Below are 55,268 nucleotides of genomic sequence, written 5' to 3'. Positions count from 1 at the left end.
AAGCGATTCACGCACATCCGATTCCAAAGTCCGCTGGGTGATCATCACCACAGTGCGGACAGGCGTACCGTCTTCGGCCACAGCCTTAACGCCAAGATCGGACCGTTGAATGACAGAATCGATGGAAATCGAGCGCTCACCCATGCGGGTGGCGATGGCGGCGAGGGCGCCGGGCACGTCCTTGGCGCTGAGGCGGATATAATAGCCGCCCTCATGGGCCCGCATGGGCGCCTGTTTATAGGGCATCAGCTCTTCGGAGGGCACGCCGAGCGGGGGCACGCGGGTGCCGCGGGCGATGTCGAGAATATCAGACAGCACCGAAGCGGCGGTGGGCGGGCCACCGGCGCCGGGGCCGGCCAGGAGCAATTCGTGGACGTGATCGGTTTCGAGCGCGATGGCGTTCATCACCCCGTCGACGCCCGCAATGGCCGAGCCCTTGGGCACGAAAGTGGGGTGCACGCGCTGCTCGATGCCGTCTTCGGTGCGCTGGGCAATGCCGAGGAGCTTGATCTTGTAGCCCAGCTCGGCGGCGACCTTGATGTCGTGCTGGGTGATGCGCGAGATACCTTCCACATGGATCTTGTCGGGGGCGATCTCGTAGCCAAAGCAGAGGGTGGCGAGGATGGAGAGCTTGTGGGCGGTGTCAAAGCCCTCGACGTCAAAGGTCGGATCGGCTTCGGCATAGCCCAGGGCCTGCGCGTCCTTGAGGCAATCGGCAAAGGAAATGGCCTCATTGCCCATGCGGGTGAGGATATAGTTGCAGGTGCCGTTCATGATGCCAAAGACCTTGGCGATGCGGGCCGAGCCCAGGCCTTCACGCAGGGTCTTGATGACGGGAATGCCGCCGGCAACCGCTGCTTCGAAGCCGAGCTGGGCCGAGGATTCTTCGGCAAGGCGCGCGAGGGCGACGCCGTGCTTGGCGAGGAGCGCCTTGTTGGCAGTGACGACGGGGCGGCCGATCTCGAGCGCGGCTTTCACCGCAGCAAAGGCCGGGCCGTCTTCGCCGCCGATCAGCTCGACGAAGAGATCGATGCCGTCGGATTTGGCCAGGGCCACGGGATCGTCGAACCATTCAAGGCCCGAGATATCGATGCCGCGATCGCGCGAGCGGGAACGGGCGGCAACGGCAGTGACGACGATCTGGCGGTTGAGCTTGCGCGTGAGTTCGGCGCCATCGCGCTGCAGGATGCGCACGAGGGTCGCGCCGACATTGCCGAGGCCCGCGACACCGATGCGCAACGGCGGGGCGGTTTCCCCTTCCCCGAATTCCTGCATGGCGCGCAGAATACGGGCGCGGGTTTCGCTGCGCGGTTCACGCCCTTCGCGCAGGTCGAACACAAACAGCGGATCGCCCGCCACCGTGCGCCCGAACCGGGTCGGGGTCCAGCCGCGCGCGGCAATGAAAGATTCAACAGACTGGCGGAAAGACTTGATATCGCTCATGGGCGCGCATCTGCATAGGAAATGACCTAGAGGTCAATAGGAGTTCACCGACGAGCGCTATCGGCGATTGCGCCGGCCAGTCCATAGGCAGGAATGGCGCCGAATGGGAGGCCCGGGTGGGGCACAGAATCTGCCCTGCTCGCCTTAACTTTGCCACACCGGGGACAGGACAGCATGCCGCACCCCTAGGTAAAACCGGAAAGGCTATTATTAACAAGCATTTGCGCCAATTGCAGTGTTCTTGACACCCGTAGGGGGCGCCACTATGTTGCGGCCACTTAGAAAAGGGCGCCCTGCCAAGTGCAGGTTCAAGCCGGCCAAGGGGAAGAGGCGGATGCAAGAGCCGCAAGATACCGAAGGTCGGCCCAGTGCTGCAGGGGTAACGCGCGATCTGGCATTGCGCATTGCCCAGGCCAGGCGGGAACGGGAGCGCGAGGACAACAGAGCCTCGCAGGACCATTCCAGGCAGATGAGCGGACTGGCGCGCGGCATGCGCATCGGCACCGAATTCGTCGCCGCCATCATGGTTGGTACAGGTCTTGGCTACCTGATCGACCTGGGATTGGGCTCAAGCCCCTGGGGCATGCTGATCCTGCTGTTGGTGGGCTTTGCTGCCGGAGTATTCAATGTCATCCGCGTGGTGACGGAAATGAACGCCGCTTCACCGCCTCCGCCGGGCTCCGATATGGGACCCGAGCCGGATGAGGAAGAGCGGATCGATTAGATGATGACGCGCAAGGGGCTCTCCATTGGCCGGTACTGATCCGATCCACCAGTTTGTCATCGAAGACATTTTTCCCATTGCCACGATTGGTGGCGATGGCACCCCCGGCTCGGGGCTGAATATCGCCTTCACCAACTCCTCGCTTTATATGGTGCTGGCAGTGGTGGTGATCACGGGCTTTTTGCTGCTGGCAACGAGCCGGCGCAGCATCATTCCCGGCCGGCTGCAGCTGGTGGCGGAAATGGGCTATGAGTTCATAGCCAATATGCTCAAGAGTTCGGCCGGCACCGAAGGCATGCGCTTCTTCCCCTTCGTGTTCTCGCTGTTTGCCTTCGTTCTGGTGGGCAACCTGTTTGGCATGATCCCCTATGCCTTCACCTTTACCAGCCACATCATCGTGACCTTCGCGCTCGCCATGCTGGTGATCAGCGTGGTGTTCATCTATGGCGTGATGCGCCATGGCCTCAAGTTCTTCAAGCTGTTCGCCCCCGCCGGCATCCCGACCCCGATCCTTTTCATCGTCGTGCCGATCGAAATCGTGTCGTTCCTGTCGCGTCCGATCAGCCTGTCGGTTCGTTTGTTCGGCAATATCCTGGCTGGCCACATCACGCTTAAAGTGTTCACCGGCTTTGTGGTGACGCTGGGTGCCGCCGGGTTCCTTGGCTGGATGGGCGCCATCCTGCCGCTCTTCATGGGCGTTGCCCTGACAGCACTAGAATTCCTCGTGGCAGCAGTGCAGGCCTATGTGTTTGCAGTGTTGACTTCGATGTATCTCAACGACGCGGTTCACCCTTCACACTAGGCGTTGAGTTTTTCCCCGGCGAACCCGCCAACTTCTTTGACCCCTCGAAAGGACTACCCAAATGGACGCTGAAGCCGCAAAGTTCATCGGCGCTGGTATTGCAACCCTCGGTATGGCCGGCGCTGCCCTTGGCGTGTCATCCATCTTCTCGAACTTCCTGACGGGCGCACTGCGCAATCCGTCCGCTGCTCCTTCGCAGGTCGGTAACCTGATCTTCGGTTTCGCCGTGACCGAAGCACTGGGCATCTTCTCGTTCCTGGTCGCCCTGATCCTGCTGTTCGTCGCCTAATCCAAGGCAGCACGACGCTGATGCAGCCGGGGCTCTAGACCCGGCTGCCTTTTCTCGACCGGCCGACCGCCGGTTTCTCCGGATCGAACGGAACCAAGCCGATGGCCACGCAAGCCTTCGCCCAAGAGGCGGAAACACCGAGCGAGCAAAACCTCGACACGGTTATTGATGTCCCCCATGGGGAGCCTGTGGAAGGCGCCACGGGGCATGACCCCGCTGCCGAACACCACGGCACCGAAGTGGGCGCCGATGCCCATGACACCGGCGTGTTCCCGCCCTTCGACCCCGCAACATTCCCCTCACAGCTGTTGTGGCTGGCGATCACCTTCGCCGCGCTCTACCTGCTGATGAGCAAGCTGGCCCTGCCCCGCCTCGGTTCGATTATCGACGAGCGCAAGGCACGGCTGGATGCCGACCTGGCTGCCGCCGATGCGAGCCGCCAGAAAACCGATGCCGCCATCGCTGCCTATGAGGCGGCCCTTGCCGCTGCCAAGAGCAAGGCGCAGGGCATTGCCACCGAAACGCGCGAATCCATCCAGACCGAACTGGCCGCGAAGCGCCAGGCCGTGGAAACCGACCTTGCCGCCCGCATGACTTCGGCCGAGGCGCGCATCGCCCAGACCAAGGCTGCCGCCCTCACCCAGGTCGACGATATCGCCGCCGAAACGGCGCAGACCATCGTCGCCCAGCTCGTGGGCGAAGTTTCGCCTGAAAGCGTTCGCGCTGCAGTCGCCAAAGTTGGCAAGGAGTAAGCAGCATGGAATGGATGGATAACAGCTTCTGGGCCACCGTCGCGCTGGTTCTGTTTTTTGCCGTGGCTGCCTATTTCGGCATTCCCAAAACCATTGCCAAACTACTCGACGGCCGGATCCGGCAGATCGCCGATGAGCTGGAAGCAGCCAAGCGGTTGCGCGAAGAAGCCGCGGCATTGTTGGTGGAATATGAGCAAAAGCGTGTTGCGGCCGAAAGCGAAGCGGAGAGCATCATCGCCACCGCTCGGGAAGACGCCGTGCGCCTGACCAATGAAGCCCAGGCGTCGCTGGCTGAACTTGTCGCCCGCCGCACCAAGACGGTGGAAGACAAGATCGCTCAGGCAGAGGCCCAGGCCATTGCCGAAGTGCGCGCCCGCTCCGCCGATGTTGCCATTGAGGCTGCGCGCGTGGTGCTCACCGACGAGATGAACAATCGGGGCGGCCAGGTAGTCGACCGGGCGATTGCCGATGTGGGTTCGCGGTTGAACTAAGGCTTTTGCGGTTTGAAGTTTGAAGAAGGCGGGTTTTCGGACCCGCCTTTTTTGTTGTTTTGGACCGGGTGGGCAGAAGCCGCGGCTTGGACTCCAGGGCTAAATGCAGGACCAGCGGCTCTTGGGCTTCCCTCCCCCTTGAGGGTGGGGGTGCTGGCTCCTCCGCCCATTGGAGCCCTGTCGGAAGCGCCGGTAACCCATCGTGACCTCCACTCCTATCCATCCACCTGAACCCCCACCCCTGACCCCTCCCCTCAAGGGGGAGGGGAGGCAGGCTGATGGGGTGGTGCAGGATGGTCGATACTGCTGGCGCCCTACAGAGACGCCAGAGAGCGCCCAGGCGCCTGAACCCCCACCCCTGACCCCTCCCCTCAAGGGGGAGGGGGACGGAGGGGCTGGTGGGTGGATATCAGGGGGCGGCCGGTCAGCCTCAGCTCTCGATCGGTAGCTTGGCTTAGTTCGGAACCAGCGGCTCTCGGGCTTCCCTCCCCCTTGAGGGGAGGGATTGAGGGTGGGGGTTCGGGCTCTTCCGCCCAGTGGAGCATTGTCGGAAGCACCGGTTAATCCTAGCGCCTCCCACTGCTGCCGATCGGCCTGAACCCCCTCCCTTGGCCCCTCCCCTCAAGGGGGCGGGGAGGCAGGCTGATGGGGTGGTGCAGGATGGTCGATACTGCTGGTGCCCTACAGACACACCGGGGAGCACCCAAGCGCCTGAACCCCCACCCCTGACCCCTCCCCTCAAGGGGGAGGGGGACGGAGGGGCTGGTGGAGTTAGGCGGACCGAGGGGTTGCGCGTGGGTTAGGTGGGGCGGGAAGTGGATTAACCCCTGCCCTGCCCAAAATCAGGCGGTCAGGGGGACGACGTTGCCGGTGCCGGATTTGGTGCCGAGGAGCTTTTTGATGTTGCGGGCGGCCTGGCGGATGCGTTGTTCGTTTTCGACGAATGCCAGGCGGATATACTGATCGCCATATTCGCCAAAGCCGACGCCAGGGGCCACAGCGACGCCGGTCTCCTGGATCAGCATCTTGGCGAATTCAAGCGAGCCCATATGGGCGTACTGGGCGGGGATGGGCGCCCAGGCGAACATGGTCGCCTTGGGGACCGGGATGTCCCAGCCGGCGCGGGCAAAGCTTTCCACCATGACGTCGCGGCGCGCCTTGTAGATCTTGCGCACTTCCTCGATCACTTCATCGGAGCCGTTGAGGGCGGCGGTGGCGGCGACCTGGATGGGGGTGAAGGCGCCGTAATCGAGATAGGATTTGACGCGCGCAAGGGCGGCGATCAGGCGCTCATTGCCGACGGCGAAACCGACGCGCCAGCCGGGCATGGAATAGGTCTTGCTCATGGAGGTGAACTCGACCGAAATGTCGATGGCGCCCGGGATCTGCAGCACGGAAGGCGGCGGGTCCTTCTCGTCGAAATAGATCTCCGAATAGGCGAGATCGGACAGGATGAAGATGTCGTTGGCGCGGCAGTACTTGACCACTTCGGCGTAAAAATCGAGCGAGGCCGTATAGGCGGTCGGGTTGGCGGGATAGTTCAAGACCAGCGCGATGGGCTTGGGGATGGAGTGGCGCACGGCGCGATCGAGCGAGCGCATGAAATCTTCATTGGGATCGGCCGGCATGGAGCGCACGACGCCGCCGGCCATGATGAAGCCAAAGGAATGAATGGGATAGGTGGGGTTGGGCACCAGCACCACATCGCCCGGGGCGGTAATGGCCGAAGCCATATTGGCAAAGCCTTCCTTGGAGCCAAGGGTGGCGACTACCTGGGTATCGGGGTTGAGCTTGACCCCGAAACGGCGGCCATAATAGCTCGCCTGCGCCTTGCGCAGCCCCGGAATGCCACGGGAGGTGGAATAGCGATGGGTGCGCGGGTCCTTCACCACTTCCTGGAGCTTGTTCACGATGTGCTCGGGGGTGGGCATATCGGGATTGCCCATGCCCAGATCGATGATGTCGACGCCATCGGCGCGCGCCTTGGCCTTGATCGGGTCGATATGGGCAAAAACATAGGGCGGGAGACGGCGGATGCGGTGGAAATCTTCGCTCATGGAATCCTCGGGCGGTCCGGGGTGGGACCTTGCTAGCGACAACGCGCTGGGGCCGCGCAGTCTGCAACAGACTGGCTTATTGTCGCGGAATTATGGTTTGAACAGGGTTAAGCGTTCTCGAAGGGATCGCAGATTTGTTCGGCTCTTCCCGGCCAACACCGTGGCCCAGCGGGAAGAGCTAGCGGGCGTTCGCCGCTGCCCCGACCGTGGCGGCTGCCACGGGACTGCCGGCGAGCAAGGCTCCAACCAATGCAATCATGTGGGGAAACGGCATGACTCTTGCCCTTAAGATGCGACGTAGTTATGAAAACCGGCTAAAGGTTCGTTGTTCATAAATGCTGACCCGGGTATTGTAAATGGTCTGCCGCAGGCCGATTTCCGCACCACATGCAGCGGATGACGAGGTCCAATCTTGAAGCGCATAGCCTTGGTGACGATTGGAACGCAAGGCGACGTTCAACCTTACCTGGCCCTCGCAATCGCCCTGCAGGAGCGCGGTTACGAGACGGTGCTTGGGGCTTCCGAAGAGTTCAAGGACCTGATCGAAAGCCGGGGCGTCGAATTCCATTCCCTCGGACCCTCCATCCAGGCATTTTTGCAGCAATCGCGGTTCGAGAACGCGATGAGCCAATCCATGCTGATCAATGCGCCCGCGCTGTTGCGCCAGGGCCAGCAGATCGTGGACACGGCGGCGCGCCACGCCTGGAATATGTGCCAGGGGTGCGACGCGATCATCATCAACATGAATACCAGCTTTGGCATCGACATTGCCGAAGCGCTCAAGATTCCCGCGATCATGACGGCGCTGCAGCCGCTCAACTCGACCAGCGAGTTTCCGCTCTGCATGTATTATGTGGGCAATGATCTGGGGCCGGCGCTCAACAAGCTGTCCTATACGGCGGCGACCGTGCAGCAGGCCTATTGGAACCTGCCGCGCAACAAGCTGCGGCGCGAGCTGATGGGGCTAGATGCGCGGCTGATGGGCGGGCTGTTCACCAATACCGAAGGCACGCCGCTGACCACGCTTTATGCCTATTCGGAAGCCGTGTCGCCGCGGCCGCGCGACTGGCCCAAGACCGCGCTGGTGACGGGATACTGGCAGCTCAAGACGCATGACGACTGGCACCCCTCCCCCGAGTTCCAGCGGTTCCTGGCTGCCGGGGACGCGCCGGTTTATATCGGCTTTGGCTCCATGCCATTCGGGGCGGAGCGCAATACGCAGATCTTGAAAGAGGCCGTGCGGCTCTGGGGCGGGCGCGCGGTGGTGGCGCGCGGCTGGGGCGGGATCGACCCGTCCGATTTGCCCGACAGCATCTTTGCGTTCGAGAAGGCACCGCATGACAAGCTGTTCCGCTATGTGAGCGGCGTGGTGCATCACGGTGGGGCGGGCACGACCTCGGCGGGGCTGCATCTGGGCCGGCCGACCTTTGTGGTGCCACAGGCGATCGACCAGCCCTATTGGGGGCGCCGGGTTTATGAGCTGGGCTGCGGACCCAAGCCGGTGCGGCTGCGCAAGCTGACGGCCGAAATTTTGGCGGCGGCGCTGCAGGATCTGAGCACCAACGAGACCTATCGGCGCAATGCGGGCGAGATCGCCGAATTACTGCAGGCCGAGGATGGCACTGGCAAGGCGATCGATGTGATCGAGGGCGTGATGACCAACTACAAGCCGGTGCGCACCAAGCCGCGGCGCCCGGCGCTCAAGCTGGTGGGCTGAGGCGCGTTGCGAGACAAAGAAAAAGGGGAGGCAGCGGCCTCCCCTTTTTGTTGATCCCGGGCCTGTTACAGGCGCCGCGTCAGTGCACTGAGCGTCGCGGCCAACAGGGGAACGGCTAGCAGGCTCGCGCCCATGGCCAGAACCAGTGGGCCGGCCCCGGCATCCATCCAGCCGAGCCAGATCAGGAGGCAGGCCAGGGCTACGCAGGACAGGCCGGTGAGGCGGTGGACGAGGCGCCAGGCGCGTTCGGAGGCGATCGGCCAGGGCAGGCGCAAGCCGCGATAGGTGTGGCGCTCAGCCTCGAATAGCACTGCCGCCAGCACGAGCAGGACGCCAGCCAGCACAAAGGCGGTGGCGCGGAAAAAGTCGAGATCGGAGCCGACACCCTGCATCAGGAGGGCAAACTGGCAAGCCGTGGCAATGGCGAGCGCGAGGGTCAGGGCGGGATCGAGGATGTGGCGGGTATCGGCCAATTGCTTATTGGACAGGCGGCGACCGAGCAGCCAGAAGCCGCCCATCAGCGCCAGTTCAACCAGCGGGGCGACCGCCAGGGCGATGTCGCGCGGCCAGGCCCAATCGGCGGTGCTGCCCTGCCAATGGGCCACAAAGACATAGCCCTCGGGCACATGGATGAGGGCGACCCCGGCAATGGCCAGGGTGATGCCAAACAAAAGCAGGTGGAAGCGGGTAACGAGGCTGGGCATAACGCGGGGTCCGGAGGCCCGTCACATATAGGCCGGTGCGGGGAGATGGGAAGTGGGGATGCGGGGCCTTGGTGTTTGAAACCAGGTGGGCAGCGGGGCTCCACTCCGTGGAGGGGCCGGCACCCCCACCCTCTCAGCCATTCGAGCGCAGCTCTCATGGCCTTCTCACCTGAAATCGGTCCACCGGAGCCATTTCACCTGCGGCCGGTTCGAAGCCCCTCAAGGGGGAGGGAGGCGACAGTTCTGGTCGCTGTGCATGGTGACGCCGTTCCATTGGCGGCTCAGGTGCAGGAGCACAATTACCCCCTCCCCGGCCCTCCCCTCAAGGGGGAGGGAGGGCAGGAGCTGAGATGTCTGCGGGAGGAGGCACCGCAATAGAAAAGGGCCGGTTGCCCGGCCCCTTTCGTAGTCGCGAATGAAAAATCCGAAGCTTAGCGCTTGGAGAACTGGAAGGACTTGCGGGCCTTGGCCTTGCCGTACTTCTTGCGTTCGACGACGCGGGCGTCGCGGGTCAGGAAGCCGCCCTTCTTGAGCACGGGACGCAGGTCCGGCTCGAAGAAGTTGAGGGCCTTGGAGATGCCGTGACGAACGGCACCGGCCTGGCCGGACAGACCGCCGCCGGCAACAGTGACGGTGACGTCATACTGGTCGGTGCGTTCGGTCGCGACGATGGGCTGCTTGACGATGAGCTGCAGCACGGGACGAGCGAAATAGGCAGCGAATTCGCGGCCATTGATCACCAGATTGCCCTTGCCCGGCTTGATCCAGACGCGTGCAACGGCGTTCTTGCGCTTGCCGGTGGCATAGGCGCGGCCCTGCGCGTCGAGCTTCTGGACATGGACGGGAGCGGTGTTGACGGCCGGGGCAACAGTGGAAGTGCCAAGGTCTTCAAGAGAGTTGATGGTCTCGGCCATTACTTAGCCCTCACATTCTTGGAGTTCATCGCGGCAACATCGAGCTGCTCGGGAGCCTGAGCCTCGTGGGGATGCTCGGCACCCGAATAGACGCGCAGATTCTTGAGCTGGGCGCGGGTCAGCGGGCCACCAGGCATCATGCGGCGCACGGCGTTCTCCAGAACGCGCTCGGGGAAGCGGCCTTCCAGCAGCTCGCGGGCAGTCCGGTCCTTGATGCCGCCGGGGTAGCCGGTGTGCCAGTAGAAGCGGTGCTGATCGAGCTTGCGGCCGGTCAGCTTCACCTTGTCGGCATTGATGACGATGATGTTGTCACCCATGTCCATGTGAGGCGTGAAAGTGGGCTTGTGCTTGCCGCGCAGACGCGAAGCGATGATGGACGCGAGGCGGCCGACGACCAGCCCTTCGGCGTCGATCAGGAGCCACTTCTTGTCGATCTCGCTCGGTTTTGCCGAGTAAGTGGTCATGTTGATATCCTTAGAAAGCTATGCCTGCCGACGACCACTCAGGAGCGGTTTCCGACATGTTCGAGTGGCCGTGTAGTGGGAGAACGAGCCCCCGTCAAGTACGAATAAAATCGCCAACAGAAACAAGCGCTTACAGACGTGGTATTATATTACCGCATCGATTCTGCAAGACCGACTGAGACGGGGGCAGCCGTGCGCTGGACGCCAGCTGAGCGCGCGGCGCGTAGCAGATCGGCCAAGTATAGCGTTACCGCGCCCGCGAGGATGAACGCCACGGCCTGGTGGGCCACGGCAAGGTCGATCTGCACCTGAGACAGGAGGGTGGAAATGCCCAGGACTACCTGGAGCAGCACGATCACAGCGAGGCGCGGCAGCCAGCGGTGAACGCCGGCAAAGCCCCCTGCCCTCGCCTGCGCCCAAAGCAGCCAGACCATATACAGCACGATGCCGTAGGCGATCATGCGGTGGTTGAACTGAACGGTCAGGTTGTTCTCGAAAAGATTGCGCCAGCCCGGCTGCATGGCCCCAAGGCCGTTGGGAACAAGGGCACCGTCCATGAGAGGCCAAGTATTATAGCCCATGCCGGCATCAAGCCCGGCAACAAAGGCGCCGGCCGCGATCTGGATCATGATGAGAACAAGAAGCAGCCCGGCGCTCCAGAGGTGCTTGGCACTCACCTGCCCCGTTACCGGCCTTGGATCGATGGAGCGGGGCACATAGGTCAGTGCGATCAGCAGTACGCCGGCAGCCGTGAGGTGAGCGGCGAGGCGGTATTGCGACACCGAGGTGAGTTCCGTCAGCCCCGAAGACACCATCCACCAGCCCAGCGCGCCCTGAAAACCACCGAGCAGGAAAAGGCCGAACAGCGGCAGCGCCAGCGTGCGCGGCAGGCGCTTCTGGAACAGGAAAACAACGAAGGGCACAATGAAGAGGAAGCCCAGCACCCGGCCGAGCAGGCGGTGGAACCACTCCCAAAAGAAGATCATCTTGAAGTCGGCCAGCGACATCCAGGTGTTGTTGACCTGATATTGCGGGATCTGCTTGTAGGCTTCGAATTCTGCGAGCCAATCGGCTTCGGTCAGCGGGGGAATGGCGCCGGTGATCGGCTTCCAGCTGGTGATGGACAGGCCCGATTCGGTTAGCCGGGTGATGCCGCCCACAACCACGATCAGCAACACAAAGGCGGCCAGGCCATAAAGCCAGATGCGCACCGGACGCAGGCGATCGGCGGCTGGCGAAATGGCAGGGCTCAGTGCGGCATCGTGGACAAGAGTCACGGGTGTATTCCCGGTATCGTGAAAGGCTGCCGAGTGGTATGCCCGGCCATCCTTTCTCGCAACAGGCGCGTTGCCGCACATGACCCAGCGTAACCGCAAGTTGATCGGCATCGTTTTGCTGCTGGGGTCCATCGTGGCCTGGCTATGGCTTGGCACGGCGATCTATCTGCAACTTCCGCCGGACCTGCATCCGCTGGTGTTGATCGTTTATTTTCTGGTGGTGGGCATGGGCTGGTGCTTGCCGGCCATGGCGATCATCCGCTGGATGGCCAAGCCCGACAGCGCTTAAGCGCCGATCTTGCCCAGCCAGGTGAAGAGCGCCCCGGTGGCAAACACATCCACATAGCGACGGTTTTGGAAGAGGCCATTGAGCGACACGCGTGGGAGCGCGTGGAGCGTCTCGGCGTGGTGCGGGTAAAGCCCGCCCGGCCGGGTGGTGACGCCCGAAGCAAAGCCGAGATCGCGGGCGGCGGCGAATTCGCGCTCCCCAGCCGAGGCCGGGCCCCCGATGGGATAGGACAGATGGATTGGACGGGTGCCGAGGCGTGCGGCAAGGATGTCGGCCGAGCGCGCCATTTCCTGGCTGGCGTCTTCGGGCGGGAGTTTGGCGAGCTCATAATGGTGCACAGTGTGGGCGCCGATGGTGCAAAGCGGGTCGGCCGCAATCGTCGTGAGCTCGGCCCAATCCATGATCAGCGCGCGGCAATGAGCGGCCAGATCAAAGCCGTGGTCGGCGGCGAAACGATGGAGCAGCGCGACGCGGTCGGGCTCGGGCATCTGGCGCATACGCCAGTAGAGGGCATCGTAGGCGGCTTGTTTCTCGGCTGTTGTCAGGGTGTCGCGCGGGGCGGGCTCGTCAGCGATGGCGATGCGGTTATTGGCGGCGATGATGTCCTCGATGGCCTGCCACCAGACATCGCCAGTGCCATCGACCAGGGCGGTGGGTACATAAAGGGTAAAAGGAGCCGCGTGGCGCTCGAGGATGGGCAGCGCGTGGTGGAGATTGTCCTTGTAGGCGTCGTCAAAGGTGAGAACGGCAAAGGGGCGGGTCTTGGCAGGGGCGGCCAGGCGCGCGATGGCCTCATCGAGGGAGACAATGTCGACCCCGAGGTCGCGCAGCCGCTCGATCACGTAGTCGAGGAAGGCGGGCTCGATCTGGAGGATCGCGTTGGGCGAGAAATCGGGTGGGGTTTCGGGCAGGACGCGGTGGAGCGTGAAGATCACGCCCCGCGCGTTCGACAGCGTACGCACAAGGCCCGGTAGCCGGGACAGCCACAAGGCCTCGAACATGACCCGGATGGCGGTGTATTTGAGCGACATGGCGCGGTTCAGGCCGCGACACGTTCTTCGGGGAATGACGCGACTTCCACCAGCCCGAAACCGGCCTCCAGCATCTGTTCGCGGGTTTGCTCGATCTGGTCGACATTGTCGATGGAGGCGGTGACGAGGATAACCCGGCCATCGAGCGCCTCGAACATGGGCAGAGTGGAATTGGGTCCGGCGGGGCCGGTCAGCAGCACCACGACCTCATAGATGTCGCCCAAAGCTTCAACCAGGGTCACGGGCCTGGTGGAGCGGCGATCGAGCATCGGGGACTGGCCCCATGGCACTTCGGCAAAGCTGTTGTCGGCCGATTTGTGCACGACCTCGCCAAAGCTTGCCGCTTCATTGGTCAGATCGGACAGGCCGGGCTCCTCGGTGAGGCGGGCGCTGCCCGCATCAACCAAAGCGACGCTGAGACCCCTAGCAAGGGCGTCGCCCACCAGTTCCTCGGCCATGGCGGCGCTTTCGTCATGACCGGCGAGACCGGCCAAGATCACGAGGCGGGTGCGGCCAAGCGCGAGATCGGCAGCCAGGTCGCTGAAGGCCACGGTGTCGGGCAGTTTTTCATCGCGGTAGTGGAGGCGCGGCGTGTCCAGATGGGATGCGGCATAGGCGTGGGCCAAGGCGTCGGGAATGGTTTGCTGTTCGGGCTCGTCCTCGACCACGAGATCGGGCGCGACATCAAGCAGGGCGCGGCGCAGGCGGGCATGACCGTCTTCGGCGGAAACCTGCTCGGGGGCGGGAACGTCCGCCTCATCTTCGTCGCTCGCAACAGGCTCGGGCTCGGCTTCGTCGGCTGGCGGCGGCGCAGCGAGGACGGGAACCACCACGACGGGCACGAGGGGCTCGGCCTGGGCGACCACGGGAACCTCGATCATGACGGGCTCATCCTCGTCCTCGGCGTCCTCATCCTCATTGTCCTCGGCCTCGTCAGCGAGCGTGACGTGTTCGGGCTCGTCGGCAAAGACGGGCTCGGAATAGCGGTGCAGGGGCTCGTCGGCGTCGATCAGGTGCGCGGCTTCGGGGCCCAGTTCGGCGGTGGCGGGCTCGGGTTCTTCCCAGCGCTGGTCGGGCTCGAGCTCGGCTTCCTGGAAGGGGACCGCGTCGAGCTCATCCTGGTTGCGCTGCACGACGAGGGTGCGCGCGGGGGCGATGGCGCGGCCCGAGATCAGCTCGTTGAAGATGACGAGGCCCAGCTGGAGCAGCAGGGAAGCCAACCCCACCAGGATCAAGGTGAACTGGGTGCGTGGCGAAGAAGGGGTGACGGCGGGAGCGGCCATGGTCACCACCCGCACATCGGGGAGAGTCGAGTTGGTATCAGTGCGCGACGCGGCTTCGCTGTAGCGCTGCAGGTAGCCTTCGAGCAGATTGCGCTGGGCCGCGGCTTCGCGCTGGAGGCTGTCGAGGGTGACGGTGTCCTGGGTCGCGGTGGAGGCCGAGGTCTTGGCGGTGGTGAGATCACCACGGAGCGACGCTTCCACATCAGCTTCGATCTGGGCTTCCGCTTCGAGCGCTTCGGCGACGCGGCGACCCTCAATGGCGATCTGGTTGTTGAGCTCGTTGATCTGGGCGTCGGCGGCGCGGATATTGGGATGGTTGCCGAGCAGGGTCGCCGAAAGCTGGGCCCGCTCGCCCTGGAGGCGCGCCTTTTCCTGGCTGAGCTGCTGGATCACGGCGGAGTCGCGCACATCGGCGACGCCGTCGATGGGCTGGCCGCGCTCCAAGAGGCCGCGAATCAGGGCAGCGCGCGACAGGGCGGCGTTCTTGCGCTCCTGGGCGGCGTTGATCTGGGTCGCAATGGTGGAAAGCTGCTGGTCGACGAGACTGGTATTGTTGTTGCCAACAAAGAGGTCGTTGTCGACTTTGAAATTGGCGACGGCGGCCTCGGCTTCGGTGACGCGGCTGCGCAGTTTCTGGATCTCGGCATCGAGCCAGCCCGATGCCTCGGCGGTGTCGGAAAGAGACAGCTCGGCGCGGCGCGCCACATGGGCCGCGGCAATGGCATTGGCGATATCGGCGGCCCGCTGCGGATCGGTCGAGCGGAAGATCACCGAAATGATGCGCGAGTCGCGCTCCTGGATCACGGTCAGCCGATCATAGATATTGGCCAGGACGGTTTCATCGATGTTGTTGGGGGCGCTGGGGCGGCCCAGCATCTGGGTCAGCATGGCGAGCGGGGAAAAGCCGGCACTGCCCCCATTGAATTCGGCAACCGAGCGCAGACCGAGCTGGTCGATCACGCGCAACAGGGTGTCGCGCGATTTGATCAGTTCGATCTGGCTGGATACGACCCCGGCTTCCGCGCCGGTCACCGAAGGAGCCTGCTCGTTGGCCGAGCGGGTATAGATATTGCTGCGCGGCTCAACCAGGATCCCGGCCGTCGACTCGTAAAGGCGCGGCATGAACATCAGGATGGCAAAGGTTGCGGCGAGCAGCACCAGGGTGACGAGGATGATGCGCGGCAGCCGCCGCAGGACTGCCCCGCTCAGCGCAGCCATATCGATCCGTGCGTCCTGCACGGTTTGCGCCTCATAAGACATCGCCTACCTCGCCCAAGTTCTGCCTTGTTATTGCGCCGGCGTGGTAAGCAATCCGTTAAGCTGCTCGCAAAGCGCGACCGGCAAGCGACGAACTAAGCAAAATCTTAACCATGGCAGGACAAAAGTAGCGCAACTCAAATGCCGAGATTTGCATGCGCTGGCTTCCAATACTTTCCATTGCCCTGGTGATGCCTCTTGCAGCCTGTGCAACCACACGCGACGCAACCTATCTGGTCGAGACCAAGGGGCCCTATCAGCTCGACACCGGCGATACTTTGCGCGTGACAGTTTATGGCGACGAACAGCTGACCGACACCTACCGCGTCGATGACAGCGGCTCGGTGGCGTTTCCGCTGGTGGGTCCGGTGCAGGTGCGCGGGCAAACCACCCAGACCGCAAGCCGGCGACTGGCCGGGGCGCTGGCCAATGGCTATATGCGCAACCCCGACGTGGCAGTGGAAGTGGCGGAATACCGGCCGTTCTTTATCCAGGGCGAGATCGGCAATTCCGGCCAGTTTCCCTATGTGCATGGCATGACCGTTCGGGCCGCGATCAGCACGGCGGGCGGGTTCAGCGACACGGCGGATCGCAACAAGGCGGTGGTGTATCGCCGCCAGGGCGACCAGATGGCCAAGGGCACGGTCGACCTCGACTTCCCAATTTACCCCGGCGACACGATTGTTGTGCTGGAGCGCTGGTTCTAGGGGTGGCGGGGCGCCAAACAGGCAAGCTGCGGATCCTGCAAGTGATGCGCGCCCCAGTGGGCGGGCTGTTTCGGCACGTCGCCGACCTGACGCGGGCCCTTGCTGAAATGGGGCATGAGGTCGGGCTGGTGGTCGACAGCCTCGCCAATGACGCGCAGACCGAAACCAGGCTGACCGCCCTCCTCCCTCATGCAAGCCTTGGCATTCACCGCTTCGCCATGCCGCGCGTGTTGGGCGCGGGCGACCTCGCCACGCCGCTGGCAGTGCGCCGGCTGGCGGGCAAGCTCGATATCGATGTGCTGCACGGGCATGGGGCCAAGGGTGGCTTTTATGCGCGGTTGGCACGGCTTGCCGGGGCAAGGGCCGCGGCGGTTTATACGCCCCATGGCGGAGTGCTGCATTTTTCCTCGTCCAGCCGATCAGGACAGGTGTTCCACCTGCTGGAGCGGGCGCTGCTCAGGCAAACCGGCGCCATCATTTTTGAGAGCGCCTATGCCAGGGCTACCTATGCCGCCCTGATCGCCGAGCCGAGTTGCCCGACCGTGGTGATTTATAATGGGCTGACGCGCGAAGAGTTCGTGCCCCTGCCCCCGGCGCCCGATGCGGCGGACTTCGTGTTCGTGGGCGAGCTGCGTCAGCTCAAGGGCATCTTTGTGCTGGTGGAAGCGCTGGTGGATGTGCGCCGCCCCGATGGATCGCCGGCAAGGCTGGTGATGGCGGGGGATGGTGGCGACCGGCAGGCGCTGATCGAGCGGATCGGGCAATTGGGACTGAGCGATCGCGTCGTGCTGCCCGGCGCAATGCCGGCGCGCCAGGTTTTTCCTCAGGGCTGGTGCGCGGTGGTGCCGTCGCTGGCGGAATCACTGCCCTATGTGGTGCTGGAAGCGGCGGCGGGGCAGCTGCCCGTGATCGCCACCCGCGTCGGGGGCATTCCCGAAATCTTCGGGCCGACGGCCGGAAGTCTCGTCGCACCCAACGATCCGCTGGCCTTGCGGGCAGCAATGCAGCAGGCGCTGGATCATCGTGAACAAGCGCAAGCAGAGATGGCAACGCGGCTCGATTTTGTCCGCCAGAACTTCTCGCTCGAGCAGATGAGCGGGCAGATCGAAGCCCTTTACCGCGGCCTGTTAGATAAGCCTTAGCGTCATAATTTCACTGAGTTTTCATTCCTTTTGACCCACACTGCTCCCTTCCCAGGGAGTAGTTGCTGCGCCATGTTTCGTGTCGATCCCCAACAGGCCGTGGTTGAACACGTCAATAAGGCCTTGGGAGAAACACCTGGCCCACGCGCGCTTTCGCCCCAGGCTGAAGCCATCATCGCCCAGCCGGTGGAAGGGGTGATCTCGGGTCCCGTGATCGTTGGCGTCGCGCAGATCATCGAAGCGCTGCTTTTGGCCACGCTGGGCTACGGCATTTATCATTTCTATGTGCAGCTCGATGAACCCGGCTTTTACGTACCGGTGATCATTGGCGCTTGCCTGTTGGCCAATGTGCTGTTCAACGCGGCGCGCACCCACCGCATTGCCGCCTATCGCACCATCTTCAACCAGATCAGCCGCGTCCTTGTGGGCTGGACGCTGGTGATGGTGGCGCTCACCGTGGGCATGTTCTTTTTCAAGGCCGGGGACATGTTTTCCCGCGTCTGGCTGATCGGCTGGTATGGAGCGGGCGCGGCAACGCTGATCGCTTATCGGCTCAGCCTGCGCGGGGTGGTTGGCTATTGGACCGAGCGGGGCCGGCTCAAGCGCCGCACCGCGATTGTGGGCGGTGGCGCCGACGCCGAAGTGCTGATCCGCCAGATTCGCGCCAGTGCCAACAACGACATCAAGCTTCTGGGCCTGTTCGATGACCGGGTGGATGATCGCTCGCCCGACACGGTGGATGGGTGCCCCAAGCTGGGCAAGGTGGCCGACCTCCTCGAGTTTGCGCGGCGCACGCCGGTGGATCTCGTGATCGTGTCGCTGCCGCTATCGGCCGAAAAGCGCGTGCTCGAAATGCTCACCCAGCTTTGGGTGCTGCCGGTGGATATCCGGCTATCGGCGCATATGAGCAAGCTCAAATTCACCAACAAGGCTTATTCCTATGTCGGGGATGTGCCGGTGTTCGACATGGCCGACCGGCCGATTTCGGACTGGAACCTCATCTTCAAGTGGCTGTTCGACAAGCTCGTCGCGCTGGTGGCGCTGATCCTCCTGTCGCCGGTGATGATCGCCACGGCAATCGCCATCAAGCTCGAAAGCCCGGGGCCGGTGTTCTTTATCCAGAAGCGGCATGGCTTCAACAACGAGCTGATCCGCATCTTCAAATTCCGCTCCATGCGTACCGACATGATCGACCAGAGCGCGAGCAAGCTCGTGACCAAGGATGATCCGCGGGTGACCAAGGTGGGGAAATTCATCCGCCGCACTTCGATCGACGAGTTGCCGCAGCTGTTCAATGTGCTGCGCGGGGAGCTTTCCATTGTCGGCCCCCGCCCCCATGCGCTGCAGGCCAAGGCGGAAAACCAGCTTTATTACGAGGCGGTGGAAGGCTATTTCGCGCGGCATCGGGTCAAGCCCGGGATGACCGGCTGGGCGCAGGTGAATGGCTGGCGTGGGGAAACCGACACGATCGACAAGATCATGCAGCGCGTGAACCATGACCTTTATTATATCGAGCACTGGTCGATCCTGCTCGATCTTTACATCGTGCTGCTGACGCCGGTCTCGCTGGTGTCCAAGAACGAGAACGCCTACTAGCCCGGCCAGATCGCGCCGCCGAGATAGCGCTCGGCGAGCTCGGCGGTGCCTTGGGCAAAGCCGGGCAAATGGGTTCGGGCGAGCTCGGTTTCGATATGGGAGCCGATAAAGGTCAACAACGCCATGCGGCGCAGCATGACCATGGAATCGATCGAGGCAATATCGGCCGGGGTGAGTGAGCGTTTCGCTGTGTAGGCGGCGAGCCAGGCCTGGCGCAGGTCGGGCACCGAAGCATGGGTTTCGTGAAACGAGATCGCCGCAGCGAAATCATAAGTGAACCAGCAAAGGCCGCAGTCATCGAAATCGATGAGGCTGACGGTGTCGCCATCCACCAAGAGATTGCCCAGCCGCATATCGGCATGGATGAGGCCGTAGCGTTCGCTCGATGTGCCATAAGCCGCAAGGCGGGCGCGCAGTTCGGTATCGAGTCGGTCGAGCAGCGGGCGGATGGCGCCGTCTACGCCTGGGGCTACGCGCCAATCGCCCCAGAGGCCATCGGGATCAAGAATGGTGGCGGCGTTCCATGCCTGGCGGACAAAGCCGGCGGGGCGCGGCCAGGCCAGCGCATGGGCATGGAGGCGGGCGGCATAATCGCCGAGAGTAGCGAACAGCGGCGTCAGCTCGGCGTCGATGGCTGGCTCGGTGCCGGCAATGAAGCGGAACAGCACGGCATTGCGCGATTCTCCCGCCGCCGTGGTGACGGTCTGCAAGAGGCGCTCATTGGCGCCCGGCACGGGTTGGGGCAGCGGCAGATCGGTGTCGCGCTCGAGGGCGGCGAGCCAGGTCAGTTCACTCTCGATGGTCACCGGGCTTTGATAGGCCGGGCGATGAACGCGCAGGCAAAACCGCTCGCCACCGGGCAGATCGGCGCGAAAAGTGTGGTTTTCGGAATGATTGATGAGGGTGAGGGTGGCCGTGCCGAGCTGCGGCCAGAGCGTTCGCACGGATTCGAGATCGCGCTGATGCAACGGCATGGCGGGTGTGCCCGCTTCTTGAAGCGTGAATTGAAAATGGTCGGAGCGGCCGGATTTGAACCGACGACCCTTTGTCCCCCAGACAAATGCGCTACCAGGCTGCGCTACGCCCCGACTGCTGGGACACATAGAGAAGCTAGGGTTTTCAGGCAACCCCGAAATTCGGGAACAAAGGAACAAACCGAAAATTCGACGTCGAAAAACGCTGTTAGTGGGAGAAAGCCCCACCAAAGCGTCACAGAGGTTGCGCTTTTCGTTCACGGCGGTGGAGCAAGGCAGATGGCACAGTAGAATACGATAGATGACGCGCCGAAGGATGGGACCGTATTCTTGGGGTTCTACCGCCGTCTAGCGGCTTCGCGGCTGACCAGACCTGCAGCGATGCGTCTGGACCGTTTGGGGCGGAGGATGTTGGAATTGCTAGTTTGAGAAAGGCGGTCGAGACCCCACCCACTGGATGCCCCCTCCCACCCCTCCGGTCCAAAGCTAATGGGAGAGGGGAGATGGAACTGAGCGCCAAACAAGAGCAGCGGATTGGTTGGAGGATGCGCCACATTGATTGGCTCCTGCCCGGACGTCCGGAGGTACTGAGGACAAAGAGTAGTTTGTCGCAATGTTCGAGGCTACGCTTGATCAGAGCTTCTTAGAGGGCACGCTAGAGCCGCATCGGCTCGTTGAGCTTATTGCCACCAAAACCAGCAGGCCATCCCCTGCCTGCCATAGCTAAAGCAAAAGGCGATCTGGCTAATCGAAATAGAACGACCCTAACCGAAACCCCAAAGGAGGGAGAGGCTGGGGCGCGATGAACTGCCCAGGATTGGCAGGGACAGATCAAACACCTACCAGGCAAGTTCTGTGTACGTAGAATTGCTCCTTTAAACCCGTTGTTAAGTACGTTTTATAAGTGTTCGACAAAATTCCAGTTCGATATGGGGTTCGTTTACGAGATAATTGTTAGCTCGTACACCCGACATGCTGCGAGATAAGATGCATTCATCACAGCCGCTCCGCAATAATGTTCAAGTTTTTTTGGACGCCCTAGAGCGCGTCGTGCTGAGTGTAATTTTCAGCTTCTTCGCATGGAAGCTCGGTCAATCGTGGTTGACAACCGGAAGCATCATCACGCTTATCGCTCTTGTTTCGGAAGGCGCAGTTCTCTTTTTTGTGCTTTTCAGGCGCTTCACTACCGAAGTTTCGATGCTACCTGGGGATTGGCTGCTCGCTTTTTTGGGCACTGCAACGCCGCTCCTGGTACAGCCCTCTGGAAATGAAGGGCTTGCTCCGCAGGCTCTTTGCGCAGCGCTGATGTTGGTTGGAATGTCTGTCCAGATCGCTGCCAAATTAACGTTGCGACGGAGCTTCGGAGCCGTGGCAGCGAACCGGGGGGTGAAGAAAAAAGGTCCCTATCGGCTGGTTCGCCACCCCATGTACGCCGGCTACATCTTGACCCAGATTGGATTCCTCCTCTCCTACCCGAGCGTCTTCAACTTGGCGGTTTATTCTGCAGCATTTGCTTTTCAGATCGGGCGCATCTTGGCGGTGGAAAGAGTCTTAGCGCGCGATGCAAGCTATCGTGATTTCACTGCTGCCGTGCCTTATCGGCTGGTGCCTGGTGTATTCTGATTTGAGGCGCAGCGAACACAACGCCGATTTGGCCTAGTAGCTGAACATTGGACAACAGTTACAGCCGTCAGGGCGAAGGGTCGTATGCCTTTGGTGCTTGTCAGGACCCCGACCTACCGTGGCTCGGAACCGCTCCAACGAGCCATTCAGTGCCTACGGGCGCAAAGCCATGGCGAATGGATCTGTGAGGTGCGCGATGATTGCCCAGATGGCAGCGCGCGTAGTGTGCTCGAGGAGCTCGGGGATCCGCGCGTTCGCTATGTTCACAACCAGCCGCAGAAATTCGGCGTCCAAAATCTTGACGACTGCTTTAGCCTGGAGAACGCATTTCACGCCGACTACTTCTTCATGCTGGAAGATGACAACCAAGTTCGCCCCGAGTTCGGAGCGCCTTAGGACGCATGCGAGCCCTATCGGTTACACCGGTGTCCCCGTCTTGTCTGGCCTGCCCCCCTGCCCTATGTTTGGCGCTGCAGGAGATGTTTCCTGCATTCGTTCTCAGGGCGGGGTGTAATTCCCCACCGGCGGTAAGGGGAAACCCAAGCCCGCGAGCGCCCGGCGCAGGTCGGGGTCAGCAGATCCGGTGTGATTCCGGAGCCGACGGTCATAGTCCGGATGAGAGAGAACGGGTCTGGCTTTGGAGCTCGAGCTTCGTTGCGGTTGTGCCGCTGCGGGGGTTGAGCGCCATTCCTTCCCGTAAACCCTGAGGTAGCTGGGTCTTACGCGAAAGGATAACTCGTTGAGCCAGATTGCCTCCGCCTCCCCCCGTCGGCAGATTTCACCTTCCATCCAGGGCGCCATGCTGATGCTGGGCGCCGGGATTGCCTATGCCGGCGTCAATGTCGCCACGCCCATTGCCACTTATCAGTTGGGCTTTCCCTCCACCTCTGCCGTGTTCTGGCAGTATCTAATTGCGGCGCTGCTCTGCATCCCATTGGTGTGGAACATGGGCCTCAAGGCCCTAAAGACGCGTCATCCCGTGGTGCATCTCGTGCGCATCGTGCTGTCGGCCGCCGGCGCGCAGGCCTTTGGCTTTGCCTTTGCCTTGGGCGTGCCGCTTTGGCAGGTGATCGCGCTGGTGATGACCTCGCCGTTCTTCATTATCCTGGGGGCCTGGTTGTTCCTGGGCGAGCAGGTGCGGTTGCCGAGAATCCTGGCCACGGTGACCGGGTTTGCCGGCGCGATGATTATCCTGCAACCCTGGAGCTCAGTGTTCACCTGGGCGGCGCTGTTGCCGATCCTCGCGGCGGCGCTGTGGGCGGGATCGTCGCTGCTGACCAAATATCTTACTCGGTTCGAAACGCCCGAATCGATCACGCTTTACCTGATGCTGCTGATGACACCCGCCAATGCGCTGTTCCTGATCCCGACCGGGTTGGCCATTCCGGGCGGCGAAGTGCTGTGGCTGATGGTGCTGATCGGGTTCCTGTCGGCGGCGGCACAGTATCTGCTGGCCAAGGCCTATGCGGTGGCAGACGCGACCTATCTGCAACCCTTTGATGATCTCAAGCTGCCGCTCAATGTGCTGGCGAGCTGGCTCATCCTCTCCCAGGCGCCAGATCTCTGGTTCTGGCCCGGCGCGCTGTTGATCGTAGGGGCATCGCTGTTCATCATGCGGCAGGATAGCGGGCGCAGCGTTCCGGCGTCACGCTGAGCCGGGGCGCTACGGCGCCCCGGCCTCTCCCGGCGGGCGATTGATTCGGAATGATTGAGCATTCCGCCGGGAAAGCGTTGTCGATCGTGCCGGGGGGCGCTATCTCCTCGCCAGCCCAAGACCAAGGCGGAGGGAATCAATGGCGCCGACAAGCGAGCAACAAGCTGGATATGTGCTGACGCTAAGCTGCGTGGACAAGCCGGGCATTGTCGCCGCGGTGACCACCGAATTGGCGGCGCTGGGTGCCAATATCGCCGAAAGCAACCAGTTCTGGGACCGGCAGACCGGCACCTTCTTTATGCGGCTGGCCTTTGCTGCGCCCGAGGGCGTCGATCGCGATGCGCTGGAGCGGGCGCTGCGCGCCCCGATTGAGCGGTTCGGGATGAAGACCACGCTGGTGCCGCTGTCGCGCCGGCCCAAGATCGTGATCATGGTCTCGAAGTTCGACCATGCCCTCCTGCACCTGCTCTACCAGATCCGCGTTGGGTGGCTCGATGCCGAGGTGGTAGCTATCGTGTCCAACCACCCTGAGGCGCAGCGGATCGCCGATAACGAAGGCATTCCGTTTCATCTGTGGCCGGTGAATACGAGCAACAAGGCCGAGCAGGAAGCCAAGGTGCTGGCGTTGGTGCAGGAAAGCGGCGCTGATCTGGTGGTGCTGGCGCGCTATATGCAGGTACTGTCCGATACGCTCTCGACGCGGCTCTTTGGCAAGATCATCAATATCCACCACTCGTTCCTGCCCAGCTTCAAGGGAGCGAAACCCTATCACCAGGCCCATGAGCGCGGGGTCAAGCTGATCGGGGCAACGGCACATTACGTGACGCCGGACCTCGATGAGGGCCCGATCATCGAGCAGGAAACCGCCCGGGTCACCCATTCGATGAGCCCTGAGGATATGCTGGCGGCTGGCCGCGATATCGAGAGCCGGGTGCTGGCGCGGGCCGTCAAGCTGCACCTCGAAAATCGGGTGATGCTGAACGGGCACAAGACGGTGGTGTTCGGCTAGATCAGGTTTCGCGCGCCCGCTCGAGCAGGCGCTTGCATTCCAGGAGTTCGCGCAGCACGTCGGAGAGCTTGTTGCGCGCCTCCTTATCCAGTGCGGGGCTGGCGGTCATTACCGCTTCTTCGATCTCGGCTTCGTCGCCGGCTTCTTCGGCCATTTCGATCATGGGCAAGATGTCTTCCACCGGCTTGCCCTCGCCCACAGCGATGACATAGCGACTACCCTGATCCTTGAGAATGCGCTGGACGCCCTTGATGGTAAAGCCCTGATCATAGAGCAGATGACGGATGCCGCGCAGCAGCAGCACGTCTTCGGGCCGATAATAGCGGCGCCCACCACCGCGTTTGAGAGGCTTGATCGTGGAGAAGCGCGTCTCCCAGAACCGCAGCACGTGCTGGGGCAGGTCGAGTTCTTCAGCAGCCTCGGAAATGGTCCGGAAGGCGTCGGGAGACTTGTCCAACACACACCCCTTGGCAAAAAACGCCTTACTTTTCCGCGGTGACCATAGATTTGTTGATCTTGGATTTCAATACGTTGCTGGGTTTGAACACAAGAACCTGCCGCGGCAGGATCGGCACTTCCTCACCAGTCTTGGGATTGCGCCCGATCCGCTCGTTCTTGGAGCGTACCTGGAAGGAGCCAAACGAGGAGAGCTTCACATTGGAGCCCGAAATCAGCGCCTCCGAGATCAGATCGAGCACGCGCTCGACCAATTCCGCCGATTCGGTTCGGGACAGACCTACCGAGCCATAAACGGCCTCCGCCAGGTCAGCCCGCGTTACTGTCTTCTGAGTCATTCGCACCCCCGTTTGGACGTCAGGGCCGGCCCATGCAAACAGGCCGATTGCTTGCCTGCTTGTGGCGGCAGCACCCAGCGCGTTTCGCCCGGGCAGCGGCCACAGAACAGTGTTGCCACCCGCTTAGTTCACATGCTTCCAGCGATTGCCGCACCGGGCTCCTCCGGCCCGCCGTTAACACTAACGCCTTGAAACACCTCAGGTCAATGCAGCCAAAAAGGCTTACCAGCGAATAAGCGAAGCACCCCAGGTGAAGCCGCCGCCCATGGCTTCGAGCATCACCAGGTCACCCTCTTTGATGCGGCCATCGGCCACCGCAACGCTGAGCGCGAGGGGAACTGAGGCGGCCGATGTGTTCGCGTGGCGATCGACGGTGATCACCACCTTTTCGGGGGGCAAGCCGAGCTTGGCCCCTGCCCCATCGATGATGCGGCGGTTGGCCTGGTGGGGCACGAACCAGTCGAGGTCGTCCACGGTGTAGCCGGCCTTGTCGAGCGTGTCGTAGACCACATCGGTGATCTTGCCGACGGCATGGCGGAACACTTCGGGCCCCTGCATGCGCACATGGCCGACGCCCTTGGTGGAGGACGGGCCGCCATCCACATAGAGCTTGTCCCAATGGTGGCCATCGGAGCGCAGGGCGGAGGCAAGAACGCCGCGATCGGGCGCGCCATCAGCGATTTCCACCCGCTCCATGATCACCGCACCGGCGCCGTCGCCGAACAGGACGCAGGTGCCGCGATCGCTCCAGTCCAGCAGGCGCGAAAAGGTTTCGGCACCAATCACGAGGGCGCGGCTGGCAAGGCCGTTCTGCAGGTAGCTGTCGGCAGTGGCGACCGCATACACAAAGCCCGAGCATACCGCCTGCAGGTCAAAGGCCATGCCGTGATGCATGCCCAGCTTCATCTGCACCAAGGTCGCCGCGGCCGGAAAGGTGTAATCGGGCGTGGTGGTCGCGACGATGATGAGGTCGATGTCGTGGGGCGTCATGCCGGCGGCATCGAGCGCCTGCTGGGCGGCAGCAACGGCCAGATCAGAGGTGAACTGACCTTCGGCGGCGATGTGGCGCTCCTTGATGCCGACCCGCTGCTGGATCCACTCGTCGGAGGTATCCACCATCTTGGCCAGTTCGGCATTGGTCAGGATTTTTTCGGGCAGATAGGCGCCCACGCCGCGAATAATAGAACGAGTCTTGGTCACGCCGGGTTCGCCTCGGATGGTGGAGGTGGAGTTTCGGCAACGGCACTGACGGGGAAACGCTTCATGCTGTCGCCGATCTTATCGATCAGGCGGTTACGCCCCATTTCATAGGCAAGGCCCAGGGCACTCTTGTAGCCGATTTCATCGGTGCCGCCATGGGACTTGATGACAACGCCATTGAGGCCCAGGAACACGCCGCCATTGACGGTGCGAGGATCCATCCTATGGCGTAGCTGCTTGAGGGCCGACATGGCAAAGAGCGCGCCGATTCGGCTCATCAGATTGGCCTTGAGGGCGTTGGAGAGGTATTTGCCAACCTGGCGGGCGGTGCCTTCGGCGGTTTTGAGGGCGATATTGCCAACAAAGCCTTCAGTGACGACCACATCAACCGTGCCCTTACCGATGTCATCGCCTTCGACAAAGCCGTGATAGGTGAAACCGGCGCCGCTGGCATCGGCGAGGATGCGGCCGGCCTCCTTGATGGAATCGAGGCCCTTCACTTCCTCGGTGCCCACATTGAGCAGCCCGATGGTGGGGGATTCATGGTTGAATAGCGCCCGAGCGAGCGCCGAGCCCAGAATGGCGTAATCCACCAGTTGGCGCGCATCGGCGCCAATGGTGGCGCCCATATCGAGCACGATGATGTCGGTGCGCAGCGTTGGCCAGATCGCCGCAATGCCGGGACGGGCAATGCCTTCCATGGGCCGGAGGCAAAAAGTTGCCATGGCCATCAGGGCGCCGGTGTTGCCGCCCGAGATTGCCACATCGGCCTGGCCATCCTTGACCGCCTGGATAGCCATCCACATGGACGACGTGCCCTTGCCCTTGCGCAGGGCCTGGCTCGGCTTTTCATCCATGGCGATCACCGCTTCGCAGTGATTGACGGTGCTGACCGGCTTGAGCTCCGAGAACTCATCGAGCAAGGGGCTGATCTGTTCCTGGCGGCCATGGAAAATGAAGCGGCTATCGGGGTGCTCGCGCCAGGCCAAAAGCGCACCGTGGATCACGGCTCGGGGGGCGTTGTCGCCACCCATTGCGTCCACTGAGATGGTTATCGTGTCAGTCATTTCGGCCTATGGTTGGTCCCCGGAAGGCTCGGCGGCACCATACCCCACCATGGGGTCGGCGCAAGCCCGGCCAAGAGGGCAAGTTCTTATTTATCGTCGCCAGTCTTGAGCTGGCGCAGGCTCGCGAACGGCCCCTGATCTTCGGGGGGCGCCACAATACCCAAGGCGTCGAGGCTTTCGCCGGGCAAGCGCGGATAGGGGTCGATGGCCAAGGCCAGGGTCTCGATCAGCAAGGCGCTGAGGTCAACCTCGGGCCCGTCGATGTGATCGGGAAAATCATCATCCTCGAGGTCGATGAACAGTTCCGAGCCGGGCGTGGCCTTGTGGGCCTGATCGGGCTCAGGCAGGAAGACGCGGTCCACCGGCTCGTCGATCTCCTGGGTCACGGGCTCAAAGGTCACGACGGATGGCTGCACGATGCGCGCGGTCAGCCGACCGAGCACCCGGATGCCGCCGCGCAGTGGGGTCGCCACCAGTTTGGCGCCGAATTGCTCCACGGCAGATAGCTTGAGTTGCTCGGCCAGCGCAGCGAGCGCTGCGGCTTCGGGGTGAACCTCGATCTCGCGGCCCGTTGCAGGCAACCGATCCACCCGGATCACAGCGTCGATAATGGGTGCATCAGTGTGCTTCATGCCGCTACCTCAAAGGAAAGGGTGCCAGTGGTGATCGCCTGGCTCGACTGGCGCGCCAAAGCCGCATCGAGCGCCAGCACATAATCGGCGAGCGCCGCGACCTGGGCCGGCTCGGCGCCATCGAGCACATTGCGCGTCAGCACCGATTCGAGAGCTGCACGATCATTGCTGTCGATGGCAACATTAAGGGCAGCGAGCAAACCAAAGAAGATATTGCCCATTTTCTGAATTTTCTTGGGCACTGCCATGTCGCCGACGCCCATTTCACGCAGGGAGCGGTCCATGTCCTTGAAGAACAGGTCAAACACTGCCTGGCTGAATTCCCTGGTGGGCGCATCTTCCGAGCGCAGGCGGCGAAACAGCAGCGCCAGATGCAGGCTGATCATGTCGAAGCGCCCGGTGACGGTGTCGGGCACGCCCCAATCGCGATAGAAGACGGGCTGCCGGGATTGAGACACAATGGCGCTATAAACGGCGTAAACGGGCTCGGCAGCAGGGTTCTTGCGGAACAGGGAGAGGATCATGGATTGCGCTCAGCGTCTTGATCGGTCAAACACGAAGCAGGACCTGCGGACGGGTGATTGCCACCTTGCCAGATTGGCGCCTTGGCAGGTACACATTTCGGCGGCCGGAAAGACCACGAATTCGTGGGGACGGCTATAATCGAGTGCCATCTGGAAAGTCAAATTCATGCCTGTGCGTTTCGCCCTCGGACCGATGATGCCGTTTGCTGCCGCCGCTGTGATTGCCGTGGCACTTGCCGGCTGTACCGGCAGCAGCACTGCCTTTGTCAAAAACCGGACCCAGGGCTATGAAATTTCGGAAAGCGCGCTGGCGCAGATCCGCGTCGGCCAAAGCAAGGAGCTGGTGACGCTGGTGCTGGGATCGCCCCAGACCACCAATACCTTTGGCGACCAGTCGGCCTTCTACTATGTCGAAACCAAGGTGCAGCAGACCAATTTCGGGCTGACCAACATCAAGTCCCGCACGGTGCTGGTGGTGTATTTCGACAAGAACAACAAGGTGGTCGACAAAGCGGTGTATTCGCTGGCCGACGGCAAGACGGTGACCATCGAGAGCCGCCGTACCCCATCGTTTGGCGAGGATCGCTCGTTTGTGGATTCGATCCTCAATTCGTTCTGAGGCAAGGCTGCCCCAGTGACACAAAAGCCCCGGGAGACCGGGGCTTTTTTATTGGCTAGAGCGTTTCGCTGAGGTTGTTGCCATGTTCGCGCGCCATGGCATCAAGCGTGGCATTGACCAGCCCGCTGGCATCGTCCTCGTAAAAGGCCTTGGCCACATCCACATATTCGGTGATGACGACGCGGGGCGGAATATCGCGGCGGCGTAGCAGCTCAAAGGCGGCGGCGCGCAGGATGGCGCGCAGCGTGGCATCGACGCGTTCCATGGGCCAGCCTTCCGCCAACGCCCGATCAACGGCAGGATCGACTTCGAGCTGGTGCTTGGCGACGCCAACTACGATCTGGCGGAAAAAATCGGCGTCAGCGGGCAAATACTGCTCGCCCTCGATCTCGCGGCCGAGATGAAAGGCGCCGAACTGCGCGAGGGTGTCTTCCAGGCTCTGGTGCCCGACATCCATCTGATAAAGCGCCTGCACCGCTGCCAGCCGGGCAGCACCACGCTGATTGGCGGGTCGGTCGGTTTGCGGATCGCGTTTGGGGGCTTGAGCCATGAGGGGGTAACTCGAATGGGGGGTGGCCGGTTCATTGCGCGTTGGAAAAGCGCGACCGGGTGAAACACGGGATCAGTCTTCAGGCAGCGGCGGGCTGCTGTTGGCCTGCGCCAATTCGGACAGAAACGAGCGGAAGTCGTCGGCAGCCGAGAAGTTCTTGTAGACCGAGGCGAAGCGGACAAAGGCCACGTCGTCGAGCCCCTTGAGGCCCTCCATGACATATTCGCCGATCTGGTCGGAGGTCACTTCCACGTCACCCAGGGATTCGAGTTGGCGCACGATCCCCGAGATCATGCGCTCGATGCGCTCGGGATTCACCGAGCGCTTGCGCAGGGCAGTGTAAACGGAGCGGGCAAGCTTTTCGCGATCAAACGGGACCTTGCGGCCGCTTTTCTTGACCACGGTCAGGTCGCGCAGTTGCACGCGCTCGAAGGTCGTGAAGCGGCCGCCGCAGCCGGTGCAGATGCGCCGGCGCCGGATGGCGCCGGAATCCTCGGTCGGGCGGCTGTCCTTGACCTGCGTATCGTCGTCGCCGCAATAGGGACAGCGCATGCCTATGCCTTACTGGTAGATGGGGAAGCGGTTGGTGAGGGCGACGACCTTGTCGCGCACCGCGGCTTCGACCATGGCATTGCCCTCTTCGGAATTGGCTTCCCGCAAACCATCGAGAACCTCAACGATGAGATTGCCGATCTCCTGGAATTCGGCGACCCCAAAGCCGCGGGTGGTGCCGGCAGGGGTGCCGAGGCGAATGCCCGAGGTGACGAAGGGCTTTTCCGGATCGAAGGGAATGCCGTTCTTGTTGCAGGTGATATAGGCGCGGCCAAGCCCCTGCTCTGCCCGCTTGCCGGTGGCGTTCTTCTTGCGCAGATCCACAAGCATAAGATGGTTGTCAGTGCCGCCCGAGACAACATCGAGCCCGTGGGACTTGAGCGTTTCGGCCAAAGCACGGGCATTGGTGACGACTTGCTGCGCATAAGCGCGGAACTCGGGCTGCAGCGCTTCCTTGAAGGCGACGGCCTTGGCGGCGATCACATGCATCAGGGGCCCGCCCTGCAGGCCTGGGAACACGGCGGAGTTCACCTTCTTGGCGATGTCCGCGTCATTAGTGAGGATCATGCCGCCGCGCGGACCGCGCAGTGATTTATGCGTGGTGGTGGTGACCACATGGGCATAGGGCACTGGGGAGGGATGGACACCGCCGGCAACGAGACCGGCGATGTGGGCCATATCGACCATGAGGTAAGCGCCAACCGCGTCGGCGATTTGGCGGAAGCGCGCCCAATCCCAGAAGCGGGAATAGGCCGTGCCGCCGGCCAGGATCAGCTTGGGCTTGTGCTCGTGGGCCAGGCGCTCGACTTCGTCCATATCAAGGAGGTGATCGTCGGGGCGCACGCCATAGGACACGACATTGAACCACTTGCCGCTCATGTTGACGGGCGAACCATGCGTCAGGTGCCCGCCCGAATTGAGGTCGAGGCCCATAAAGGTGTCGCCGGGCTGCAGCAGCGCCAGGAACACCGCCTGGTTCATCTGCGAGCCGGAATTGGGCTGCACATTGGCAAAGCCGGCGCCGAACAGCTGCTTGGCGCGCTCGATGGCGAGGTTTTCGGCAATATCGACAAACTGGCAGCCGCCATAGTAGCGCTTGCCCGGATAGCCCTCGGCATATTTGTTGGTCATGATCGAGCCCTGGGCTTCAAGCACAGCGCGCGAGACGATGTTTTCCGAAGCAATCAGCTCGATTTCGTGCTGCTGACGACCCAGCTCGCTGCTGATCGCGCCCGCGATTTCGGGATCGGTTTCTGCCAGACCGGCGGAGAAGAACCGAGGAAAGAGCGGAAGAGAGGCAGCAGCGCTCATGGCGTACTCCAGAATCCAAGATATTGGGTTGTGGTGGGTGGTATGGCGCAGCCTGTAGCACAAAGCGCGGGCTCAATCCAAGGGCGCGTTAGCTATTCGCTTATGTGACGCAACTTGCGGGCCGCTGGATCATTTTAGCAGTTGGAGACCGGATAGGCCGGCCACGTGGGGGCAGGAGTTTATCATGAAAACCATCTTCAATACCGTAGGCGCCGTAGCTATGGCCGGCTTGCTGGCCTTTTCCGGATCGGTCCCCGCCGAGGCGCAGGGCCTGTTCAGTCGCCATGATCGCGGCTGGCACGATCGCGACTGGCATGACCGGGGCGACTGGCGCCCGCGTAGGCATCATCATCGCGGCTGGCGCGGTAATGGCGGTGGCGCAGTTGCCGCCGGTGTGCTGGGCTTTGGCCTTGGCGCAATCGTGGGCGGAGCCATCGCCAACGACAATCGCCGCGGTGATCGCTTGATCGGCCCGGTTTATGATTACGGGCCGTCCTATAGTGCCCATGTTCGGGCCTGCTATGCGCGCTATCGCTCCTATGATGCGCGCACCGATACGTTCCTCGGCTATGACGGCTATCGTCACCGCTGCAATCTCTAGCAGCTAGCTCCTCCAAAAAGCCCGGGTTTGCCGGGCTTTTTACTAGAACAGACGTGGTGTTGCGGCGGGTGCCGGCGTTTCGGCGAGGCGCCGGCGAAGTTTGGCGAGCGCCACTTGCTGCATCTGGGTGCGGGTTGCGGCGGCCGGCGTGATCACAACGACCTCGGTCCCAGTGGCGCTGTCGATGGCCGCGACGCGCATCTGGGCGCCAACCTGAACGAATTCAAACAGAACCTGAACGTCGTTCATCTTGTCTCGGGGCGGATGTTACTCCCGCCCTGCCCTCAATTGTGGACCATACAAAAAAGGCCCTCCCGAAGGAGGGCCTCGATAAGTGCGTCGCTTAAGCTTCGAAGGTCGTCTTGCCCTGCGCGTCGAAGTTGTAAACGTCATCGCGGAAGCTGACCGTGCCCTGCCGGTTGGCCCAGGCGGTGATGTAGGTGGTGTGGATCGGCACCTGACCCTCGCACTTGACGTCGAGACGTTCGAGCGACTCGAAGGTGGCGTTGACCCGGTCCTGGGTCCAATCACCATTGTCCCGCAACAGCCAGCTCACCAGCTGATGCACGCTTTCGACGCGCACGCAGCCCGAAGAGTGGAACCGTGCATTTTCGCCGAACAGAGCCTTGGTCGGGGTGTCGTGCAGGTAGCAGTCATAGGGGTTGTAGAAGTTGATCTTGCAGTGGCCCATGGAGTTGGCGGCGCCTGGCTCCTGGCGATACATGTAGTTCACTTCTGCATCGCTGATATTGGCCCAGTTGATCGTGGCAGGATCGATCTTGTTGCCCGAGCCATCATAGATGAAGATGTTCTGCTCGGCCAAGTAGTTGGGGTTTTCCTGCATGTACTTGGTCAGGTCCTTGCGGACCAGCGACTTGGGCACGTGCCAATAGGGATTGAAGTTGATCTGGCTGATCTTGCTGGCCATGATCGGGGTGGCGCGATCGACACGGCCGACCACGGCGACGTGGCGCTGCTCGACCATGCCGCCAGCAACCGCCTCGATGGTGGCGGCGGGAATGTTGACCACCACATAGCGCTCGGACAGGTTCGGGGCGAGGTTCTGCACCCGCTGGAAATTCAGGTAGAGCTGGTTGAGGCGCGTCTGGGCGGGAACGTTGAGGGCGTACCAGGTGGGCTCGTCGATCTTGCCGTTGACGATCAGGCCGTGGCGGGCCTGGAAGGTGCGGATGCCGCGATCGGTGACTTCATCGACCACATCATCGACATTTTCGACCAGCGCCATATCGCCTGACGAGATCAGGCGGCGCTTGAGCGCGATGGCCGGCTTGCCCTTCTTGCCGCTGGACAGACCATAGGCTTCCTGGGGGACTTCTTCCCAGCCGCCGGCGGCGACAAAGGGCTCATACTGGGAGATCGCCAGCTGCAGATTATAGGCCGTATCAAAGGACAAGATCGGCTCATTGGTCGCAATCAAGGCTTCGGCGGCGGCCGTGTTGCCGTCGGAGTCGATTTCGCGCAGGGTCCGATTGCCCGAGAACAGATCCAAGATGCTGCCGTCCTGCGCCCAAACGGCGGAAGGAAGGGCAGCGCTGGCTCCGGCAACGGCCATGGACCGGAGGAGTGAACGTCGATTCAACCGCATCTAAACACATCCAATTTGCCCGTCGCGAGTTGCGAAGGGTCTTACCATCGTGTTCCGCAGCCCACCGCCAGGGTCACCCGAACGGGCGAGCTTCAGAATTCAGGAACCATCATTACGCGGGAAATGGTTTCAACCGCGTAACCAGCGCTGTGTCGTCAGTTTGCGGCACAAATAAGTAAACGCCGGCCGAGGCCAGCGTTTCACTTGGTGTGTGGCACCATTGCTACAGTTTTACTAAGACGAGCCTAGAGCTTGTAGAGGATCTGATCGACCCAGAAGCGTTCGAGGCGCGCGAGGGCCTTGTTGAGGCCGTCAAACTCGTCATCCCCCAGACCACCGACCTTGTCGATGGATTTGAGATGACGGTCATAGAGTTCGTCGATCACTTCGGCCACTTCCTCACCTTTGGGGGAAAGCTTGATGCGCACCGAGCGGCGGTCGGAACGCGAGCGTTCCTGGAAGATATAGCCGCTTTCGACGAGTTTCTTGAGGTTATAGGAAACGTTGGACCCCAGGTAATAGCCCCGCGAGCGCAGCTCTCCTGCAGTCAGTTCCGCATCGCCGATGTTGAACATCAGCAGCGCCTGAACCGGGTTGATGTCGTCCCAACCCATGCGGTCAAACTCGTCCTTGATCAGGTCGAGCAGGCGGCGATGGAGCCGTTCAACGCGTGAAACGGCTTCCAGATAGAGTGGCTTCAGCCGCTTGGGCTGCTCGGGTACCATGGCCTCGCTGGCGTTCGATTTGCCTACCATTTGAGCCTCGCTGTTGCTGTCCGTGCGACTTTTCGCATCTCATGAGAGGAAAATATGGCGTCCCCCGCTAACATGCGCCTAAGCCACACGCTTAAAACTATCTTACGGGAAAACAACGAGAATTTGGCTTTATTCTTCGTTACACCCACCAACACAATTGTAACCTAAAGACGGAGTTAAGGAGGAAAACCTCGTGAAAACGTCGGGTGGCAGTGGCTTCATGTGCCGGCTCGGCGAGCTCTACTGAGGAAGCCTCACGACAAGTTCATCCCAGTGCTCCAATACGTCGTTGCGCGCCCGGATTCCCCCTGAACTGCGCTGCCGCTCCTCGTCCTGAAGGAGGCGCGCGAAGACCAGGCGCCGTGTGTCGTGCTCGGCCCAGCCGACGAACCATCCCCAGCCCCTCGCGCGGTCGAACGAGCCATCAGCCCGGCGCGGATAGGCCGATCCGGTCTTGCCAGAAACCGTCCAGCCAGCGGAGGTCGGCCAACTCTCGACAATGGCCATGGTCATGTCGATTGCGTGCGGCTCCACCGGCAGAGTGCCATTGACGAGATGGCGCAAGAACGCCACCTGCTCGACCGGGGCGATCTGGAGGGACGAGCTGATCCAGGCGCGCTCAAGGGCATTGTCCTGCCCGGGATCGCCGGCCAAGTCGGCATTGCCGTAGCCGAAATCCTGGGCGTAGCCCTGCAGGCGCTCGACGCCAAGCTTTGCGGCGATCTGCTGGGAGAACCAGACCACGGAATGCTTCATCCAGCGCAGCGGGTTGGTGGGCTGCTGCCACTCCGGCCCACCCCAATCGGGGTAGCCGGGCTGGAACGGGAGGGTAGGCGTAGTGGCATTGGAGAGAACGCCGGCGTCATAGCCCATCGCGCTCAAGGCTAGCTTGAAGGTCGATGCCGGGGTGACGCGGGTGCGGCAATCCCCCTCTTCCAGCAGGATGGTGCCACTCTCCGCATCGGCCACAACAGTGCAGATGGTCTTGGCCTGAGTTGCCTGCAGTGGCAGCAGCAGGAAAGCAGCGGCAAGAACAAAGACGGCGGGCTGCATGAACACTCCAGGAGATCGGGTGAAAGTTTTGGGCAGGCTCAGGAGAGCTGGGTTTGCTGATGCTGCACGATCTTCCAGCCCTGGGGCTGGCGAAGGTAAGTCGAGGTGCAGAGAGCGCGGTAAGGCGGGGCGCCGGCGCGCTCGGCCTGCGCTTCATAGGACAAAACAGCCAGAACGTCGCCAGGTCGGATGGCGGTTTGACTGGCAAAGGCAACGCTGGACCAGCGCGGCGCGTGATCGAGACTGGAAAGGACTGCCGCGTTAGCCATGGTCCCCACCGGGCCGAAGGCCATCAGGCACTGGCCGGCCATATGGGTCCGGTAAGCCTCAACGCCATCGAGCCAGAGGCTACGCTCGATCTGCCAAAGGTCATCCACTGGAAAACCTCCCCCGGTTGATTGCGGTCTCGGTGCCATGGTTTCGCAACAGCGTGGCAGGAGCGCGGCAATGCCGATGGGGGCGTTGCGGGCCTCAGTCGGCGGCTTGGGCGCGGCGGTGGCGCCAGTTGAGCGCAAAGAGCACGATGATGGCGGCGACGAGGAACAGGCGCACGGCAAAGCCGGGTGCGGTCATGGTGACATCGGGGTTGCCGAGCAGGTAGAGCACGAGCTCGACGCCGGTGGCGCCGACGAGGAGCACCGCGCCCCAGCTCGCCTTGATCCAAAGGCCCACTGCGGCAAAGAGCCGGGCGCCGGCGAAAATGGCGAGGTAGACAAAGCCAGTGACGCCCCAGGCTTCGATCGGGCTTTGTGCCCCCAGCTGCACGCCAAGGAGGCGTGCAGCATCGTTGAGGCCGAGCATCAGGCTCACCAGGGCAATGACGCGGACATAAAGGGCGGTGGAGCGGGCGTTGAATTCCATGCGCGCAGTTCTAACCCTCTGCAAAGCACTGGACAAGGCAATGTCTTTCGGGGGAGCGCGGGCGCTGCTATGGATATGGGCGCAAAGGAGTTTTAGTGATGGCCGAGTATTGGCAGAAGCACGATATGGGGTTCCTTGACGGGCGGCGGCTGCGCCGGACAAGGCAATCGGCGTGGAGCCGGGCAATGGTGCGCGAGACCATGCTTACCCCCGCCGACCTGATCTGGCCCCTGTTCGTGATCGAGGGCAGCAATGAGCGCTCGAGCATCGAGACGATGCCGGGTGTGGAGCGGTTGAGCGTGGATTTGTGCGTGGCGGCAGCGCGCGAAGCGCGCGATGCGGGCATTCCGGCGCTGGCGCTGTTCCCCAATACGCCCGACCATCTGCGCAGCGAAGGGGCCGAAGAGGCGTATAACTCGGGCAATCTGATGTGCCAGGCGCTGAGCGCCATCAAGAGCGCGGTGCCCGAGATCGGGCTCATCGCCGATGTGGCCCTAGATGAATATTCCAGCGACGGCCAGGACGGGCTGGTGCAGGACGGCCGCGTACTCAATGACGAGACCGTATCGGTGATGATCCGCTCGGCGCTGGTGCAGGTGCAGGCGGGCGCCGACATCATTGCGCCCTCGGACATGATGGACGGCCGGGTGGGCGCCATCCGGCAGGTGCTCGATGCCGAAGGGTTCGACGACACCCAGATCATGGCCTATTCGGCTAAATATGCCTCGTGCTTTTACGGGCCGTTCCGGGAAGCGGTGGGTTCGGGCAGCCGGCTCAAGGGCGACAAGCTGACCTATCAGATGGATTACGCCAATTCGGACGAGGCGCTGCGCGAAATCGAGCAGGATATCGCCGAAGGCGCCGATAGCGTGATGGTCAAGCCGGGCATGCCCTATCTCGACATCATCCGCCGGGCCAAGGACAGTTTCAACATCCCCATCTATGCCTATCAGGTGAGTGGGGAATACGCGATGATCGAGATGGCCGCCGCGGCGGGCGCGATTGATCGAGGGGCCGCCATTCTTGAGAGCCTGCACGGCTTCAAGCGCGCGGGCGCCAATGGCGTTTTGACCTATTATGCGCTGGAAGTGGCGCGGGCGCTGGGGGACTAGGGTCCCGTCTGCGCATTCCTTGCGCCGGGGGTCTTGCACAGAGGCGCGGCTATGACAATTTGTTGGTCATGAGCCCAACTTATTCTGCCGCCCCTGCCCTGCCTGATCCCGCTTCCGCCCCGGAACTGTTCCAGGGTTTGCTGACGCGGCGCGTGTCGGCTTATCTGATCGATCTGGTGCTGATGGGCGTTATCGTGCTGGTGCTGAGCTTTGTCGGGCTGATCGCGGGGTTTTTGACCTTCGGGCTGGCCTGGGGTGCCCTGGCGCTGGTCGTGCCGCTGTCGGTCATCCTGTATTATGCAGTGACGCTGGGTTCGGCCCGGCGGGCGACCGTCGGCATGCAGATGATGGATCTGGTGCTGACGCCGGCGCGCGGGCAGCCGCTCAATGGCGGGATGGCGATCCTGCATGCGGCGGTGTTCTGGGTCACGGTCTGGATCTCCTGGCCCGTGTCGCTGCTGTTTGCGCTGTTCACGCCGCGTCGGCAGATGATCCACGATTTGTTGACCGGCACGCTGATGCTGCGTCGCTCCCCCATGGAGCGGCACTGGCGGATGCAGCGTGCGCGCATGAACCAAGCATATTGAACGATTGCAGGGCGGACGGGAGCGGATTACAGTTCCCGTCTTGGCAGCTAAAGGTCCCGCGTTGACCGACCAGACACCAGAAACGACCCAGCTCTTTTTGACCGCAGCGATGCCGTGTCCGTATTTGCCCGGCAAGCAGGAGCGCAAGCTCTTCACCCATCTGTCGGGGCGGCGAGCAGCGAGCCTGCATCACCTGCTCAGCGAGAACGGGTTCCGGCGCAGCCAGAACCTGATCTATCGCCCGGCCTGCGAGAATTGCTGCGCCTGCCAGTCGGTGCGGATCGTGGCCGATGCCTTCGAGCCCTCCAAACGCTTCCGACGCGTGCTGCGCAACAATGAAGACCTCGCGATCGAGGTGCGCCCGACCACGGCGACATCAGAGCAATACGACCTGTTCAAACGCTATCTCGATTCCCGCCATGCCGGGGGCGGCATGACGCAGATGAGCTTTGTCGACTATGAATACATGGTCGAGGACACGCCCGTGCAATCGGTGCTGGTGGAATATCGGCTGCGCAACCACCCGGACATGCCGCTGGTGGCGGTGGCGCTGACCGATGTGATGCCCGACGGGCTCTCGATGGTCTACAGCTTTTACGATCCGGACCTGGCCCATCGCAGCATGGGGACCTTCCTGATCCTTGATCACATCGCCCAGGTGCGCGCCGCCGGGCTCGATTATGTGTATCTAGGCTATTGGGTGAAGAACTCGCCCAAGATGGCCTACAAGGCGCAGTTCCAGCCGCTGGAAGTGCAAAAAGGCACGCTGGGCTGGTGCCGGCTCGAGGAAGCGGTCTAGGCTCCGTTCATCTCCAGATCAAAGACGATGAGGCCGTCACGGCCGCCCTGCAAGGAGGCAACGAGGCGGGCGCCGGCTTGCGCGTGGTCGGGATCGACGAGGTAATGATCGCGGGCCGCGTCATCGGCAAAATCCATGATGAAGCCATGGTTGAAGCCCTGCCCCAACCCTTCGGGCGAGGCATTGGGGCCGAACTGGGCGGACAAGAGGCCCGGAAGGCGGCCGACCAGCGCATTGAGCCCGGCATAGATGGCATCGCGCTCGTCCTGGGGCACTTCGGGGCGGAAGCGGAAGAAGACGCAATTGCGGATCATGGCCGGGCTTTCGGGTGCGGGTCGGTGTGCTAGCCGACGAATTTGTTGTTACGGGGGAAGCCGTTGGGGGGCTGGCGGCCGGCGGCGGCGCGATCGCCCATCCAGTCGGTCAGTTCCTCGGCAGGCTTGGTGAAGGTGCGCCCGGAACTGTCGGTCCAAGTCAAACCATCGGCGATGAAGAAGCATTTCAGATCGGAAATGCCGCCATCCTTGTAGCGTTGCAGGCGCACGCCGCGGCCGCGGTTCATGGTGGCGAGCTGGCTCAGGGGGAAGACGAGGAGCTTGCGGTTCTGCCCGATCACGGCGACGCGGTCGCCTTCGCATGGCACGAGCAGGCGCGCTTCATCGGGGGCGGTGACATTGAGGATCTGCTTGCCCTTGCGGGTATTGGCGATCATCTCGTCCTCACCCACGACAAAGCCGTAGCCATTGGACGAGGCGATGATGCGCTTGGCGCCGGGGCGATGCACGAAGAGGGACACGATGTCCTGGTCCTCGTCCATGTCCACCATGATGCGCACGGGCTCGCCCTGGCCGCGCCCGCCCGGCAGCTTGTCGCCAAAGAGGGTATAAACCTTGCCGCCGGTGGTCAGCATCAGGAGCTTGTCGGTGGTTTCGGCATTGAAGGCGAGCTTGAGGCGATCGCCGGCCTTGAAGCCCTTTTCGTCGATGGCGGCGTCATGACCCTTGAGGCTGCGGATCCAGCCTTTTTCCGACAGAACCACGGTGATCGGCTCGCGCTCGATAAAGGCGGTGGTGATTTCGGCGTGATCGGCATTGGGGGCGGCGCCATGGATGGAGCGGCGGGCGCCCAGCGGATGAGGCGAGCCGTCCTCCGCAAAAAGCGGATAGGCCTTCTTGAGGGCTTCGACCTGCTTGGCGATTTCGCCCCACTGACGCTTGTCGGAAGCGAGCAGCGCTTCCAGGCGGCCCTTTTCGGCCGTCAGGTTCTTGTGCTCCTGGCGCAGTTCCAGTTCCTCGAGCTTGCGTAAGGAGCGCAGGCGCATGTTGAGGATGGCTTCGGCCTGGTTGTCAGTGAGCGAGAAGGTCGCCATCAACGAGGCCTTGGCATCGTCCTCCTCGCGGATGATGCGGATCACCTCATCGAGGTTGAGATAGGCAATGATATAGCCTTCGAGCACTTCGAGGCGGTTGGCGATCTGCTGCAGCCGGTGCTGCGAGCGGCGCACGAGCACGATCTTGCGGTGGTCGAGCCAGGCCTTGAGCGCATCGGCCAGGCTCATCACGCGCGGCAGCGTGCCGCGATCGAGCACGTTGAGATTGAGCGGGAAGCGGACCTCAAGATCGGTGACGCGGAACAGCTGCTCCATGAGGATCACGGCATCGACGGTGCCCGCGCGCGGCTCAAGGACGAGGCGAATATCGTCCGAGCTTTCGTCGCGCACATCCTTGAGCAGCGGCAGTTTCTTGGCGAGCAGCAGCTCGGCAATCTTTTCGACCAGCCGCGACTTTTGCACGCCATAGGGGATCTGGGTGACGACGATGTTGTAAACGCCGCGGCCCTTTTCTTCCTTGCTCCATTGCGCGCGCAGGCGGAACGAGCCACGGCCCGTTTCATAGGCATGCACAATGGCGGAGCGGGTTTCCACCAGCTGACCGCCGGTGGGGAAATCGGGGCCGCGCACCAGATCTTCGTTGCTGGGGGGAGCCGCGAAATCGCGATGGATCAGTTCGTCAACGGTGGCCGCCGGATTGTGGATCAGCTTGAGCGCGGCATTGCACAGCTCGACGAGGTTATGGGGCGGCACGGAGGTCGCCATGCCCACGGCGATGCCGGTGGAGCCATTGGCGAGAAGATTGGGGAAATTGGCGGGGAGCACCACCGGCTCTTCGTCTTCGCCGTCATAGGTGGGGCGGAAGTCGATGGCGTCTTCGGTAATGCCTTCAAGGAGGCGCGTCGCCACCTCCGTCATGCGCGATTCGGTGTAACGCATGGCGGCGGCGGAATCGCCGTCGATATTGCCGAAGTTCCCCTGTCCGTCGACCAGCGGGTAGCGCAGGGCAAAGTCCTGGGCGAGACGCACCAGCGCGTCGTAGATCGACTGGTCGCCGTGCGGGTGGAACTTACCGATGACGTCGCCGACGATACGGGCCGATTTCTTGTAGCCCTGATTGGGATCGAGCTTGAGCAGGCGCATGGCGTGGATGATGCGGCGGTGAACGGGCTTGAGCCCGTCACGCGCATCGGGCAGCGCGCGCTGGGTGATCGTGGACAGCGCATAGCTGAGATAGCGTTCTTCCAGCGCCTGCCGCAGATCGACAACGCGCTGGTTGTCGGCGGGCGGGAGTGTATCGGCGTCTGACATCACAGCACTTTCAGGAGAACGAATCGGGAAACACTATAGCCGCAAAGCCCCCAATGCGCAGGGTTTCTGGGGTTTTTGCCCAGACATTGCGGTGCTGCGGCCCCGCTTGGCCGCTAAGCGGCGGTGGTGAGGATTGCAACCAGGGTTTCACGAGTCGCAGGTGGCGCCAGCTGGCGGGGATACCAGACATGCAGATCGAGGAAATGGGCCGAAAGGCGAAAGGCGGCGGCGAGATCGGCAGGAGAGGCAGTGTCGTCTTCGTTCAGCAGGAAGGAGGGCAAGGGCAACAGGCGATCGAGATAGGGTTGAGCGGCGGCGCTGGAAACGGCGCGACCCGTACGCGGGGACACATGGGTCAGATTGTCCGTAACGCCGGTGGCAGCGCAGGCCGATAGGTCAAGACCGAAACCCAGTTCGTCGAGCACCGCGATCTCGAAGCGGGCGAGCGCCATGCCATCGAGCGGGCGATCGAGCAGGCGCAGCGCCATGGCGAGGAGGCGATCATGGGGGTCGCGTTCGGGCAGCAGGCGCAGCAGTTCACAGACAAGCTGGCTGAGGTAGAGCCGGGCCTTGTCGGCCATGAGGATGGCGGCGCGGCCGGTTAACAGTTCAACGGCAAAGATGCCGAGGTGATCTTCAAGACGGGCACGCCAGACCAGCTGGACGGTGTTGCCGGGCTGAAGGGCGGCGGCGAGCTTGGAGGAACGGCCCCCGCGCACGAGGCCCAAATGGCGGCCGCGCCCGGCCACCATGGCTTCAGCCACAAGGCTGGTTTCGCCGTGGCGGCGCACTCCGATCAGCAGGCCTTCGCCGGTCCATTCCATTTCAGGGGGTGGCCCGCAAGCTCTGATGAGATACTGAGGGACCCCCTCCCTTCATCCCTCCCCACAAGGGGGAGGGTGTCGACTGCGGGGCTGGTGACAAGAGAGCTTTCGCCCGACTGGGCCGTGGAAGGGCGCCGGGAACGCACTGGGCCAGCACTTCCCCCTTGATGGGAGAGGACGGGAGGGGGTGCAAGAGCCCCGGCACACTGGCCAGCCGCCCCCCACCCTTGATCCCTCCCCGCGAGGGGGAGGGTGTCGACTGAGAGCTCAGATGCAGAAAGGCGAAGCGCTCAGTTTTTCCCATGGGGGAATTCCAGGCCCATTTCGCGGTAGCGCTCGGGGTCGTCGGCCCATTTTTCGCGCACCTTGACGAAGAGGAACAGGTGGATGGGGACTTCGTACATCGCCATCAGCTCCTTGCGGGATTCCGCGCCGATGGCCTTGATGGTTTGCCCGCCGGCACCCAAGACGATCTTCTTGTGGCTGTCGCGGGTGACATAAACGACCTGGTCGATCTTGTAGGAGCCGTCCTTCTGGATCTTGAAGCTCTCGGTCTCGACCGTAGCGTTGTAGGGAATCTCGTCATGGACGCGCAGGAACAGCTTTTCGCGCGTGATCTCAGCGGCGGTGATCGCCATGGTCAGGTCGGTCAGGTGATCCTCGGGGAAGTGCCAGGGCCCGGGGGGAATGTGCTTGATGCACCAATCCATGAAGTCGCTGACGCCATAGCCCTTGAGGGCCGAAATCATAAAGGTGGCTTCAAAGCGCACCTTCTCGTTGATCGCCTGGCTGAGCGTAAGCAGGGCTTCGTTCTTGATGGTGTCGATCTTGTTGAGGATCAGGATCTTGGGATGGGTGACGTTGGCCAGCCCTTCCAGCAAGGTTTCGATCTCGGACGTCAGCCCCTTTTCGGCATCGACGATGAAGGCGACCAGATCGGCATCCCCTGCCCCGCCCCACGCACTATCCACCATGGCGCGCTCAAGGCGGCGCTTGGGGGTGAAGATGCCGGGGGTGTCGATGAAGACCAGTTGCGCCTTATCGATGGTGACGACGCCGCGCACCTGCGAGCGCGTGGTTTGGGCCTTGTGGGTAACGATCGAGACCTTGGTGCCGACAAGGGCATTGAGGAGCGTCGACTTGCCGGCGTTAGGGGCGCCAACCAGGGCGATAAAGCCGCAGGAGGTGTCAGTGGGGGTAATGTCGGTCATGCGGGATCCTTCCAGACCTGCTGGCGCACCAGGAAGAGTTCGGCGGCCTTGTGCTCGGCGATCTTCTTGGAAGGGCCGGTGGCGCTGAGGGGTTCAAAATCCCCAAGGGAAACGGTGATGGTGAATTCGGGCGCGTGGTCGGGGCCGGTGCGCTCGGTCTGGGTATAGGCGGGTGGCTCGAGCCCGCGCGCCTGGGCCCATTCCTGCAGCGTCGTTTTGGCATCGGCGCGCCCGGCATTGCCTTCGCTCAGGAATTCCTCAAACAAGCGCTCGACGAATTCATAGGCCTTGCCGAGCCCCCCATCGCAAAAAATGGCGCCGATCACCGCTTCGGTGACATCGCCCAGAATGGCTTCCTTGTGGGCGCCGCCGGTGCGCGCCTCGCTTTCGCCCAGCCGCAGCTCGGAGCCGAGATCGAGTTGGCGCGCGATGACGGCGCAGGTTTCCTTGCGCACCAGGGTATTGAGCGTGCGCGAAAGCTCGCCCTCATTGGCCTTGGGATAGCGCCGGTAAAGCATATCGGCCACGACGAGGCCAAGCACCCGATCGCCCAGGAATTCGAGCCGCTGATAGGAACGCTCGATGCGCCGCGACGGTGAAACGGCGCTGGAATGAGTCAGCGCCCGTTCAAGCAGGTCTTCGTCGGCAAACTGATAGCCCAGTCGAAACTGCAGCTTTTCGTGAGAACGGGCCCGCCGGCTCATTTGTCGATTTGCTGGAACATCCGGTCCCAGCGCACATTGGCAGGCCACTGCCAGAGCTGCCAGGGTGGGATATTGTCCTTGATGGAGAAGAAGCGCGCTTCAGCCTTGCCGATCAGGTTCACTGCCGGCACATAGCCGACCGAAGACAGGACGCGGCTATCGGCGGAGCGGTCGCGATTGTCACCCATCATGAAATAGTGGCTGGCGGGAACGACATATTCGGGGGTGTTGTCGAGCGGGCCGTTATCCCCGATTTCCTGGATGGTGTGGACGTTACCATCGGGAAAAGTTTCGCGATAAACGGCAACTTCGCGCGTATCGCCTTCGCTATCGGTATCCATGGCAGTGCCGAGGAACTCGCGCTCGACCATGGTGCCATTGATGTAAAGCCGCCCTTCACGCATCTGGATGCGATCGCCGGGGAGCCCGACAATGCGCTTGATGTATTCCATGTTCTGCGGCACCGGGCGGAACACCGCGACGTCGCCCCGATTGGGATCACGCCCCAGGATGCGACTGTTGATAGGCAGCTCGAAATCGAGCAGCGTGAAATCGCCGTAGCGTCCCAGCGAGAAGGAATGCTTGCCATAACCCCAGACGAATTTGTTGGCGACGAAGTAGTCGCCGATCATCAGCGTCTGCTGCATGGAGGCGGTGGGGATGGAAAAGGGCTGATACAAAAACGAGCGCAGCACGATGGCGATCAGCAGGGCCTCGACCACGACGACAATGGTATCCCACCACTCGTTGGTTTCGGCCTTCTTGACAGTTTTTCCGGCGGGCTGGCTCATGAATAATCCCGTTAAGCTACGCCGAAGCGTTAAGGCGTCGTGGTGGGTTGGTCAACCGGCACCGCTTCGATGATCACGAAGGCTTGGGCCAAGCCGGCATCATCGGTGATGGTCAGGTGGATCAACGGCTCGTGGCCGGGGGGAACCAGACGCTCCAGCGCCCGCGCCGCTCCATTGGTGAGCTGCATTGTGGGTTTGCCCGAGGGAAGGTTCACTACGCCCATGTCGCGCCAATAGACGCCGAAATTAAGGCCGGTGCCCAGAGCCTTGGAGCAGGCCTCCTTGGCAGCGAAACGCTTGGCGTAGGAAGCGGCACGCTCGGCGCGGCGATCGGACTTGCGCTGCTCGATTTCAGTGAAGCAGCGCTGGGTGAAGCGGTCGCCAAAGCGCACAAGGGTTTGCTCGACGCGGTTGATCTGGCAGAGGTCCGAGCCCAAGCCGATGATCATGGCGTGGCTCCGGCGGCGACAGGGTTTGGCGAGGCGGGTTTACTCCAGGTCTTCGTCATTGCCCCTCCGTTCAACCCGGCCATCCCATTCGAGGGTCGAGATCATGCCGGCTTCGCGCATGCCGGCGCGCTGCACCGAAGACAGGCCCGGGCTGCGCTTGAGCGTGGCCAGAACATCGGTGAGCTGAGCGAGGTCGCGCACTTCGATTTCAAAGATCATCTGGTGGAAGTCGGGCGAAATCATCCGCATCACGAGATTGTTGATGTTGGCGTCGCAGGCGGCAATGGCCGAGGAAATCTGCGCCAGCGAGCCGGGGCGGTTGACCGATTCCATGGTGACCACAGTGGGGTAAAGCCGCTCTTCACCGCCACCATCGAGGTTCCAGCGCACATCCACCCAAGCCACATCGCTGTCATGCAGGTCGACCAGCGCTTCGGAATGGATGGGATAGACGGTGATCGGCACATCGGGCTGCAGGATGCCGACCAAGCGATCGCCAGGCACGACCCCCTCCCCCGAAATAGTCACAGGCATGTGGAAGTCGAGCTGGGCAAGAGCGGCGCGGGCGCGGGCGCCGGCGCGCTGGCCGCCGGGCACGCGGAAGCGGAAGAGGTCAGTGGCGCGCAGGGCGAACCAGCCATCGGCGGTATCGGCGACGGGCAGATCAAGCTTGCGGCGGCGTTTGCGGAGGCCCTTGAGCGCGGCGAGTTCGGTTCCCAGCTGCTCGCTGCCGATCTTGCCTTCGCCCACCGCGATCAGCAGTTCGCGCTTGCTCGGCATATGCAGGGCTTCGGCCAGCGCCTTGGCTTCGCTTTCCTCGAGGGATACGCCTTCGCGATCGAGGAGCATGTTGAGAACGCTCTCGCCAAGCGCCAGGGCGCGCTGGGCGGCGGCGTTGCGCACGGAACGGCGAATGGCCGAGCGGGCCTTGCCGGTCGCGGCAATGCCGATCCAGTTGGCGGGCGGCAGGTGGTTGCGGTCGCGGATGATCTCGACTTCATCGCCACTGCGCAGCTGCGTAACAAGCGGCAGGATGGCGCCGTTGATCTTGGCGCCTACGCAGGTGTCGCCGATATCGGTGTGGAGCGCATAGGCGAAATCGATGGGGGTGGCGCCGCGCGGCAGCGCGATCAGCCGGCCGCGCGGGGTGAAGCAGAACACCTGATCCTGGAACAGCTCCAGCTTGGTGGATTCCAGGAAATCCTCGGTGGTGGCGCCGGCGGTCAGATGCTCAATGGTGGAGCGCAGCGAGCCATAGGCCTGCGATTCCTGCTCGAGCCGGCCCATATCGGCGGAGGCGCCATCCTTGTAGAGGCTATGGGCGGCGATACCGAATTCGGCGATCCGGTCCATTTCCTCGGTGCGGATCTGCAGCTCGGCGCGCTGCCGGCCGGGACCCACGATCGTGGTGTGGATGGAGCGGTAGTCGTTGTGCTTGGGGACGGAGATATAGTCCTTGAAGCGACCGGGCACGAGCTTCCAGCGGGTGTGGACCACGCCCAGCGTATGGTAGCACTCGTCGATCGAGCCCACGATCACCCGGAAGCCGATCATGTCCGAGAGCTGCTCGAGGGCGATGGATTTGCGCTCGATCTTGGTGAAGATCGAAAAGGGCGACTTGACCCGGGCCTTGACGCGCGCGGTGATCCCTTCGCTGGCGAGGCGCTCGGTCAGCTCGGTCGAGATCGTATCGATGGCTTCGCGGTAATGGACCTTCATCTGGTCCAGCCGCTCGGTGATGGCCTTGTAATGTTCGGGCTGCAGGATCTTGAAGGAGATGTCCTCAAGCTCGTTGCGCATGTCCTGCATACCCATGCGGCCCGCGAGGGGAGCATAGATATCCATGGTTTCCTGGGCGATGCGCTCGCGCTTGTTGGCCGGCATATATTGCAGCGTGCGCATATTGTGCAGGCGATCGGCCAGTTTGACGAGGAGGACGCGCACATCCTGGCTGATGGCCAGCAAGAGCTTGCGCAGGTTTTCGGCCTGGGCTTCCTCGCGTGACACGAGGTTGAGGCGCTCGATCTTGGTCAGGCCATCGACAATGGCGCCGATTTCGGGGCCAAAGAGCTGGTCGATCTCGGCGCGGGTGGCGTCGGTGTCCTCGATGGTGTCGTGCAGCAGCGCCACGGCGACCGAGGCGTCATCGAGCTTGAGGTCGGTGAGGATCGCGGCGACTTCGAGGGGATGGGCAAAATAGGGGTCGCCCGAGGCGCGCTTTTGCGTGCCATGCTTTTGCATGGCATAGACATAGGCCTTGTTCAAAAGCTGCTCGTCGACGTTCGGGTTATACGCCTGAACGCGTTCGACGAGCTCGTATTGCCGCATCATATCAGGGCCGCCCCGCCAGCGGTGAGCTTAGTGCATTGAAACCAAATGAGAAGAGGCGTTCGACAGCTGCCGAACGCCTCCCAGTGATATAGGGATATTGCCAGATCGTGCAATCTGCAGATCCGGCTAATCGCCGCTAAATTCCTAGTCGTCGCGACGCTCAGGCGGAGCAAGGCTCTCGATGCCGCGCAGCAGCTCTTCTTCGCTGATGGTGTCGAAGTTGAGCGAATCTTCGTCGCCGCTTTCGATCAAGGGTGCTGCATGCTGCTCGGGCTCGTCGACCTCGACATATTTCTGCAGCGAATGGATCAAGTCCTCGCGCAAATCTTCTGGGGAGATAGCGCCATCGCCGATCTCGCGCAGGGCGACGACCGGGTTCTTGTCGTTGTCACGGGCGACGGTGATCTGCGCACCCGAGGCGATCATGCGGGCGCGATGAGCGGCCATGAGAACCAGATCGAAACGGTTCTCGATCTTTTCAATGCAGTCTTCAACGGTGACGCGGGCCACGGACGTCTCCAAATTGGATGGGGATGAATGGGTTGCTTACACCAATGCCGGCAACAGCACAAGGTTTGGTGCGACAGCAGAAATGCAGGTGGCGCCGATGGTTCCGGCACCGAAAGAGCCAGCGGGGGAAAGGGACTGCCCTGCCCCAGCCCTTTAGCCGCGGCCACCTTCCTTCATGATGCGGGCCTTGTCGCGGTTCCAGTCGCGGTTGCGCTCGGTTTCGCGCTTGTCGTAGTTCTTCTTGCCCTTGCCGAGGCCAATCAGCACCTTGGCGCGGCCCTGATCGTTGAAGAACAGCTTGAGGGGCACAATGGTGTTGCCGGCGCGGGACACCTCGGCATCGAGGCGCGCCAACTGCTTGCGCGACACCAGCAATTTGCGCGGGCGGCGCTCTTCGTGATTGAAGCGATTGGCCTGCAGATATTCAGGAATATGGGCATTGATCAGCCACAGCTCGCCCCTTTCGGGCGAGGCATAGGCTTCGGTGATCTGGGCCTTGCCCAGGCGCAAGGATTTAACCTCGGTGCCGGTCAGCACCAAGCCTGCTTCAAGGGTGTCGACGATTTCATAGTCAAAGCGCGCGCGGCGGTTTTCAGCCACGAGGCCATGGCTGATCACGCCGTTCTTGGCTTTGTCATTTTTTGCGGACATAGGGGCCTAGATAAGACCTGCATGGGCCATTGCAAAGTCCATGGCCTCCTGAGCGGGCTTGCTGATCGGGCAGATCGGCAGGCGCATCTCATTGGCGCATAGATTGAGGCGATTGGCCGCATATTTGGCGGGAGCAGGACTTGGCTCGATGAACAGGTCCTTGTGGAGATAAGCCAGCTTGTCGTTGATCGCGAGCGCGGACTTGAAGTCACCCGCTAGGGACAGCTCCTGCATCTGCGAGCAAAGACGCGGCGCCACATTGGCGGACACCGAAATGCAGCCCCGGCCGCCATGGGCGTTGAAGCCCAGCGCCGAGCTGTCATCGCCCGAGAGCAAGATGAAGTCCTCACCGAGCTTGGCGCGCTGCATGGCCGCACGCTCGAAGCTGCCAGTGGCATCCTTGACGCCGATGATATTGGCATGGGCCTCGCGCAGGCGCGCAATGGTATCGACGGTGAGATCGACGGTGGTGCGGCTGGGGACGCTGTAAAGAATAACCGGAATGCCGATGGCGCCGGCAACGGCCGAGAAATGCTGGAACAGCCCTTCCTGGTTGGGCTTGTTGTAATAAGGCACAACCGAGAGCACCGCGTCGGCGCCGGTGGCTTCGGCAAAGCGCGCGAGCGAGACCGCCTCGTCGGTAGAGTTCGAGCCGGCGCCCGCGACCACGGGCACGCGCTTATTGGCGACCTCGACACAGATTTCGACCACGCGCTGGTGTTCGGCATGGGTCACGGTCGGGCTTTCGCCGGTGGTGCCAACAGGAACCAGCCCATGCGTGCCTTCGGCAATCTGCCAGTCCACAAAGCTGGAGAAGGCTTTCTCATCCACCGCCCCGTTGAGCATGGGGGTGATGAGCGCCGTTATTGATCCTCGCAGCATTTGATGGAAATTTCCTCGTTGAGTGCCACACTTGTGACTTGGGCGAATGCAATAGACCCACTCATAGTGGGCTCCTGAGACTGGGCAGCATAGTTTTTGTCGCCAGCGACCACAAGGGAGCCTGCAAAGGCAAGCTAGCCGACAAGGCAGCAACACAGCGTTTACCCTCATAGGGCAAGCTGGCGCTTCTCGCAAGAAAGTGGCGCCGGCCAGATGTGGATCAACCAGCAAGGCACGACGATGACCGGCCATATTTATGCAAGCCTTCTGGCGATGACGCTGGCGCTGCTGCCGGCCACCCCCGTGTCGCATCTGGCAGCCCACAAGGGGCAAGACCCGGTGATCACCGGCTCGCTGCCAAGTCCCCCTGCCCCCCTGCTCACGGCAGCCGCGCCCCCGGTCATGGCCAGCATGGGCATGGCACCAGTTCGCCCAATGCCGAGCAGCGTGCCAGCAGCGGCTAAAGCTGACCCCAAAGGCTCAGCCGCCTTCCAGGAAACACTGGCGGCGCTCGCCGATGGCGATGCCAGCACTGCTTTCACGCGGGCCAAGGGCCTGCCTAACCTCGCCGAGCGACGGGCGCTGCAATGGGCCGCGATTTATTTCCATCGCGGGGACGTTGGCTTTAGCGATATTGCCGAATTCGCCGCGGCCGCTCCGGCCTTTGCCGACGGCAGCGTATTCAAGAGCCGGGCGGAACAAGCCCTGCTGGCGCAGAGACCCAAGGACGCGGACGTGATTGCCGCGCTCGGTGACGAGCCCGCGACGCTCGAAGCTCAAATCCGGCTGGCTCAGGCCCTGCTTGCTAGCGGCGACAAAGAACGCGGCGCGGCTCTCGCGCGCCGCGTGTGGAGTGAAAATGCTCTTACGCGCGAACAGGAATCGCGCGTGCTGGCCAAGTTGGGTTCGGCGCTGGATCGCGAGGCGCATTGGGCGCGCGCTACCTATTTGATGATGCATGACCGCGCCCAGGGCAGCGAAAGGCTGCTGCCCTATTTGAGCGAAGCCCAGAAAACCCTGGTGGTGGCGCGCGCCGCAGTTTCCCGCGATGCCCCCAATGCCAAGGCGCTGCTCGACAAGGTGGATCCTGCCGTGCGGGACCACCCGGTCTATCAGTTCTCCCGGGCGCAACGGGCGCGGCAGTTCGAATTGTGGGACGATGCAGTCGCCTGGCTCAATCGCGCCAAGGGGGAAGTGCCCGAAGCAACGCTGTGGTGGGGCGAGCGGCGCGGGCTGATCCGGCAATTGCTGGCGGCTGGCAAGCCGGAGCTCGCCTTTGCGGCAGCGGCAGGCTTTACCTATGGCTCCGATGGTCGGCTCGTGGAGGCCAATTTCCATGCCGGCTGGATCGCACTGTCGTTCCTCAACGACGCGGAACTGGCCAAGACCCATTTCAGCGAAATGGCTACTCATGCCACCCTGGCTGATAGCGTGTCGCAGGCCAAATACTGGCTTGCTCGCGCCGAAGGCCAGCTCGGCGACACGGAAGCGGCAAAAGCCGCCTTTGCGGCAGCCGCCGCTTATCCAACCGCCTATTATGGCCAATTGGCCCGGGCCGAACTTGGGCAGACCGGGGCAGGCATTCGCCCCCTGCCCAGCTGGCGCGACAGCGCTGCACTGTTTGAAGCCAATGAAGTGGTGCGCGCGATCCGGATGCTGGAAGCCAATGGCCAGCACGGCATGGCCCTGACGCTGTTGCGCCAATTTGGCAGTGAACTCACTCAACCCAGCGACCTGTTGCTGGCGGGGCGTCTCGCGCAGGAACTTGGCGCACAGAATGTTGCCATCGCCATCGCTGCGGCCGCCGAGCAGCAGGGCATCGCCCTTGACCTCCTGGCCTTCCCCAAGGACGAGCGCATTGTCGAGGCCAAGCTCAAGGCCGACCCTGCGGCGGTGCTGGCGGTGGTGCGGCAGGAATCCATGTTCCAGATCGACGCCGTGTCGTCGGTGGGTGCCCGTGGGTTGATGCAGTTGATGCCGGGCACCGCCAAGGAAACCGCAGCCAAGGTGGGGGTGGAATATTCGCCCGAACGGTTGTTGAGCGATCCCGGCTATAATGCGCTTTTGGGCTCGTTCTATCTCGAGGCGCAGTTAAAGCGGTATGATGGCTCGCTGCTGCTGGCGGCGGCGGCTTACAATGCCGGGGCTGGCAATGCCAACAAGTGGATCAAGGCGTTTGGCGATCCGCGCGCCGACAATGTCGATCCGGTCTTGTGGGTGGAACTGATCCCCTTCCCCGAAACCCGCAAATATGTGCAGCGGGTTATGGGCAATTACCTCGTGTATCGCGAGAGGCTCGGGCATGACGCCATTTCCGCGCAAGCAGCGCTGCGCAGCATTCGATGAGCCGCGATTTTGCTTGAGAACCGGAGGGCGGCTGGCGTAACTGGGGCCACCTCAACAGCAGAAGCTTAATGGCCCGCAAGCGCTTCGTTCCACCCGACCACCCGGCTTTTGCCGGCTTGCCGATCCAGACCATCACCGCACGCGATACGCCCATCGCCGTGCATGTGCAGGGGCAGTTGTCGAGCCGGCGGTTGCCGATCCTCTGCATCCCCGGCTTTCAGCGCAATATGAGCGATTTCACCGAGTTCGCGGCATTCTTCCGCGGGTTTGACGGGGGGCGCTGGCCAGCGGTGCTGCTGGATCTGCCGGGCCGCGGCCGCTCGGGCGATCCGCAACGCATTGCCGACTATGGCGCCGTGCGGGCGGCCGAGGACGTCGCGGGTGTTCTCGCCGCCCTTGGCATTGATCGCGCGGTGGTGCTTGGCCAGGGTTATGGCGGGCAAGTCGCCATGGCGCTGAGCGTGGCGCATCCATTACTGCTCGCGGGGACCGTACTGCTCGACGCGGGGCCGGTAACCGACGCGCGCGGGATCGTGCGGCTGCGCAACAATATGGGCCATGTGGAAAGCCTGCGCGGGACGAAGTATCTAACGGCCAGCTTCCGGCGCATGCTGGCCGGGGATTATCCCGGGCTGGGCGACGCACGGCTCGAAGCACTGATGGGTCGCACGCATTTCGTGGATCGGCGGGGCCGCGCGAAGCCCCTTTATCACGCCAAGCTGCTTGAGGCGCTCAATAGCATCAGCATCGATGATGAACTGGAGCCGCAATGGCCGATGTTCGACGCCCTGCGCTGTGCGCCCCTGCAATTGCTGCGCACCCAGCTTACCGACCAGTTGCGCCCGCAAATCTTTCGCGAAATGGCCCGCCGCCGGCCGGACGCCCAGGCACTGACCATTGCCGGGCAAGGCTCCCCGGCCCTGTTCGACCAGAAGGAAGAGATGGAGGCCATCTGCGCCTTTCTGGTCGGGATCAGCAAACAAGAGCTCGGCAAAGCGGCGTAGGGCGACCCGCTATTCGGGAATGGTGACGACGATACGGCGATTAAGCCGGCGGCCTTCGGCCGTGGCATTGTCGGCAATGGGGTTGGATTCCCCATAACCGACGGCATAAAGCCGATCGGGGCTGATCCGGCGCAGGATCAGTGCATCAACCACAGCCTCGGCGCGGGCGACAGACAGGGCCAGATTGGCGCGATCGTCGCCCTCTGAATCGGTATAGCCCTCAATATGCACCACGGCCTCCGGACAGGCGGCGAGGTCGCCAGCCAGCTCGTCGAGCGCGCCCTCGGATTCCGGCGCGATCCGCGCGGCTCCAGATGAAAAGAGAATGGAATTGCGGGCAGAGAACTCCGCCAGCGTCGCGCGGCAAGCGGTGAGGTCTGCCTTGGTGGACGAGGGGGCGGGAGTTGGGGCGGCTGCAGCTGGCTTGGCGGCCGGTGGCGGCGTGGGCGCTGCGGGGGCCTTGGCTGGTGCAGGTGGTGGCCCAGCGGGCGCCTGCGCCGGTGCGGGCACGCTCGTCGCGGGCGCCGGGCTTTGAACCGGGTCCACTGCCGGTGCGGCAGGCACTGAAGGCGTGGCGGGCTCCTCGACAGGCTCGGGAGCGCTGGGTGCTTCCGCTGGTGGGGGAGTTGACGGCATGGCTGTGGGTGCGGGGCGTGGCTCGGCGGGCGCAGCAGCCGCAGGCGTGCGAGACTGGGGCCTTGGTGCGGGCGCCTGAGCCAGCTTGAGTGACCAAGCCGCGGGCGGAATGCGGCCGGCATCGAGCGCCTCGGTCACTGCGGTCTCATCACGATCCAAGGGCAGTTCGCCCGTAAGGCTCCAGCCAGTGCCGTCAAACCGAACGGTGCCCGAGCGCAGCAATTGGAGGGCATCGAGCCCAGCGAGGATATTCTCGCCAAAGCCCGACGGGGCGCCTGGCGCGATGCTGGTTTGGTCAACTGCCGAGGGACCGGCATGCGACAAGGCTTCAAGACCCAGATCCCTCGTGGGCAAGGAACCCGATAGCAGCACTTCCCCGGTAGCGGACTTGCTGGCCGACCAGCTATAGGCGGCGGGTTCAGGAAGCGCGATCTCCGCCCGGGCGAGCACCAGGCCCGCCGAAAGGCCTGCAAGGCTCTGCATGATCAGATCATGATCATAGCCGGAGCGGGCCACGCCGCTCAGCGTCACAATGTTCTGGCGGATCGCGAAGCGCCCCTCCCCTAGCCGCTCCAGCACCTTGATCCCGAATTGCAGGCCCGCGTCATAAAGCTCGGGCGCACCACTGCCAAGCTTGAGCCAGTTCACATCGGCACCGGGCACCTCAGCCAAGCGATCGCGAGTGGCCTCATCGGGGGCATAGCCATCAAAGACCAGCGCTCCACCGGGTTGCCGCGTCGCCGAGATCCAGTAGTCCTCTACCCGCGGCGCGGGGAGGTCGATAATGGATTGCGAGGTTCGCGGGGCCACTTGCGCCTGAGCCAAAACGGCGGAGCTGGCCGCTATCCCGATTGGCAACGAAACAACGGTCACCAGCAGCAACGCCGATTGAAGGACCTGTTGAAGGGGAACGTATCTGCTCACGGCTGGTGCTCGCTTCCTGATAGCTCAATACTTGCCGGTAATTACGGCCTTTTTCTGCAGCAATGGTGGGATTGGCGACTTTGTCGCGCCTGCCGCTGTCCGAATGCTGGGGGCAGCATCGGCGACACGAGTGAAGCCCCGATTAATGCGGCAGGCAAAAAAGAAAGGCCCGGCAATGCCGGGCCTTCCAAACGACTAGCCGAAGCTAGCTCAGCTTATTCGAAGGTCTTCTGTGCACGAACGGTCAGGCGGTAAGCCTCGTTCGAGTAAACTTCAGCCTGAACGCCCGAGGTGAAGTCGGTGCTCGGGGACCAATCGAGACGAGCAGCGCCGTAGTAGACATTGTCGTCTGCGTCTGCGGTCTGCAGCGGCAGCAGGTCTTCGTTGAAGTAGCCACCGATTTCGCCGGTGAGCTTCAGGGTCTCGGTGACCGCGAAGATCAACTGGGCAGCCACCTGGAGCGCGTCGCTCTGGGCAGTGCCGGCGAAGTTAGCCGGAGGAGCCTCGAAGTCAGCCGAGAAGTAACGAGCGCCGAGGTTGAT

General features: G+C 62.6%; 58 protein-coding genes, 1 tRNA gene and 1 riboswitch (2 of these 60 only partly in view). Of the genes, 21 read left to right on the top strand and 38 right to left on the bottom strand.

What is annotated here, in order from left to right; translation table 11 throughout:
• On the bottom strand, positions 1–1,275 hold the 5' portion of the coding sequence (locus HRU92_RS02795) for a homoserine dehydrogenase (RefSeq protein WP_248305319.1). The gene continues 66 nt to the left of window position 1, outside the view; only the first 1,275 of its 1,341 coding nucleotides appear in the window; it begins with the start codon at positions 1,273–1,275; its stop codon lies off the left edge, out of view.
• A gap of 502 nt (positions 1,276–1,777) precedes the next feature.
• Between HRU92_RS02795 and HRU92_RS02790 the strand changes: the two genes are divergently transcribed.
• The 5 genes from HRU92_RS02790 (at position 1,778) to HRU92_RS02770 (ending at position 4,501) form a co-directional block, all read left to right on the top strand.
• Positions 1,778–2,167: an AtpZ/AtpI family protein gene (locus tag HRU92_RS02790; RefSeq protein WP_127752554.1), complete on the top strand. Its 390-nt coding sequence runs from the start codon at positions 1,778–1,780 to the stop codon at positions 2,165–2,167.
• Between the two features lie 25 nt (positions 2,168–2,192).
• Entirely contained in the window at positions 2,193–2,969 is a 777-nt protein-coding gene (locus tag HRU92_RS02785) for a F0F1 ATP synthase subunit A (protein WP_127752553.1), read from the top strand.
• 61 nt (positions 2,970–3,030) lie between these two features.
• Complete coding sequence (locus HRU92_RS02780) at positions 3,031–3,258, top strand: F0F1 ATP synthase subunit C (RefSeq protein ID WP_127752552.1); 228 nt, start codon at positions 3,031–3,033, stop codon at positions 3,256–3,258.
• 101 nt (positions 3,259–3,359) lie between these two features.
• Positions 3,360–4,010: an ATP F0F1 synthase subunit B gene (locus HRU92_RS02775; protein ID WP_173087532.1), complete on the top strand. Its 651-nt coding sequence runs from the start codon at positions 3,360–3,362 to the stop codon at positions 4,008–4,010.
• Positions 4,011–4,015: 5 nt separating this feature from the next.
• Positions 4,016–4,501 carry an ATP F0F1 synthase subunit B gene (locus HRU92_RS02770; protein WP_127752550.1) on the top strand — a complete coding sequence of 162 codons (486 nt, stop codon included), beginning with the start codon at positions 4,016–4,018 and terminating at the stop codon, positions 4,499–4,501.
• A gap of 842 nt (positions 4,502–5,343) precedes the next feature.
• Here HRU92_RS02770 and HRU92_RS02765 read toward each other — a convergent pair.
• Positions 5,344–6,558: an LL-diaminopimelate aminotransferase gene (locus tag HRU92_RS02765; protein ID WP_172122915.1), complete on the bottom strand. Its 1,215-nt coding sequence runs from the start codon at positions 6,556–6,558 to the stop codon at positions 5,344–5,346.
• Between the two features lie 412 nt (positions 6,559–6,970).
• Here HRU92_RS02765 and HRU92_RS02760 point away from each other — a divergent pair, with 412 nt between their 5' ends.
• Positions 6,971–8,275, top strand: a complete 1,305-nt coding sequence (locus HRU92_RS02760) for a glycosyltransferase (RefSeq protein WP_172122914.1) — start codon at positions 6,971–6,973, stop codon at positions 8,273–8,275.
• A 65-nt stretch (positions 8,276–8,340) separates the two neighbouring features.
• Here HRU92_RS02760 and HRU92_RS02755 read toward each other — a convergent pair whose 3' ends face one another.
• From HRU92_RS02755 to HRU92_RS02740, 4 genes are all read right to left on the bottom strand, one after another.
• Complete coding sequence (locus HRU92_RS02755; protein ID WP_172122913.1) at positions 8,341–8,979, bottom strand: SdpI family protein; 639 nt, start codon at positions 8,977–8,979, stop codon at positions 8,341–8,343.
• Between the two features lie 431 nt (positions 8,980–9,410).
• Positions 9,411–9,893, bottom strand: coding sequence for a 30S ribosomal protein S9 (rpsI, locus tag HRU92_RS02750; protein WP_127752546.1), 483 nt, complete (start codon positions 9,891–9,893; stop codon positions 9,411–9,413).
• Positions 9,893–10,357, bottom strand: coding sequence for a 50S ribosomal protein L13 (gene rplM / locus HRU92_RS02745; protein WP_127752545.1), 465 nt, complete (start codon positions 10,355–10,357; stop codon positions 9,893–9,895). The genes rpsI and rplM overlap by 1 nt, the downstream gene beginning before the upstream one ends.
• Before the next feature lie 149 nt (positions 10,358–10,506).
• Positions 10,507–11,634 (bottom strand): COX15/CtaA family protein, encoded by a 1,128-nt coding sequence (locus HRU92_RS02740; protein ID WP_349236683.1) that lies wholly within the window; start codon positions 11,632–11,634, stop codon positions 10,507–10,509.
• 79 nt (positions 11,635–11,713) lie between these two features.
• On the opposite strand from HRU92_RS02740, the gene HRU92_RS02735 reads away from it, so the two are divergent.
• A complete protein-coding gene (locus tag HRU92_RS02735; protein ID WP_173087530.1) occupies positions 11,714–11,923 on the top strand; it encodes a DUF2842 domain-containing protein in 210 nt (69 codons plus the stop codon).
• On the opposite strand, the gene HRU92_RS02730 is transcribed toward HRU92_RS02735, so the two are convergent.
• Entirely contained in the window at positions 11,920–12,954 is a 1,035-nt protein-coding gene (locus HRU92_RS02730; RefSeq protein WP_173087528.1) for a polysaccharide deacetylase family protein, read from the bottom strand. The genes HRU92_RS02735 and HRU92_RS02730 overlap by 4 nt on opposite strands.
• Positions 12,955–12,962: 8 nt before the next feature.
• A complete protein-coding gene (locus HRU92_RS02725) occupies positions 12,963–15,497 on the bottom strand; it encodes a GumC family protein (protein WP_173087526.1) in 2,535 nt (844 codons plus the stop codon).
• 152 nt (positions 15,498–15,649) lie between these two features.
• On the opposite strand from HRU92_RS02725, the gene HRU92_RS02720 reads away from it, so the two are divergent.
• From HRU92_RS02720 to HRU92_RS02710, 3 genes are all read left to right on the top strand, one after another.
• Complete coding sequence (locus HRU92_RS02720) at positions 15,650–16,201, top strand: polysaccharide biosynthesis/export family protein (protein ID WP_172122908.1); 552 nt, start codon at positions 15,650–15,652, stop codon at positions 16,199–16,201.
• A gap of 44 nt (positions 16,202–16,245) precedes the next feature.
• Entirely contained in the window at positions 16,246–17,343 is a 1,098-nt protein-coding gene (locus HRU92_RS02715) for a glycosyltransferase family 4 protein (protein ID WP_248307010.1), read from the top strand.
• A 72-nt stretch (positions 17,344–17,415) separates the two neighbouring features.
• The gene (locus HRU92_RS02710) at positions 17,416–18,939 is read left to right on the top strand and encodes an undecaprenyl-phosphate glucose phosphotransferase (protein WP_172122906.1); all 1,524 of its coding nucleotides are present in this window, start codon (positions 17,416–17,418) and stop codon (positions 18,937–18,939) included.
• Here HRU92_RS02710 and HRU92_RS02705 read toward each other — a convergent pair.
• A complete protein-coding gene (locus HRU92_RS02705) occupies positions 18,936–19,913 on the bottom strand; it encodes a phosphotransferase (protein ID WP_173087524.1) in 978 nt (325 codons plus the stop codon). The two genes, HRU92_RS02710 and HRU92_RS02705, sit on opposite strands and share 4 nt — an antisense overlap.
• A 37-nt stretch (positions 19,914–19,950) precedes the next feature.
• Positions 19,951–20,027: transfer RNA gene (locus HRU92_RS02700), tRNA-Pro, on the bottom strand.
• 858 nt (positions 20,028–20,885) lie between these two features.
• Here HRU92_RS02700 and HRU92_RS02695 point away from each other — a divergent pair.
• The 4 genes from HRU92_RS02695 to purU all read left to right on the top strand — a co-directional run bounded on the left by HRU92_RS02695 (position 20,886) and on the right by purU (position 24,199).
• Complete coding sequence (locus HRU92_RS02695) at positions 20,886–21,536, top strand: methyltransferase (protein ID WP_173087522.1); 651 nt, start codon at positions 20,886–20,888, stop codon at positions 21,534–21,536.
• An 84-nt stretch (positions 21,537–21,620) separates the two neighbouring features.
• A complete protein-coding gene (locus tag HRU92_RS02690; protein ID WP_172122904.1) occupies positions 21,621–21,932 on the top strand; it encodes a glycosyltransferase in 312 nt (103 codons plus the stop codon).
• A 94-nt stretch (positions 21,933–22,026) separates the two neighbouring features.
• Positions 22,027–22,167: riboswitch (FMN riboswitch) on the top strand.
• 108 nt (positions 22,168–22,275) lie between these two features.
• Positions 22,276–23,190: a DMT family transporter gene (locus HRU92_RS02685; protein WP_248305250.1), complete on the top strand. Its 915-nt coding sequence runs from the start codon at positions 22,276–22,278 to the stop codon at positions 23,188–23,190.
• Positions 23,191–23,329: 139 nt separating this feature from the next.
• Complete coding sequence (gene purU, locus HRU92_RS02680) at positions 23,330–24,199, top strand: formyltetrahydrofolate deformylase (RefSeq protein ID WP_172122903.1); 870 nt, start codon at positions 23,330–23,332, stop codon at positions 24,197–24,199.
• 1 nt (position 24,200) lies between these two features.
• On the opposite strand, the gene HRU92_RS02675 is transcribed toward purU, so the two are convergent.
• From HRU92_RS02675 to HRU92_RS02650, 6 genes are all read right to left on the bottom strand, one after another.
• On the bottom strand, positions 24,201–24,656 hold the full coding sequence (locus tag HRU92_RS02675; RefSeq protein WP_127752533.1) for a MerR family transcriptional regulator: 456 nt from the start codon (positions 24,654–24,656) through the stop codon (positions 24,201–24,203).
• 25 nt (positions 24,657–24,681) lie between these two features.
• Positions 24,682–24,993 (bottom strand): integration host factor subunit alpha, encoded by a 312-nt coding sequence (locus HRU92_RS02670; protein WP_127752532.1) that lies wholly within the window; start codon positions 24,991–24,993, stop codon positions 24,682–24,684.
• 222 nt (positions 24,994–25,215) lie between these two features.
• The gene (locus HRU92_RS02665) at positions 25,216–26,193 is read right to left on the bottom strand and encodes a beta-ketoacyl-ACP synthase III (RefSeq protein ID WP_173087520.1); all 978 of its coding nucleotides are present in this window, start codon (positions 26,191–26,193) and stop codon (positions 25,216–25,218) included.
• Entirely contained in the window at positions 26,190–27,260 is a 1,071-nt protein-coding gene (gene plsX / locus HRU92_RS02660) for a phosphate acyltransferase PlsX (RefSeq protein WP_127752530.1), read from the bottom strand. The genes HRU92_RS02665 and plsX overlap by 4 nt, the downstream gene beginning before the upstream one ends.
• Positions 27,261–27,346: 86 nt before the next feature.
• Positions 27,347–27,892 carry a DUF177 domain-containing protein gene (locus HRU92_RS02655; protein ID WP_172122901.1) on the bottom strand — a complete coding sequence of 182 codons (546 nt, stop codon included), beginning with the start codon at positions 27,890–27,892 and terminating at the stop codon, positions 27,347–27,349.
• A complete protein-coding gene (locus HRU92_RS02650; RefSeq protein WP_172122900.1) occupies positions 27,889–28,416 on the bottom strand; it encodes a ubiquinol-cytochrome C chaperone family protein in 528 nt (175 codons plus the stop codon). Before HRU92_RS02650 ends, HRU92_RS02655 begins: the two co-directional genes overlap by 4 nt.
• A gap of 166 nt (positions 28,417–28,582) precedes the next feature.
• Between HRU92_RS02650 and bamE the strand changes: the two genes are divergently transcribed.
• The gene (gene bamE / locus HRU92_RS02645; RefSeq protein ID WP_127752527.1) at positions 28,583–29,035 is read left to right on the top strand and encodes an outer membrane protein assembly factor BamE; all 453 of its coding nucleotides are present in this window, start codon (positions 28,583–28,585) and stop codon (positions 29,033–29,035) included.
• A gap of 55 nt (positions 29,036–29,090) precedes the next feature.
• Here the strand turns inward: bamE and nusB are convergent, their stop codons facing one another.
• The 3 genes from nusB to glyA all read right to left on the bottom strand — a co-directional run bounded on the left by nusB (position 29,091) and on the right by glyA (position 31,448).
• Positions 29,091–29,585 carry a transcription antitermination factor NusB gene (nusB, locus tag HRU92_RS02640; protein ID WP_127752526.1) on the bottom strand — a complete coding sequence of 165 codons (495 nt, stop codon included), beginning with the start codon at positions 29,583–29,585 and terminating at the stop codon, positions 29,091–29,093.
• A gap of 72 nt (positions 29,586–29,657) precedes the next feature.
• Complete coding sequence (nrdR, locus tag HRU92_RS02635; protein ID WP_173087518.1) at positions 29,658–30,137, bottom strand: transcriptional regulator NrdR; 480 nt, start codon at positions 30,135–30,137, stop codon at positions 29,658–29,660.
• A 9-nt stretch (positions 30,138–30,146) separates the two neighbouring features.
• Positions 30,147–31,448: a serine hydroxymethyltransferase gene (glyA, locus tag HRU92_RS02630; protein ID WP_172122899.1), complete on the bottom strand. Its 1,302-nt coding sequence runs from the start codon at positions 31,446–31,448 to the stop codon at positions 30,147–30,149.
• 184 nt (positions 31,449–31,632) lie between these two features.
• On the opposite strand from glyA, the gene HRU92_RS02625 reads away from it, so the two are divergent.
• Positions 31,633–32,049, top strand: coding sequence for a BA14K family protein (locus tag HRU92_RS02625; protein ID WP_127752523.1), 417 nt, complete (start codon positions 31,633–31,635; stop codon positions 32,047–32,049).
• A gap of 42 nt (positions 32,050–32,091) precedes the next feature.
• Here HRU92_RS02625 and HRU92_RS02620 read toward each other — a convergent pair whose 3' ends face one another.
• From HRU92_RS02620 to HRU92_RS02595, 6 genes are all read right to left on the bottom strand, one after another.
• Complete coding sequence (locus tag HRU92_RS02620; protein ID WP_127752522.1) at positions 32,092–32,298, bottom strand: serine hydroxymethyltransferase; 207 nt, start codon at positions 32,296–32,298, stop codon at positions 32,092–32,094.
• A gap of 94 nt (positions 32,299–32,392) precedes the next feature.
• Positions 32,393–33,559, bottom strand: coding sequence for a L,D-transpeptidase family protein (locus HRU92_RS02615; RefSeq protein WP_172122898.1), 1,167 nt, complete (start codon positions 33,557–33,559; stop codon positions 32,393–32,395).
• 341 nt (positions 33,560–33,900) lie between these two features.
• A complete protein-coding gene (locus HRU92_RS02610; protein ID WP_127752520.1) occupies positions 33,901–34,410 on the bottom strand; it encodes a MarR family winged helix-turn-helix transcriptional regulator in 510 nt (169 codons plus the stop codon).
• A 240-nt stretch (positions 34,411–34,650) separates the two neighbouring features.
• Positions 34,651–35,463, bottom strand: coding sequence for a class D beta-lactamase (blaOXA, locus tag HRU92_RS02605; protein WP_172122897.1), 813 nt, complete (start codon positions 35,461–35,463; stop codon positions 34,651–34,653).
• 38 nt (positions 35,464–35,501) lie between these two features.
• Positions 35,502–35,840, bottom strand: a complete 339-nt coding sequence (locus tag HRU92_RS02600; protein ID WP_172122896.1) for a DUF4440 domain-containing protein — start codon at positions 35,838–35,840, stop codon at positions 35,502–35,504.
• A 94-nt stretch (positions 35,841–35,934) separates the two neighbouring features.
• On the bottom strand, positions 35,935–36,324 hold the full coding sequence (locus HRU92_RS02595) for a DUF6163 family protein (RefSeq protein WP_127752517.1): 390 nt from the start codon (positions 36,322–36,324) through the stop codon (positions 35,935–35,937).
• Positions 36,325–36,422: 98 nt separating this feature from the next.
• On the opposite strand from HRU92_RS02595, the gene hemB reads away from it, so the two are divergent.
• The 3 genes from hemB (at position 36,423) to HRU92_RS02580 (ending at position 38,822) form a co-directional block, all read left to right on the top strand.
• Positions 36,423–37,436, top strand: a complete 1,014-nt coding sequence (gene hemB, locus HRU92_RS02590) for a porphobilinogen synthase (protein ID WP_210258525.1) — start codon at positions 36,423–36,425, stop codon at positions 37,434–37,436.
• A gap of 68 nt (positions 37,437–37,504) precedes the next feature.
• The gene (locus HRU92_RS02585) at positions 37,505–38,023 is read left to right on the top strand and encodes an RDD family protein (RefSeq protein WP_172122894.1); all 519 of its coding nucleotides are present in this window, start codon (positions 37,505–37,507) and stop codon (positions 38,021–38,023) included.
• Between the two features lie 61 nt (positions 38,024–38,084).
• Positions 38,085–38,822 carry an arginyltransferase gene (locus HRU92_RS02580; protein ID WP_172122888.1) on the top strand — a complete coding sequence of 246 codons (738 nt, stop codon included), beginning with the start codon at positions 38,085–38,087 and terminating at the stop codon, positions 38,820–38,822.
• On the opposite strand, the gene HRU92_RS02575 is transcribed toward HRU92_RS02580, so the two are convergent.
• From HRU92_RS02575 to dapA, 11 genes are all read right to left on the bottom strand, one after another.
• Complete coding sequence (locus tag HRU92_RS02575) at positions 38,819–39,136, bottom strand: Dabb family protein (protein ID WP_173087516.1); 318 nt, start codon at positions 39,134–39,136, stop codon at positions 38,819–38,821. The genes HRU92_RS02580 and HRU92_RS02575 overlap by 4 nt on opposite strands.
• 29 nt (positions 39,137–39,165) lie before the next feature.
• Positions 39,166–41,463 (bottom strand): DNA topoisomerase IV subunit A, encoded by a 2,298-nt coding sequence (gene parC, locus HRU92_RS02570; RefSeq protein ID WP_172122886.1) that lies wholly within the window; start codon positions 41,461–41,463, stop codon positions 39,166–39,168.
• A gap of 113 nt (positions 41,464–41,576) precedes the next feature.
• Positions 41,577–42,287, bottom strand: coding sequence for a DNA repair protein RecO (gene recO, locus HRU92_RS02565; RefSeq protein WP_172122885.1), 711 nt, complete (start codon positions 42,285–42,287; stop codon positions 41,577–41,579).
• A gap of 290 nt (positions 42,288–42,577) precedes the next feature.
• Entirely contained in the window at positions 42,578–43,498 is a 921-nt protein-coding gene (gene era / locus HRU92_RS02560; RefSeq protein ID WP_172122884.1) for a GTPase Era, read from the bottom strand.
• The gene (gene rnc, locus HRU92_RS02555) at positions 43,495–44,202 is read right to left on the bottom strand and encodes a ribonuclease III (protein ID WP_127752510.1); all 708 of its coding nucleotides are present in this window, start codon (positions 44,200–44,202) and stop codon (positions 43,495–43,497) included. Before rnc ends, era begins: the two co-directional genes overlap by 4 nt.
• Positions 44,199–44,993, bottom strand: coding sequence for a signal peptidase I (gene lepB, locus HRU92_RS02550; protein WP_172122883.1), 795 nt, complete (start codon positions 44,991–44,993; stop codon positions 44,199–44,201). Before lepB ends, rnc begins: the two co-directional genes overlap by 4 nt.
• A gap of 29 nt (positions 44,994–45,022) precedes the next feature.
• Positions 45,023–45,442, bottom strand: coding sequence for a holo-ACP synthase (gene acpS / locus HRU92_RS02545; RefSeq protein ID WP_172122882.1), 420 nt, complete (start codon positions 45,440–45,442; stop codon positions 45,023–45,025).
• Between the two features lie 39 nt (positions 45,443–45,481).
• Positions 45,482–47,773, bottom strand: a complete 2,292-nt coding sequence (locus HRU92_RS02540) for a bifunctional (p)ppGpp synthetase/guanosine-3',5'-bis(diphosphate) 3'-pyrophosphohydrolase (RefSeq protein ID WP_127752507.1) — start codon at positions 47,771–47,773, stop codon at positions 45,482–45,484.
• Between the two features lie 144 nt (positions 47,774–47,917).
• Complete coding sequence (gene rpoZ / locus HRU92_RS02535; protein WP_127752506.1) at positions 47,918–48,283, bottom strand: DNA-directed RNA polymerase subunit omega; 366 nt, start codon at positions 48,281–48,283, stop codon at positions 47,918–47,920.
• 153 nt (positions 48,284–48,436) lie between these two features.
• Positions 48,437–48,934: an SsrA-binding protein SmpB gene (gene smpB, locus HRU92_RS02530; protein WP_127752505.1), complete on the bottom strand. Its 498-nt coding sequence runs from the start codon at positions 48,932–48,934 to the stop codon at positions 48,437–48,439.
• A 6-nt stretch (positions 48,935–48,940) separates the two neighbouring features.
• Positions 48,941–49,816, bottom strand: coding sequence for a 4-hydroxy-tetrahydrodipicolinate synthase (gene dapA / locus HRU92_RS02525; RefSeq protein WP_172122881.1), 876 nt, complete (start codon positions 49,814–49,816; stop codon positions 48,941–48,943).
• 240 nt (positions 49,817–50,056) lie between these two features.
• Here dapA and HRU92_RS02520 point away from each other — a divergent pair, with 240 nt between their 5' ends.
• On the top strand, positions 50,057–52,162 hold the full coding sequence (locus HRU92_RS02520) for a lytic transglycosylase domain-containing protein (protein WP_173087514.1): 2,106 nt from the start codon (positions 50,057–50,059) through the stop codon (positions 52,160–52,162).
• Positions 52,163–52,230: 68 nt separating this feature from the next.
• Positions 52,231–53,166: an alpha/beta hydrolase gene (locus HRU92_RS02515; RefSeq protein WP_172122879.1), complete on the top strand. Its 936-nt coding sequence runs from the start codon at positions 52,231–52,233 to the stop codon at positions 53,164–53,166.
• A gap of 9 nt (positions 53,167–53,175) precedes the next feature.
• On the opposite strand, the gene HRU92_RS20825 is transcribed toward HRU92_RS02515, so the two are convergent.
• The gene (locus HRU92_RS20825) at positions 53,176–54,612 is read right to left on the bottom strand and encodes an OmpA family protein (protein ID WP_173087512.1); all 1,437 of its coding nucleotides are present in this window, start codon (positions 54,610–54,612) and stop codon (positions 53,176–53,178) included.
• A gap of 329 nt (positions 54,613–54,941) precedes the next feature.
• Positions 54,942–55,268: the 3' end of a hypothetical protein gene (locus HRU92_RS02505; protein WP_172122877.1), read on the bottom strand. The gene runs 1,137 nt beyond the window's last position; the window shows 327 of its 1,464 coding nt (coding positions 1,138–1,464); its start codon lies beyond the right edge, outside the window; its stop codon occupies positions 54,942–54,944.

Origin of the sequence: Devosia sp. 1635 (genome assembly GCF_013185955.1) — a bacterium.
Taxonomy (GTDB): Bacteria; Pseudomonadota; Alphaproteobacteria; order Rhizobiales; family Devosiaceae; genus Devosia.
Note: the sequence above shows the minus strand (reverse complement) of the source record. Positions and strands in the feature narration are given on the sequence as shown.

Bases quoted from the DNA above. Each gene is read 5' to 3' on its own strand.
- HRU92_RS02790 (WP_127752554.1), top strand. From the start codon at position 1,778: ATGCAAGAGCCGCAAGATACCGAAGGTCGGCCCAGTGCTGCAGGGGTA.
- HRU92_RS02780 (WP_127752552.1), top strand. From the start codon at position 3,031: ATGGACGCTGAAGCCGCAAAGTTCATCGGCGCTGGTATTGCAACCCTC.
- HRU92_RS02775 (WP_173087532.1), top strand. From the start codon at position 3,360: ATGGCCACGCAAGCCTTCGCCCAAGAGGCGGAAACACCGAGCGAGCAA.
- HRU92_RS02770 (WP_127752550.1), top strand. From the start codon at position 4,016: ATGGAATGGATGGATAACAGCTTCTGGGCCACCGTCGCGCTGGTTCTG.
- HRU92_RS02765 (WP_172122915.1), bottom strand. From the start codon at position 6,558: ATGAGCGAAGATTTCCACCGCATCCGCCGTCTCCCGCCCTATGTTTTT.
- HRU92_RS02755 (WP_172122913.1), bottom strand. From the start codon at position 8,979: ATGCCCAGCCTCGTTACCCGCTTCCACCTGCTTTTGTTTGGCATCACC.
- rpsI (WP_127752546.1), bottom strand. From the start codon at position 9,893: ATGGCCGAGACCATCAACTCTCTTGAAGACCTTGGCACTTCCACTGTT.
- rplM (WP_127752545.1), bottom strand. From the start codon at position 10,357: ATGACCACTTACTCGGCAAAACCGAGCGAGATCGACAAGAAGTGGCTC.
- HRU92_RS02735 (WP_173087530.1), top strand. From the start codon at position 11,714: ATGACCCAGCGTAACCGCAAGTTGATCGGCATCGTTTTGCTGCTGGGG.
- HRU92_RS02730 (WP_173087528.1), bottom strand. From the start codon at position 12,954: ATGTCGCTCAAATACACCGCCATCCGGGTCATGTTCGAGGCCTTGTGG.
- HRU92_RS02725 (WP_173087526.1), bottom strand. From the start codon at position 15,497: ATGTCTTATGAGGCGCAAACCGTGCAGGACGCACGGATCGATATGGCT.
- HRU92_RS02720 (WP_172122908.1), top strand. From the start codon at position 15,650: ATGCGCTGGCTTCCAATACTTTCCATTGCCCTGGTGATGCCTCTTGCA.
- HRU92_RS02715 (WP_248307010.1), top strand. From the start codon at position 16,246: ATGCGCGCCCCAGTGGGCGGGCTGTTTCGGCACGTCGCCGACCTGACG.
- HRU92_RS02710 (WP_172122906.1), top strand. From the start codon at position 17,416: ATGTTTCGTGTCGATCCCCAACAGGCCGTGGTTGAACACGTCAATAAG.
- HRU92_RS02705 (WP_173087524.1), bottom strand. From the start codon at position 19,913: ATGCCGTTGCATCAGCGCGATCTCGAATCCGTGCGAACGCTCTGGCCG.
- HRU92_RS02695 (WP_173087522.1), top strand. From the start codon at position 20,886: ATGCTGCGAGATAAGATGCATTCATCACAGCCGCTCCGCAATAATGTT.
- HRU92_RS02690 (WP_172122904.1), top strand. From the start codon at position 21,621: ATGCCTTTGGTGCTTGTCAGGACCCCGACCTACCGTGGCTCGGAACCG.
- purU (WP_172122903.1), top strand. From the start codon at position 23,330: ATGGCGCCGACAAGCGAGCAACAAGCTGGATATGTGCTGACGCTAAGC.
- HRU92_RS02670 (WP_127752532.1), bottom strand. From the start codon at position 24,993: ATGACTCAGAAGACAGTAACGCGGGCTGACCTGGCGGAGGCCGTTTAT.
- plsX (WP_127752530.1), bottom strand. From the start codon at position 27,260: ATGACTGACACGATAACCATCTCAGTGGACGCAATGGGTGGCGACAAC.
- HRU92_RS02655 (WP_172122901.1), bottom strand. From the start codon at position 27,892: ATGAAGCACACTGATGCACCCATTATCGACGCTGTGATCCGGGTGGAT.
- HRU92_RS02650 (WP_172122900.1), bottom strand. From the start codon at position 28,416: ATGATCCTCTCCCTGTTCCGCAAGAACCCTGCTGCCGAGCCCGTTTAC.
- bamE (WP_127752527.1), top strand. From the start codon at position 28,583: ATGCCTGTGCGTTTCGCCCTCGGACCGATGATGCCGTTTGCTGCCGCC.
- nusB (WP_127752526.1), bottom strand. From the start codon at position 29,585: ATGGCTCAAGCCCCCAAACGCGATCCGCAAACCGACCGACCCGCCAAT.
- nrdR (WP_173087518.1), bottom strand. From the start codon at position 30,137: ATGCGCTGTCCCTATTGCGGCGACGACGATACGCAGGTCAAGGACAGC.
- glyA (WP_172122899.1), bottom strand. From the start codon at position 31,448: ATGAGCGCTGCTGCCTCTCTTCCGCTCTTTCCTCGGTTCTTCTCCGCC.
- HRU92_RS02625 (WP_127752523.1), top strand. From the start codon at position 31,633: ATGAAAACCATCTTCAATACCGTAGGCGCCGTAGCTATGGCCGGCTTG.
- HRU92_RS02620 (WP_127752522.1), bottom strand. From the start codon at position 32,298: ATGAACGACGTTCAGGTTCTGTTTGAATTCGTTCAGGTTGGCGCCCAG.
- HRU92_RS02610 (WP_127752520.1), bottom strand. From the start codon at position 34,410: ATGGTAGGCAAATCGAACGCCAGCGAGGCCATGGTACCCGAGCAGCCC.
- blaOXA (WP_172122897.1), bottom strand. From the start codon at position 35,463: ATGCAGCCCGCCGTCTTTGTTCTTGCCGCTGCTTTCCTGCTGCTGCCA.
- HRU92_RS02595 (WP_127752517.1), bottom strand. From the start codon at position 36,324: ATGGAATTCAACGCCCGCTCCACCGCCCTTTATGTCCGCGTCATTGCC.
- hemB (WP_210258525.1), top strand. From the start codon at position 36,423: ATGGCCGAGTATTGGCAGAAGCACGATATGGGGTTCCTTGACGGGCGG.
- HRU92_RS02585 (WP_172122894.1), top strand. From the start codon at position 37,505: ATGAGCCCAACTTATTCTGCCGCCCCTGCCCTGCCTGATCCCGCTTCC.
- HRU92_RS02575 (WP_173087516.1), bottom strand. From the start codon at position 39,136: ATGATCCGCAATTGCGTCTTCTTCCGCTTCCGCCCCGAAGTGCCCCAG.
- parC (WP_172122886.1), bottom strand. From the start codon at position 41,463: ATGTCAGACGCCGATACACTCCCGCCCGCCGACAACCAGCGCGTTGTC.
- recO (WP_172122885.1), bottom strand. From the start codon at position 42,287: ATGGAATGGACCGGCGAAGGCCTGCTGATCGGAGTGCGCCGCCACGGC.
- era (WP_172122884.1), bottom strand. From the start codon at position 43,498: ATGACCGACATTACCCCCACTGACACCTCCTGCGGCTTTATCGCCCTG.
- rnc (WP_127752510.1), bottom strand. From the start codon at position 44,202: ATGAGCCGGCGGGCCCGTTCTCACGAAAAGCTGCAGTTTCGACTGGGC.
- lepB (WP_172122883.1), bottom strand. From the start codon at position 44,993: ATGAGCCAGCCCGCCGGAAAAACTGTCAAGAAGGCCGAAACCAACGAG.
- acpS (WP_172122882.1), bottom strand. From the start codon at position 45,442: ATGATCATCGGCTTGGGCTCGGACCTCTGCCAGATCAACCGCGTCGAG.
- HRU92_RS02540 (WP_127752507.1), bottom strand. From the start codon at position 47,773: ATGATGCGGCAATACGAGCTCGTCGAACGCGTTCAGGCGTATAACCCG.
- smpB (WP_127752505.1), bottom strand. From the start codon at position 48,934: ATGTCCGCAAAAAATGACAAAGCCAAGAACGGCGTGATCAGCCATGGC.
- dapA (WP_172122881.1), bottom strand. From the start codon at position 49,816: ATGCTGCGAGGATCAATAACGGCGCTCATCACCCCCATGCTCAACGGG.
- HRU92_RS02520 (WP_173087514.1), top strand. From the start codon at position 50,057: ATGACCGGCCATATTTATGCAAGCCTTCTGGCGATGACGCTGGCGCTG.
- HRU92_RS02515 (WP_172122879.1), top strand. From the start codon at position 52,231: ATGGCCCGCAAGCGCTTCGTTCCACCCGACCACCCGGCTTTTGCCGGC.